This window comes from Citrobacter sp. JUb117, from assembly GCF_024809055.1.
Classification (GTDB): Bacteria; Pseudomonadota; Gammaproteobacteria; order Enterobacterales; family Enterobacteriaceae; genus Citrobacter; species Citrobacter gillenii.
The window spans coordinates 57,672-115,342 of record NZ_JANUFB010000004.1; the positions used below are offsets into that span (position 1 = coordinate 57,672).

Below are 57,671 nucleotides of genomic sequence, written 5' to 3' on the forward strand. Positions count from 1 at the left end.
TGCGGCGCAATGCCTTTAGTGTCCCCTGATTTTCATCCCATTCGATAGTGTCGGACTGCTGCAGCAACTCAGGAGATGATTGTATCAGCGCATCGATATCCAGCGGCAGGGCCAGCAAAATACGCGCATCCGGCGAGGCGCTGCCTTGCAGCAATAAAGGCGCAATAATCCATTCATGACGCCCTGATGCGTCGTCGGCATCCAGCATCGCCCCCATCCCGTTAGCCAGCTGATACCGCCCCTCCTGACCACGACGTCGGGCAATGCGATCGGCGAAAGCCGAAGCCAGTAACGGGGCGATCAGCGCGCTATCAGACTGCCCACCTCGAATGTTCAGGCGCTTCAGCAATTGCTGGCTACGCTGCTGCCAATTCGGCTGATTGCGTGAAAACGCCACCGTCAGATCGGTACTGCCACCGCGCGGGGGCTCTTCGAGAATCGCCGCCAGTTTTGCTGCCGTTGCCGCTTCATTGTCATCTGTGGCACGAACCAGCATCGCCGCCAGACGCGGATCGTTGCCGAGCGCCGCCATTTTCTGCCCCGCCGCACTGAGCCTGTCGCCCTCAAGTGCGCCCAGCATGTGTAGCAGCCGTTTTGCCGCCTGCAAATTGACCGTCGGCGGCCTATCCAGCCAGCTTAACTGCGCTGGGTCAGTGCATCCCCATTGCAGCAACTCCATTAGCAAGCCGGACAAGTCGCTTTGCAGCATCTCCGGCTCGCCCTGCGCCGCCGCTCTTTCGGCCTGCTCTTTCGCCAGCAGATGCAGGCAAATACCGGGTTCCAGACGGCCTGCTCGCCCGGCTCGCTGGGTCATCGACGCCTGGCTAATACGCTGGGTAATCAGGCGCGTCAAACCGGTGCGCGGGTCGTAACGCGCCACGCGCTCCTGCGCACAGTCCACCACCAGCCGGATACCTTCGATAGTTAAACTGGTCTCGGCAATATTGGTGGACAGCACCACTTTGCGCGAGCCTGGCGGCGCGGGCAAAATCGCCTGACGCTGTTCGGTAAGCGATAACGCACCGTATAGCGGACAAAGCAGAACATCATTACCTACGCGCGAGGTCAGCTGTTCCTGCACTCGCTGAATCTCCCCCACGCCCGGTAAAAAAAGCAGCAACGAGCCGCTTTCCTGGCGTAATAGCTCCGCCGTTGCCACCGCCACAGCTTCATCAAAGCGCTGATGCGCCGCCAGCGGCTGATAGCGTCGTTCTACGGGAAAGGCGCGGCCTTCAGAGACAATCGTCGGCGCATCGGGCAACAGCTGCTGTAAACGCCCGTTATCCAGCGTTGCCGACATGATCAGCAGTTTTAAATCATCCCGCAGCCCTTGCTGTACATCCAGCAATAGCGCCAGCGCCAGGTCAGCCTGCAAGCTGCGCTCATGAAATTCGTCGAGGATCACAAGGCTAACGCCGTTTAGCTCGGGATCGCGTTGGATCATGCGCGTGAGCACACCTTCTGTTACCACTTCGAGCCGGGTATGCGGTCCAACGCAGTGTTGAGCACGCATGCGGTAGCCCACGGTCTCACCGGGCTTTTCGTTCAGCAACTCGGCCAGACGCTGCGCCACGTTGCGGGCCGCCAGACGACGCGGCTCCAGCAGAATAATCCGCCCCTGAATGCCATTGTGCGCAAGAAGCTGCAACGGCAGCCAGGTCGATTTCCCGGCGCCGGTCGGTGCGGTCAGCAGAACCTGCGGTGAGGTATCAAGGGCGGTAAGCAGTTCAGGCACTACGGCGGCAACGGGCAACGTCGTCACAAATGGCTCCAGAGGGTTAACATTCTTCGCGCTGCATTGTAGCATCGCGTTAATTCATAACCGAGTATCCATCATGTCTGAGCCAAAAAGGCTGTTCTTTGCCATTGAATTGCCAGCCGAGGTTCGGGAGCAGCTTATCCACTGGCGAGCCGCACAGTTCCCACCTGAAGCGGGTCGCCCCGTCGCGGCTGACAATCTGCACCTGACACTGGCCTTTTTAGGCGAGGTCAGCGCTGAGAAGCAGCAGGCGCTGTCACAACTTGCCGGGCGTATTCGCCAGCCGGGTTTTACGCTAACACTGGATGACGCCGGACAATGGCTGCGCTCACGCGTGGTCTGGCTAGGAATGCGCCAGCCGCCACGCGGGCTGTTGCAATTGGCGAGTATGCTGCGGGCGCAGGCCGCGCGCAGCGGGTGTTACCAAAGCCCACAGCCGTTTCATCCGCATATCACGCTGTTACGCGATGCCGGCCATGCGGTCACGATCCCGCCGCCGGGTTTTTGCTGGTCATTTCCGGTCACCGAGTTTGCGCTTTACGCCTCTTCATTTGCACGCGGTCGCACACGCTACACGCCACTACAGCGCTGGACGCTTGGCGAAAAATAAAAGGACATTTCCATGGAATTTTCTCCGCCACTTCAGCGCGCGACTTTAATTCAGCGCTACAAGCGTTTTTTAGCGGATGTGATCACACCCGACTGTACAACCTTAACGCTACACTGCCCGAATACCGGCGCGATGACCGGATGCGCTACACCGGGTGACACCGTCTGGTATTCAACATCAGAAAATACTAAACGGAAATACCCGCATACCTGGGAATTAACGCAAACCCAATCCGGTGCGTTTATTTGTGTTAACACCCTGTGGGCTAACAGATTAACGAAAGAAGCTATTCAGAATGCGTTAATTTCAGAACTTTCGAACTACAGCATATTGAAAAGTGAAGTAAAATACGGCGCCGAAGGCAGCCGCATTGATTTTTTGTTACAGGCGGATTCCCGCCCTGACTGCTATATTGAAGTGAAATCAGTCACGTTGGCGGAAAAAAATCAGGGTTATTTTCCCGATGCCATCACTGAACGAGGTCAGAAACACCTTCGGGAATTGATGAACGTAGCGGCCGAAGGCAAGCGAGCGGTGATATTTTTCGCAGTGCTGCATTCAGCCATTACACATTTTTCACCCGCGCGCCATATCGATGCAAAATATGCGCAATTATTAGTCGAAGCACGGCTTAAGGGGGTAGAAATTCTGGTATATAAAGCGGAACTTTCTGCCCACGGAATGACTCTTAAAGAGCCATTAGCCATTACGTTGTAATGGCATATACAAACGGGTTAATTAGTATTCTGGCCGCGTGCGCAAATACGCTTTTCCTCACAGGGTTGTCAAGTGTAACGTTTAGATAATTGCTATCCGGAAAAGCATCTGCTATTTATAGCGACCTGATTTTTCCCCCGAACATGGGGATCGATAGTGCGTGTTAAGGAGAAGCAACATGCAAGAAGGGCAAAACCGTAAAACATCGTCCCTGAGTATTCTCGCCATCGCTGGGGTGGAGCCGTACCAGGAGAAACCGGGCGAAGAGTATATGAACGAAGCCCAGCTGTCGCACTTCAGGCGTATTCTTGAAGCATGGCGTAATCAACTCAGGGATGAAGTCGATCGCACTGTGACTCATATGCAGGATGAAGCAGCTAACTTCCCCGATCCGGTTGACCGTGCCGCACAGGAAGAAGAGTTCAGCCTTGAGCTGCGTAACCGTGACCGTGAGCGCAAACTGATCAAAAAGATCGAGAAGACGCTGAAGAAAGTAGAAGACGAAGATTTCGGCTACTGCGAATCATGCGGCGTAGAAATTGGTATTCGCCGTCTGGAAGCGCGTCCGACAGCCGATCTGTGCATCGACTGCAAAACGCTGGCTGAGATTCGCGAAAAACAGATGGCAGGTTAATCCCGTCATTTGTACCACGTTGACTACAGGCGGGAGTTTCTCCCGCCTTCTTCTTTTATGCTATCCACCGACATGACTGACAAACGCTATATTGGCCGTTTCGCCCCATCCCCTTCCGGCGAACTGCATTTTGGTTCATTGATTGCCGCTCTCGGCAGCTACCTACAGGCTCGCGCACAGCACGGGATCTGGTGGGTGCGCATTGAAGATATCGATCCCCCTCGTGAAGTTCCCGGTGCTGCAGATACGATTCTGCGTCAGCTGGAACATTACGGACTGCACTGGGATGGCGAGGTACTGTGGCAATCTCAGCGCCATGACGCGTACCGTGAAGCGCTGGCCTGGTTACAAGAGCAGGATCTGAGCTATTACTGCACCTGCACCCGTGCCCGTATTCAGAGTATTGGCGGCATTTACGACGGTCACTGTCGCACATTACGCCACGGACCGGACCACGCGGCGGTGCGTATCAAGCAACGCCACCCGGTCATGCAGTTTAACGACCGACTGCGCGGCGAGATTCAGGCCAACCCTCAGCTTGCTCGGGAAGATTTTGTCATCCACCGACGCGATGGGCTGTTTGCCTATAACCTGGCGGTGGTGGTTGATGACCATTTTCAGGGCGTGACGGAAATCGTGCGTGGCGCGGATCTTATCGAGCCCACAGTGCGCCAAATTTCGCTGTATCAGCAGTTTGGCTGGCCGGTACCGGACTATATTCATCTCCCGCTGGCGCTGAATGAACACGGGGCTAAACTTTCTAAGCAGAATCATGCGCCTGCCCTGCCGCAAGGCGATCCGCGCCCTGTTCTCATCGACGCGTTGCGCTTCCTCGGACAAGACATAGCAATACCGTGGCAAGCGCTAAGCGTGGAAGAATTACTGCAAACTGCGGTGCAAAATTGGGTGCTTACGACGGTGCCGGGTTCAGTGAATGTAAATCCGGCATTCTCAAATGCCTCTTGCTGAGCTATGATTAGCCGCTATTTTTACACAGCAACACTTGTTCTGACTGAAGTTTGACACTACCGAGGTGTACTATTTTTACCCGAGTCGCTAATTTTTGCCGCAAGGTGCTAAGCCGCGAGGAGCGCGAGGCCGAGCTTGCCGTCGCCCGTCCACATATGACGGTAATCCCGCGTGAGCAGCACTCTATCTCCCGCAAAGATATCAGTGAAAATGCCCTGAAGGTAATGTACAGGCTTAATAAGGCTGGATACGAGGCATGGCTGGTCGGCGGGGGCGTACGCGATCTTTTGCTGGGCAAAAAGCCGAAAGACTTTGATGTCACGACCAACGCGACCCCCGATCAGGTTCGGAAACTGTTCCGTAACTGCCGTCTGGTAGGACGTCGTTTCCGTCTGGCCCATGTGATGTTTGGCCCGGAAATTATCGAAGTGGCAACCTTTCGCGGACACCATGAAGGCAGCGAAGCCGACCGTGCAACCTCACAGCGCGGTCAAAATGGTATGCTGCTGCGTGACAACATCTTCGGTTCCATCGAAGAAGATGCGCAACGCCGCGATTTCACCATTAACAGCCTTTACTATAGCGTAGCGGATTTTACCGTTCGCGATTACGTCGGCGGGATGCAGGATCTGGAAGACGGCGTCATTCGCCTGATCGGTAATCCTGAAACTCGCTATCGTGAAGATCCCGTGCGTATGCTACGCGCTGTCCGCTTTGCAGCAAAACTCGACATGCGCATCAGCCCGGAAACCGCCGAGCCGATCCCGCGTCTGGCAACCTTGCTGAACGATATTCCGCCGGCACGCCTGTTTGAAGAAGCCCTCAAATTGTTACAGGCGGGCTACGGCTACGAAACTTATAAGAAACTGCGTGAGTACAGCCTGTTCCAGCCGCTGTTCCCGACCATTACCCGCTATTTCACCGAAGAAGGTGACAGCGCAATGGAACGCATTATTGCCCAGGTACTGAAGAACACCGATACCCGTATCCACAACGATATGCGTGTCAATCCGGCGTTCCTGTTTGCCGCCATGTTCTGGTACCCGCTGCTGGAAGCCGCGCAGAAAATTGCTCAGGAAAGCGGTCTGGCCTACTACGACGCTTTCGCGCTGGCGATGAACGACGTGCTGGACGAAGCGTGCCGCTCGCTGGCGATTCCTAAACGCCTGACATCGCTCACCCGCGATATCTGGCAGCTTCAGTTACGCATGTCCCGTCGTCAGGGAAAACGCGCCTGGAAGCTGATGGAGCATCCGAAATTCCGCGCCGCCTACGATTTACTGGCGCTGCGTGCCGAAGTGGAAAACAACGCCGAACTGCAGCGTCTGGCGCAGTGGTGGGGCGAATTCCAGGTTTCCGCGCCACCAGAACAAAAAGGCATGCTGAACGAACTGGATGAAGAGCCAGACGCACGCCGTCGCCATCGTCGTCCGCGTAAACGTGCGCCGCGCCGCGAGGGAAGTGCGTGACCCATCGCGTATACCCAACGGATTTCGGGTTGCATCAAGACGGCGACACAGCGAATGCCCAGGAGCGTACATCAGTACGTGACAGGGATGAGCGAGGAAAGCCAACACAGATGCAGCCAGAAAGACGACGGGTATATATCGCACTCGGCAGCAATTTAGCCTCTCCGCTGGAACAGGTTAATGCTGCCGTACAGGCACTGGGAGAAATCCCGGACAGCCGGATCGTCGCCGTATCCTCCTTCTACCGCACGCCACCATTGGGTCCTCAGGATCAACCTGATTACCTGAACGCTGCCGTTGCGCTGGAAACCACGCTCGCGCCTGAAGAGTTGCTCAACCACACGCAGCGTATCGAGTTGCAGCAAGGGCGAGTACGGAAAGCCGAACGCTGGGGTCCGCGCACGTTGGATCTCGACATCATGTTGTTTGGCAACGACGTGATTAATACCGACCGTCTGACCGTTCCGCATTACGATATGAAAAACCGGGGCTTTATGCTGTGGCCGCTGTTTGAAATCGCGCCGGAACTGACTTTCCCGGACGGTACCCGTCTGCATCAGCACCTCACCCTCCTTGGCGCAGAAAAACCTGCCCACTGGTAAATTTTCCCCTCCCCTTTAGCGTTTACTGCTTTCGCGCCAAACGGTTGCTTAAAACCATTGCCCCCCTGAATGTGACTGCTAGAATGCCGGTAAATATGACTTTCACACTCAGGAAATGTTATGAAACCGACGACCATTTCCTTGCTGCAAAAATGCAAGCAAGAGAAAAAGCGCTTCGCGACGATTACGGCCTACGACTACAGCTTCGCTAAACTCTTTGCCGACGAAGGCATCAATGTGATGCTGGTCGGCGACTCACTGGGAATGACAATACAAGGGCACGATTCCACCCTGCCAGTCACCGTTGAAGACATCGCCTATCACACCCGGGCAGTGCGTCGCGGTGCACCAAACTGCCTGCTGCTTGCCGATCTACCGTTCATGGCCTACGCCACGCCGGAGCAAGCCTTTGCTAACGCGGCGGTGGTGATGCGCGCTGGCGCAAACATGGTCAAGATTGAAGGTGGCGCGTGGCTGGTTGATACGGTGAAAATGCTGACCGAACGTGCGGTCCCGGTGTGCGGTCATCTGGGCTTAACACCCCAGTCGGTGAATATCTTTGGCGGTTATAAAGTGCAGGGCCGTGGCGATGCGGGCCAAACGCTGCTCGACGATGCGCTGGCATTAGAAGCCGCAGGTGCGCAGCTGCTGGTGCTGGAGTGTGTTCCGGTTGAGCTGGCAAAACGCGTAACCGAAGCGCTGTCCATCCCGGTCATCGGCATCGGCGCAGGCAATGTCACCGACGGTCAGATCCTGGTGATGCATGATGCGTTTGGTATTACCGGCGGTCATATTCCGAAATTTGCCAAAAATTTCCTCAATGAAGCGGGCGACATGCGCGCCGCGGTGCGGCAGTATATTACCGAGGTTGAATCCGGCGTTTACCCGGGTGAAGAACACAGTTTCCATTAAGGAGTCAAGGTGTGCTAATTATTGAAACCCTACCGCTGCTGCGCCAGCACGTTCGTCGTCTGCGTCAGGAAGGTAAGCGCGTCGCGTTAGTTCCCACCATGGGCAACCTGCACGATGGTCATATGAAGCTGGTCGATGAAGCCCGGGCTCGAGCGGATGTAGTGATCGCCAGCATTTTCGTTAACCCGATGCAGTTTGACCGCCCGGACGATCTGGTGCGCTACCCGCGTACGCTGCAAGAAGATTGCGAAAAGCTGAACAAACGTAAAGTCGATTACGTCTTTGCTCCAGCCGTAGAAGAAATCTACCCTCAGGGTCTGGAAGGCCACACTTTCGTTGATGTTCCCGGCCTCTCCACCATGCTGGAAGGTGCAAGTCGTCCAGGTCACTTCCGCGGTGTTGCCACCATCGTTAGCAAGCTGTTCAACCTGATCCAGCCTGATATCGCCTGCTTTGGCGAGAAAGACTTTCAGCAGCTGGCGCTAATTCGCAAAATGGTGGCCGATCTGGGTTACGACATTGAGATCGTCGGTGTGCCGATTATTCGCGCCAAAGACGGTTTAGCCCTCAGCTCACGCAACGGCTACCTGACGGCTGAGCAGCGTAAAATCGCCCCAGGCTTGTACAAAGTGATGAGCCGCATTGGGGAAAAATTACAGGCCGGTGAGCGCGATCAGGAAGAGATCATTGCCATTGCAGAGCAGGAGCTGAACGAAAAAGGCTTCCGTGCCGATGACATTCAGATTCGCGATGCCGATACTTTGCTGGCGCTAAGCGAAACCAGTAAACGTGCAGTAATTCTGGTCGCTGCATGGCTGGGCCAGGCGCGTCTCATCGACAATCAAAGCGTTACATTAGCCCAGTAGACAGGGGCTAAAAATCGGGCAATACTGCCTAAAAATTTCTCAAAGCAGGTCGTTTTTGCCTGCTTTGCCAAGGTAAACGACAGGGTATAGACGTTATGATTCGCACCATGCTGCAAGGCAAGCTTCACCGCGTGAAGGTCACTCAGGCGGACCTGCATTACGAAGGCTCCTGCGCTATTGACCAGGACTTCCTCGATGCTTCCGGTATTCTGGAAAACGAAGCGATTGATATCTGGAACGTGACCAACGGTAAACGTTTCTCTACGTATGCCATTGCGGCTGAACGCGGCTCGAAGATCATCTCCGTGAACGGTGCTGCGGCGCATTGCGCTGAAGTTGGCGACATCGTGATTATCGCCAGCTTCGTGACGATGTCTGATGAAGAAGCGCGAACCTGGCGCCCGAAAGTTGCCTACTTCGAAGGCGATAACGAAATGAAACGTACTGCGAAAGCGATTCCGGTACAGGTTGCCTGATAATATAATAGCCTTGAAATATTTTTCAGGGCTATTATTCATAAAATATATAAAAAGCGCAGAATAATAAATATCACAAAATATATTATATTTTATTAATTAATCCTGTAAAACTTATTTTCGATTTTAACATATTCACCTAAGCCATTCAAACGCTCAATTCTACATTCATTATCAACAATTCTTAATTCCCCCTACAGTCCTTTCAAGAATAAAATGCCCAAACCTAAAATTCTTTAGGCTCCCTCCATTTATTGCCGGGAATATTTAATTTTATATGGATGTTAACAAATGAATAAGTTGAGCATTGCTGCGGCAGCAATTGTTTGCGCACTGGGTTCAGCATCTGCATTCGCAGATGATGTAGGTCTGATCACTTTTGATGGTGCCGTTACTGACACCACCTGCACTATCACCACTAACAACGGTGTTGACGCCAACAACGTCACCATCACCATGCCAGTGGTAAAAGTCAGCGAAGTTGAAGGGGCGACCACTGATACTGGCGGCGTTGGTTCCAAAGAATTCGAACTGCATCTGAGCGGTTGCCCGACAACGCTGACCAAAGCGTCAGCCACCTTCACCTCTCAGCAGTTCGCTGAACTGTCTAACGGTACCCTGAAAACCGATCCGAGCGTTGCTGGGCATGCCGATAACGTAAGCCTGGCGCTGTATAACAACGGTTCCAGCAACACTGACCGCATCGAGGTTGGCCTGCCGGCGAACAACACTCAGACAGCAACGCTGGACGAAGGTGTTGGCGTACTGGCTTACCGCGTGGCTTATGTTCCAAGCGCAGACTGGGTGAAAGGGACGGCTGATATCACCGCCGGTAAAGTCAGCAGCAACGCTACCTTTACTATGTCCTACGAGTAATCACGCCGTAGTTGGATTATGCGCCTGCCTTTTCCGCAGGCGCATCGCAGGGAGCATATATGCATCGTTACACCCAATTGACCCTCACTGCTCTGGTATGCGCCAGCGCTGCGTTAAGCACATTTAGCGCCAGTGCTGACATCGTTATCTCCGGCACTCGCGTGGTGTATCCACAGTCATCCAAAGACGTTACCGTCAAGATGGAAAACCGTGGCAACAAACCGCTGCTGGTGCAGTCCTGGCTGGACGACGGTCGTGATACGGTTAATCCACAAGAGCTGAAATTACCGTTTATCGTCACGCCACCGGTTTCGCGCGTTGATCCATCAAAAGGCCAGACCGTCCGTATTACGTGGACCGGACAGGCCCTGCCTCAGGATCGGGAATCTCTGTTCTGGTTTAACGTGCTGGAAGTTCCACCAAAGGCAAAAGACGCCAATGCCCAGAACGTCCTGCAGCTCGCGTTCCGCACCCGTATTAAGATGTTTTTTCGCCCGGACGGTTTACAGGGTGATCCGGCCACCGCGGCGGGAAATCTGAAATGGTCACAGCAGGGCGGAACACTAGTTGCCAATAATAGCAGTCCTTATTACGTATCGATGGCAAGCGCCACTATTACGGCAAGCGGTAAGAAAATAAATGTCGATTCCCATACGATCTCACCGCTATCAAGTGAAGTTATTCCGCTAAAAAACACGCCTAATATATCAGGTGGAAAAATAGAATATGCCGCAATTAATGATTTCGGTGGGATAGAGAAGCACCAGGCCAGCATTAATTAATTACCGCGCTGAAGGATATCAGCATCCAGAAGAGATAAGGGAACTATGCTTTTTCGTCGATCATTATTGTGTACAGCTATTTATATTGCACTCCAGTCTCCAGTAATGGCAGAAGAAGCATCTCCAGTTTTAGCGGATGATGTTGAATTTAACGATCAATTTCTCTTCAATACTGGCTCAAACATCGACGTAAGTCGTTATTCAAAAGGCAACCCAGTCCCACCGGGTACCTATAAAACGCAGATCCTGCTGAATGGTCAGCGTAAATTGCTGGGCGATTTTACCTTCAACGATAATGGCACGCCACGCGCTACGCCCTGCTTCACTAGCAAGTTATTGACGCAAATTGGCGTCAAAACAGCAGGGATGGATCTCGAGTCTGCTGAATGTGTCGATCTTGCCAAACAGTTCCCGCAGTCCTCATGGAATTATGATATCGGCACTCAGGAACTGTCACTCTCCATGCCGCAGATTTACGTCCTCAAAAACCCTAACGGATACGTCGATCCTTCGTTATGGCAGGATGGTATTCCGGTGGCAATGTTTTCTTATGATCTCAACAGCTGGCATTCGGAAAACAGCGGTAGCAGCTCTGACTCGGCCTATGCCGGATTAAAATACGGTGCCAATTTTGGCGCATGGCATCTGCGTGCCAGAGGTAACGCGAACTGGGACAAAGACAACGGCAGCGAATACTCTAGCCAGGATATTTATCTACAGCGTGATATCACGGCATTGCGCTCGCAGTTTCTGGTTGGCGACTCCTTTACCCGCGGTGATGCCTTTGATTCCTTCAGCCTGCGCGGCGTTCGTTTTTATAACGATGACCGTATGCTCCCCGGCGGGGCGTCAACCTTCGCCCCGGAAATTCGCGGCGTGGCAAAAAGCAACGCCAAGGTCACGATTAAGCAAAGCGGCAGTAAAATTTATGAAACCACGGTGCCGCCCGGCCCCTTCGCTATCAACGATCTCAGTACCACCGGCTATGGCAGCAACCTGGATGTTTCTATTGAAGAAGCCGACGGCAGCGTGCGCACCTTCTCGGTGCCCTACTCCTCCGTCACACAGATGCTGCGTCCTGGCTATGGTCGCTGGGACGTTGGCGCAGGCGAACTGCACGACAATGGCTTAAAAGAGAAGCCTCGACTGGGCTACGCCAGCGGCTACTACGGCCTGAATAATACCTTCACCGTTTACACCGGTGCTCAGTACATGGACGTCGGCTATTACGCTGGCTTGCTGGGTATCGCCACCAATACGCCAGTGGGTGCCTTCGCTTTTGACGTTACGCACTCAAATACATCGGTCGACGATCTGGACACCCTCACCGGGCAGAGCTATCGCATCACCTGGAGTAAGCTGATTGAAGATTCGCAAACGTCTTTCAACATTGCCGCCTACCGTTTCTCGACTGAAAACTACATGTCGCTGCGCGATGCCGCCACGCTAAACGATAACGTGAAGCACAACGGATCGGATGCAAACAATGAGTTCAGCAATTTCCAGCGCATGAAAAACCAGTTCCAAATCAATATCAGCCAGCCGGTCTCTCTGTGGGATTCCAGCAACGGGAACCTGTATGTGAACGGGAGTTGGGAGGACTACTGGAACAAGTCGTCATCGACCTCGCAATACAGCATCGGCTACAGCGATTCCTTCTCGTGGGCCAGCTACAGCCTTTCCGTACAGCGCACCTATAACGAATACGGTGATAAAGACGACAGCGTTTACTTAAGTCTGAGTATTCCGCTGGAAAACCTGTTCGGTCGTAACAAAAGGCCGCTCGGTTTTTCCACCGTCAACATGAGCGTCAACAGTGATCTGAAGTCGAACAATAACTTCGCCACCAGCGCCAACGGTAACACTGACGACTATCGCTTTAACTATAGCGTTAACACCAGCGCCAGCCGTAGTGACAGCGGCTCAATTAACCAGGTTGGCGGCTACGGTAGCTACAACAGCTCACTGGGGCCACTCAGCGTGTCGGCTTCCGCATCCGACGATAACAGCCGTCAATATTCATTAAGTTACAGCGGCGGCATGTTGCTGCACTCCGGCGGCCTGACGCTGGCGCCGAACAGCATCGGCGATACCGACACGCTGGCACTGGTTCACGCTTCGGGTGCCAAAGGTGCGCGCTTAACCAATGGCGACGGCGAAATTAACCGCTTTGGCTATGCCATCCAGCCTTATCTGTCCGCTTACCGGGAAAATAATGTAGGCATCAATATCGACAAAATGGAACACGACGTCGAGGTGAAAAATACCAGCTCCGTGGTAATTCCGCGCAGCGGCGCCGTGGTACGAGTGGATTTCGAAACCGATGAAGGACGTTCACTGCTGCTGGAGTTGCAACGTACCGATAACGGTTTTATCCCGCTCGGCGCGGACGTGCAAAACGAGAAGGGTGAATCTATCGGGACCGTCGGGCAGGCCGGTATGGCGTACGTTCGCGGTGTCGTTGATAGCGGAAAACTGCTTGTCATCTGGGGCAGCGGCAGCGACGGACGCTGCACCGTCAACTATCAGCTCGATAGCGAGAAAGCTGAACAGAAAGTTGGCCTTACCCGTCTACTGAGTAACCAACGTTGCCAGATGTAATGGCATTATTTTTACAGGGATTATGAAGATAATGAGACTGAAAAAACTCTACCTACTGGGCTGTAGCGGACTGCTGTTCGCAACCGCATACCCAACCCAGGCGACATCGCTGGATGTCACCTTTACCGCAACGCTACGCGAAACCACCTGTGATATGGCTATCGAAGGCGGCAGTGGTACTGGTCAAAATAACACCATTCCCATTGGCTCGGGCGGAACCGTTAGCCTCGATAAGATTGCCAACGGCGACAGTTCAGCCCAAGCGACTTTTAAGCTGAAAATCACCGAATGCCCGGACAGCTTACAAGGGCTAAAAACCACCATCACGGGTACGCCGTCTAGCTATGCTAACTACATTATTGTCAACGGTTCGGGGAAGGCGGATGCCGCAAGCTTCCTCGGTCTCACTATCGCCAGGGTTTCTGCAACCGATGCGCCTTTCACCATTAACGCCACTGCCGATACAGGCCGGATAGTCTGGAGCAGCGCGGAAATCAGTGCGAAAGAGGTGCCGTTAGTCGCCACATTAGCGGAAACCCGCACGGGTCAAGGTACCACCGGTGACTTTAGCGCCGTGGCGACCTTCAACTTCACCTACGAATAATCATCAGAAAAGGGATCTCTTGATGAAAAAATTATCATTTCTGGGCGGCGTTGCCGGTGCAGTGCTTTTCTCCGCTCACTCTTTTGCCGCAATAACCGGTACCAGCAGCGTTTCGGCAACCTTTACCACGACCGTCTCAGCAGGTACCTGTACGGCACAAATTCAGAACAGCGGTGGTCAGGCTATCAGTACGTTGGATTTCGGCGAGGTCTTTAAGTCAGATCTGGTCGCACAAAGCCGCAGCGAGCCGTTCAAAGTGGCCTTTACCGACTGCGCGGGCGTCAAAACCGCCAGCTATCAGGTCGTCTCCGGTACCGGGGGCGGGTGTTCAGGGCCAAGCACTAATGGAGATTCATTCTCTGCTGGTAACGCCACCGGTTTTGAAGTCTGGCAAGGCATAGCCGGAACAGGAACGCTGCTAAGCTGCAATACCAAACCCGCGCAAAAGCTCACCATAAGCGGCAGTACGCTCGATGTTGCTTTCGCCTCCCGTATTGTTATCGCCAAGGATAGAACGATTTCTAACGTCACGACAGGCAGCGTCAGCGCGCCGGTCACGTTTGTTGTCACCTATCAGTAAACCTAGAGGAGTAGAGCCGTCATGCCATTAAACATCCAAATACTCTCTTCACTAGGGAGAGCACTACTGATAATGGGAGTGACTGGCGGACTCTACACTGCCCCCTGCTTTGCGGATGAGGACGCGGGAGGTCTGGACGTCACCCTCACGGCTAACGTCGTGGAGAACACTTGCCAGATCTCCCTCTCCGATAACGGATTGGTACATTTACCTATCGTTTCAAGGAGTTGGTTTTACAACGGCGACGGCACAACACGCCTGCAACCGGGCGATGCCGACAGCGGCACGCAGTTTAGCGTCAACGTCGAAAGCTGCGCTGATGATACGACAACGGTTAACGCAATGGTGTTCCGCTTTCAGCCGCAAAACGGCACCTGGCCTGCCGAGAGCCAGCAGGTATTTATCAACGACACCCCCGCGGCCACTGGCGGAGCGGAAAACGTCGGTATCGTGATTTTCTCCAGCAGCGATAACCGTAACGTCGTCAATAGCGACGGCAGTTCATCCGTCGCCATTGATGTTTCAACATCAGCCAACTATCTGACCCGTTACGACTTTTACGCCCGCTACCAGAATACCGGCATCGTGAGCGCCGGAAAGATCACCAGCCATGTGCTGGTTGATGCTATTTATCAATAATCAAGGAAGATGACATGATTAAATATCTACTACTCCCGGTAACGCTATTGGCCCTGAATTTTAATGCCAGCGCAAGCACAGAATGCCGCCTCTCACAGAGTGGCAAAAGTGGCACTATGGCGCTGAATGGCGGAGGGACAAACCCAATTTCATTTCACTATGTGAGCGACGACGTCCCAAGCTCCACCTATGAACTCACCTATTTTGATCCCTCGCTTGACCGTGATCTCTGGACCTATTGCAATAACGGAAAGGACGGCGTGGCATTTTATATGAATACCACCGAAGCCTCGAGGGTCAGTATGGCCGATGGCAGAGCGCTTTATCCTACCAATGTCGACGGTATTTACTATGCGGTAAAAATGTACAGCACCGGCGGAGGCGGCGGTTATTTTCCGTCGTCTAATGGAGGCTCGTGGGTCATGGTCGACAGCGGCAGCATAAGCTACTGGGACAGCAAGCAAATGAAAGCTACCGTAACGCTATACCAGGGTAGCGGGTTTGCTGGAAACCTTAACAACGTCAGCGCAATTACGCCAAAAGATTCACGCACGCTGGGGCAAATTCGCATCGGCACCGCAGATTCTGATGATAACAACCCGTGGACCATCAACGTTACGCCGACCAGCTTTAGCGTGCCGGTTTACGCAGCAACCTGCACCGCGGTATCGGCTAATAACGGCACCAACAACGTTGATTTTGGCGAGATCATGATGTCATCACTCAGAGATCTCTACTGGCCTTCTCAGAACTTTACGTTACAGATGAAGTACTGTACCAACACCGTGTGGATGCGTTTTAAACTGACTTCAACGGCCAGTACCACCACTGATATGGGCTATATGCTCCTCAAAAATACGCTGAGTGGCAGCACTGCGGCGAAAGGGATTGGCGTTTACGTGCAAACCAATGCACTAACTCGCGACGGTGAAAATACCTTTAAACCTGGCGCTGAAATCTGGAGCCCAATGACGAGCGTCGCGAATAACGCCTCCTACAACCTGCCCTTTTACGCTAGTATTTACCCACTCAATGACGGTAGCACAATAACCACCGGCGAATTTAAAGCCATCGGCACCTTCACCATCGACTACTTTTGATTACCCCTGCGGCTGGTTACTGACCAGCCGCGACATCGTCTCTAGCGAATCCGTTCTTAAAATATAAAGCCTTTTCAATAAGAACGGATTATCCCCCGGTTTCACCTTCCCTTTCACCGTCGTCACCGCTAAGTGAAACCCCGCCTCTCCTGCCGCTGTCACCGCCGTAGCGTTATAACTGCCAAAGGGGTATGAGAGGTACAGCACATGCGGATTAAACTGCGCCAGCGCGCGCCGCGAACGGGCAAAATCAAACAGGATATTATGATGGCTACGACTCAGCAGGATCGGCCGACGGTAACCATCTACCCGATGTAAAAAATGGGTATGTGACTGAAAGTCAAACACATCCCTGATGCCATTCAATTCGGAGACGCTCATAAACTGCAGCGATTTTGGATCCCACTTTTGCGGATGCCGCTTAATACGCGATGAGATAATAAACGCCGTTGCTTTCATCCCATACTGCTTCAGCACCGGATACGCATAGCGGCTGACCGACTTCAGGCCATCGTCAAAGGTTACTACCACCGCGCGCGCGGGCAGATTAGCGCGGTTACGCACGTAGTCTTCTAACTGGTACATCGTCAGCGTGGTGTAGCCCATATCACGCAGCCAGGTCATCTGGTTGCTGAAAGCACGTACGGAAGTGGTCGTCGAGGTATGGCGAAAACGGGTGTTCTCTTCATCACGCAGAATGTGATGGTAAGTCAGCACCGGGATCCCATTATCGGTCTGAGCATCTAAGGCGCTGATATAAGCCAGCCGGTCGCCAATACGGATTTGAAACCACGTCTGGTTCAGCCTGTCTTTCAGCTTGTTTATTATGGGATAGCGCAGATTGTCCGCCAGCACGCCAAACGGCGCACTCCCGGCGTCGGGGGCGTTATAAACCGGCGTATCTTTCCAGGTGATCAGGTTCTGATTGCTCAGGGGCTTATTGAGATCGCCCAGTCCATCTTCGACCTTCTGTCGCCCCTGAACGCGCTCCAGATGGCCTTTATCGATAAATCCCTTACCGAAGCCAAAGGTAAACGCGTAATAGTCTTCGCCACCGGGAATGACCGAGAGGATCTGGCCCGCACGAATATTCCCTACCGTCACCATTTTATTGCCAACCTGTGCCCAGACAGCAGCATCTTCAGTGGTTTGCATATAGCGCGCAGGCAACGCCGCAACCGCAAAACCAGAAAACAGGAACATCAGAATAAGCAGAGCACGCATAACCATATGGAATAACCGAGGCGAAAAACCTCGGTTATTGTAGCAAAAGCATCATCAATACCAATGCTTAATACTCATACAAATCATGCTTCAACACAAAGGGGGGATTTTTCTGTTGCTGATGCCACAGGCTGGTGACATCAGGACCGCCGAGGGAAACAATTTGATTGCGAAACGCCGCGCTGCTCATCGATTCTCGCGACAAAAGCATTCGCTCAAGCAATGGATACGTCACGCCTGAGATCACTTCACACTGGGAATGTTTATGGCTCATCAATGCCGCCGCGCGATAAGGCGCAGCACCTGGAATATCCGTCAGGAATATCACACCCTCGCCAGAATCGGTGTCATGCAGGGCATCGCACATCATCCGACTTAACATATTTGAACTCAGTCCACGCCAAAACCCTACCGCCCGGCATTGCGCCTGCGGGCCGAACTTTTTTTCCAGACGATGCAGCATATCCTGTGCCGTATCGTCATGACAGGTAATCACCCAACCTAACATTGCCTACCTCCTTAGCAGACAAGTAGTTTATCAGGGTGATAAATACATAACGGTGATAAACATCAAAAGTCTTCCTCTCCCGGTCCGGGAGAGGAAGAAAGAATCAGCTACGTAACCCACGTCCGCGTTGAATCAGATACCAGCAGAGTAAATAAAAGGCGGCAATAAACACCACCAGCACGCCAAAGGTCGTGACCAGCGGTACATCATGAATGCCGAGGAAACCGTAGCGGAAACCACTGATCATGTAGACAATCGGGTTCAGGTGCGACAGTCCCTGCCAGAACGGTGGCAGCAGCGTTAGCGAGTAGAACACGCCGCCCAGATAGGTCAGCGGTGTCAGCACAAAGGTCGGGATCAGGCTGATATCGTCAAAGGTTTTGGCAAAAACCGCATTCAGCAATCCGGCCAGCGAGAACAGGACCGCCGTCAGCACCAGCGTAAGCGCCACAAAGACCCACGAATGTACCTGAAACGGCACAAAGAACAGGGAGATAGCGGTCACCAGAATACCTACGCACAGCCCGCGCGCCACGCCACCACCGACAAAACCGGTAATAATGACGTGCGTCGGTACCGGCGCGACCAGCAGTTCTTCAATGTTGCGTTGAAACTTGGCGCTGAAAAATGACGACGCGACGTTGGCGTACGAATTGGTAATGACAGCCATCATAATCAGCCCCGGTACGATGAACTGCATATAGCTAAAGCCGTGCATTTCGCCGATGCGTGAGCCAATCAAATTACCGAAGATAATAAAATACAGCGTCATGGTAATGACCGGTGGGACCAGCGTCTGGATCCAGATCCGCATAAAACGGTGGATCTCTTTCGCCCAGATGCTTTTCAGTGCGACCCAGTAAAGCTGCATCATGTGCGATCTCCTTGTTTGTCATGCACCAGAGAAACAAACAGCTCCTCCAGTCGGTTCGCCTTGTTACGCATACTCAATACCTGAACGCCCTGGGCGCTCAGCTGGGAAAACACGCTGTTTACCCCCTGCTCTCTCAGCACTTCGACTTCCAGCGTGGAAGTATCAACCAGACGGTATTGATAGCCCTCCAGTTTGGGCAACGGGCTTTTCGCTGCTAAATCGAGAATAAAGGTCTCGGATTTCAGTTTGGAAAGCAGGTTTTTCATCGACGTATTCTCCACCAGCTCACCATGCTGAATAATACCGATATTACGGCACAGCATTTCCGCCTCTTCGAGGTAGTGGGTGGTCAGAATAATCGTCGTGCCTTTGTCGTTTAAATCTTTTAAAAATCCCCACATTGAACGACGCAGTTCGATATCAACGCCCGCCGTCGGTTCATCGAGGATCAGCAGCTTCGGCTCATGCATCAAGGCACGGGCGATCATCAAACGTCGCTTCATACCGCCGGACAGCATACGCGCCCGTTCGTTACGCTTTTCCCACAGATCGAGCTGTTTTAGATAAATTTCGCTGCGTTTTACCGCCTCTTTATACTCAACGCCGTAATAGCCCGCCTGGTTCACCACGATCTGCTGCACGGTTTCAAACGGGTTAAAGTTAAACTCCTGCGGCACGAGCCCAAGCTGGCGTTTAGCGTTAACCGTATCTTTTTCAAGATCGTAGCCAAAGACGCTCACCCGCCCTGAGGATTTGTTCACCAGCGAGCTGATAATCCCGATGGTGGTGGACTTTCCTGCGCCGTTAGGACCTAAAAGCGCATAAAAATCACCCGCTTCGACTTGCAAATCTATGCCGCGTAGCGCCTGAACGCCACCGGGATAAGTCTTTTTAAGTTGTTGAAGTTCCAGAGCAATGGTCATGGTTTTTTACTTACCTTACATTCTAATACTTGATATTTGGTTTTAATAAATCAGGAGTTACCCTATATTAGCGCAACGCAATTTACTGGGTTACAGCCTCCATGAAAGACATAGATACACTTATCAGCAACAATGCACTATGGTCAAAGATGCTGATAGAAGAGGACCCCGGATTTTTTGAAACGCTGACGCATGCGCAGAATCCGCGCTTTCTATGGATTGGATGCTCCGATAGCCGCGTTCCCGCGGAACGTTTAACCGGTCTTGAACCGGGCGAATTATTTGTTCACCGTAATGTTGCCAATCTGGTAATTCATACCGATCTGAACTGCCTCTCAGTGGTTCAGTATGCGGTTGATGTGCTGGAAGTGGAACACATTATTATTTGTGGGCACTACGGTTGCGGTGGCGTACAGGCCGCCATTGAAAACACAGAATTGGGACTGATTGATAACTGGTTGCTGCATATCCGCGATATCTGGTTTAAACACAGCTCACTGCTCGGGGAAATGCCGCCGGAGCGTCGTATTGATACACTGTGCGAGTTGAATGTCATGGAGCAGGTCTACAACCTGGGCCACTCCACCATCATGCGTTCAGCCTGGAAGCGTGGTCAGAAGGTCACTATTCACGGATGGGCCTACGGTATTCATGATGGCCTACTTCGCGATCTGGACGTGACCGCCACCAGCCGTGAATCCCTAGAACAGCGCTACCGACAGGGGCTGTCGAACCTCAGCCAAAAGCACAGTAACCATAAGTAACTCAACATTGCCGGGGGGCGGCTACGCCTTACCCGGCCTACAAAACGCTCACCATCAGGCACGTTCGCAGTTTTACTCGTCCAGCAGTACCACTTTGCCAACATACGGCAGATGGCGATAACGCTGGGCGTAGTCAATGCCATAACCGACAACAAACTCATCCGGAATGGAAAAGCCGATAAATTCGACTGGAACATTCACTTCACGACGGGAGGGTTTGTCCAGCAGCGTACAAATAGCCAGAGATTTCGGCTCGCGCAGGCTGAGGATTTCACGCACTTTTGACAGCGTGTTACCGGAGTCGATGATATCTTCGACAATCAGTACATCTTTACCACGAATGTCTTCATCCAGGTCTTTGAGGATTTTAACATCACGGGTAGTCGACATGCCGCTGCCGTAGCTTGAGGCAGTCATGAAGTCGACTTCGTGGGAGACATGCACTTCACGGCACAGGTCTGCCATAAACATAAATGAGCCGCGTAACAGACCAACCAGCACCATGTCACTGCCGCTGTCCTTGTAACGTTCGTTAATCTGACGCCCGAGTTCAGCAATGCGCGCTTTGATCTCCGCTTCCGGGATCATGACTTCTACAGTATGTTTCATATCTCTAACCATATGATTTAAAAACAAATCACTCAATGCTCACTCTTAATAAGACAGCATCTAAGCGCAAGGTACGAAGTATACCAGTAAAAGCCTTTATTCGCGGCATCTGTTGTCCTATGACGGTATCTTTACCCCACACCAGAACAGAGAACATGGGTCTTCCCTGGCCGCCCTGGGCAAGACTCAATAAAAATACCCGCTATTTACTGCGGGTACTTTATTGCTCTCAGATTTTTGACAACAATCACTTATCAAATTTAAGCGACATTAACGATGCTTTCGCCACATCCTGATATTGTTCAACCAAATCTTTGGTCATATTAAAAGCGACCTGCACGGCTTTATCTTTTTCCGACGTTACCAGCATCATATTCAGGATTTCGGTATCCGGCGCCTGGGAGCGGAAGGTAATCAGCCAGGCTTTATGCCCATCCACGGTCACGGCTTCCGCCTGCGGTTTGAAGTTAGTCAGCATTTTTAGCATCGCATCTTTCGCTTGATCCAACTGTGATGCGGGCAACGCGCTGCGCCCGGCGGTCATCCCTAAAGAGGCCTTGCCACGCTCGTCGCCATAAATAACCTGCGGACGATTTTCCGAAGGGTATTTAATTTTCGCCATTTCGTCGGACATTGGCGTCAGCGTTTGCGGAATTTCGATACTCAAATTGAGCTGCGGGATATTCTGGCGTTGCATTTTCATTTCGGCATGCGCTGAAATCGCCACCATCATGACAAAAGATGCGGTGAGTACCTTGCGGAAAAGATCCATTCTAACCTCATGATTTATTATTAATCATATCAGTATATCCGCCGCGCTAATGAATGAAACGGTAAATGCCTATTTTAAGAACATCCTGTTTTACCGGATGGCAAAAATGCCATCCGGTCATTTTGTTACACGGTAAAGCCGAGCATCATGCCGGTGTCTTCATGCTCTAACAGATGGCAGTGCGCCATATAGGCATGCTCTTTCGGTGCATCGTGATCAAACTTCACTAATACTTCGCTGACGCCGCCTTCAACACGAACAGTATCCTTCCAGCCCGCACGATGCGCGGCCGGTGCTTTACCGTTCTCAGACAGAATGCGGAATTGGGTGCCGTGAATATGGAACGGATGCAGCATCATGTCGCCCTGCCCGGAAATCACCCAGCGTTCGTGCTGACCTTTCGTCGCGGCAAACATCGGTTTATTCATATCAAATGCCTGGCCATTAATGCGGTTGGCATTATGGAAATCGAACGTCCCGCCGTGGTCCATGCTGCCCATATTGCCGTGATTCATATTACCGTGATTCATGTTGCCATGATTCATTTTACCGTGGCCCATCTCGCCATTATTCATATGCCCCATCATCTGCCCATGCCCCATGCCTGCCATGGCCTGGTCGCCATATTTCTGCATCAGCATCTGCATGCCCATCATGTCGAGCATCGGGTCCATAGACAGCTGCAGCCTGCGCACCGTCAGTCCTTCCAGTGAAGGCAAGGCTGGCAGGGTGGTCAACGTGTCCGGCAGCGTACCGGAAGCGGTGATACGCAACGGCTGAATGCGCATCACCGGATGCGGCTTATCAAAGGGCGCAATCGCCATCCCCATCTGACTCACCGGCAGCGTGACCAGATCAAAGGCTTTGCCATCGCTGATATCCACCAGCACTTCAAACCGTTCGCCCATCAGCATGGGCAGCTCGGAGACTTTCACCGGCTCTGCCAACAGTCCGCCGTCGCTGGCAATGACGTAAAGTGGACGGTTGTCGCTGGCCGCCACGTTAAGTGAGCGGGCGTTACAGCCATTCAGCAAACGCAGACGCAGCCAACCGCGCGGCGCGGCATGCTGCGGATACATCGCCCCGTTAGTCAGCAGCGTATCGCCAAACCACCCGACGGCGGCTGTCATCGTATCCAGCTGATAGTTAATTTGTCCGTCTGCGGAGAACTGTTTGTCCTGAATAATCACCGGAACATCATCAATGCCCCACTGTTTCGGCAACAGCAGTTTGTGGATGTCCTCATCTTCAATCAGCACCAGTCCGGCCAGCCCCATCGCCACCTGACGACCGGTTTTGCCGTGCTGATGTGGGTGGAACCAGCAGGTCGCTGCCCGTTGTTCGGGCGTGAAGGTCACAGAACGTTTCCCGCCCGCCTGAATAACCCCTTGCGGTCCGCCATCGACGTCGCCGGGAATTTCCAGGCCGTGCCAGTGCAGCGTCGTCTCTTCGGCCAGCTGATTATGGATATCAACGGTGACCGCTTTACCTTTCTGCAGTTTCAGCGCCGGTCCCAGTAAATTACCGTTATATCCCCAGGTGGTCGCGGTTTTACCTGCAAAGGTCGACTGCCCGGCTTGAACGATCAACTGTATACGATCGGCAGCATCTGTCGTTAACAGGTCAGGGATAGGTAACGCAGGACGCTCAGCAGCGAAAACCGAACGGCTCCAGAGAGGTAACGCTGACGCGACGCCCAGCGCCACGGAGTACTTTAAAAAGTCACGACGTTGCATAATCACTTCCTTATATTCAGCAGCTTAAGCAGGCTATCTTTTAAGCATAAGCCTTCCCCTTACGGGAAGGTCAAGTGAACCGCTGATAATAAAGGTCGTCGCTTCGCTCGCAGTGTGCTAACGTTTAAATTCCGTGATGCAGTGGTAGAAGCAATGAAGACGTTTTTCAGAACAATTTTGTTCGGTAGCCTGATGGCCGTATGCGCAAATAGCTACGCGCTCAGCGAGTCCGAAGCCGAAGATATGGCCGATTTAACGGCAGTGTTTGTCTTTCTGAAAAATGACTGTGGATACCAGAATTTGCCCAATGGGCAGATCCGTCGCGCACTGGTCTTTTTTGCCCAGCAGAACCAGTGGGACCTCAGTAATTACGACACCTTCGACATGAAATCACTCGGTGAAGACAGCTATCGCGATTTAAGCGGTATCGGGATCCCGGTTGCCAAAAAGTGCAAAGCGCTGGCGCGTGACTCCCTGAGCCTGTTGGCCTACGTTAAATAATGTGATGCCGGATGGCGCTTGCGCTTATCCGGCCTACAAAATACATCCGACGGCAATCATTATTTCTGCTGAACAAACTCGCGGTATGCCGCCACCACCTGCAGGAAATCTTCGACGCCGCACAGAGACAAACTCTCTTCGTCGTAGTAGTTCATCCCTTCTTCCATTTCGTCGCCCGTAAACTCCAGTTGATTGGCACGCACCATCACTTCTTCGCCATCCAGCCAGAGCGTGTACTCATGCCCTGCCCGCTGCCAGGAACGCTCACTGCCTTTTACCGCACGCGCTGCCTGTTCCACTTCATCCAGTAAGGCCAGGTTCTCTTTCACTTCTTCATTAAACCAGTGCCCTACCACTTCGTGGCCCATGGACATTCGCACTTTTACCACTCCGGTAATATCGCGCAGAAATTCGTAATCCATAATGTGTTCCTCTGCTCCCGGCAGTGCGCCAATACCGCACTGCACCTTGCTGTAATTATCGCAGCAGCGCGGCAGAAAAAAAGCGTAACGGGTATAAGGAATAGAAATAAAAATGCCCGAAGAAGCTGACCTCTCCGGGCATTGATGCGTTTTTGTGCAAAATCCGCTAGCGAATTATACCGCCGTCTGGAAAATCACGCTGTCCGCTTTCTCGGTGTACTGAGAGAGCTGGTCAAAGTTCAGATAACGGTAGGTATCCACGGCGGTTTTATCCACCTGGGCAACATAGGTCTGATACTCTTCCGCCGTTGGCAGCTTGCCAATCAGCGCCGCCACGGCCGCCAGTTCCGCAGACGCCAGATAAACGTTCGCGCCGGTACCTAAACGGTTCGGGAAGTTACGCGTTGACGTTGACACCACGGTCGCACCGTCGGCCACACGCGCCTGGTTACCCATGCACAGTGAACAGCCCGGGATCTCAATACGCGCCCCGCTCTTACCAAAGACGCTGTAATAGCCCTCTTCGGTCAGCTGTGCGGCATCCATACGGGTTGGCGGTGCCACCCACAGACGGGTCGGCAGCTGGCCTTTATGCGCATCCAGCAGCTTACCTGCGGCACGGAAGTGACCAATGTTGGTCATGCAGGAACCGATGAACACTTCGTCGATCTTCTCACCCTGCACGTCAGACAGCAGACGCGCGTCGTCAGGATCGTTCGGCGCACACAGGATTGGCTCCTTGATATCCGCCAGATCGATGTCGATCACTGCCGCATAGTCTGCGTCAGCGTCGGCTTCCAGCAGCTGTGGATCTGCCAACCATTTTTCCATGCCCTGGATACGACGTTCCAGCGTACGACGGTCACCGTAACCTTCGGCGATCATCCATTTGAGCAGGACGATGTTAGATGTCAGGTACTCAACGATCGGCTCTTTGTTCAGCTTAATGGTACAGCCAGCAGCAGAACGCTCAGCGGACGCATCGGTCAGTTCAAATGCCTGCTCGACTTTCAGATCCGGCAGGCCTTCGATTTCCAGGATGCGGCCGGAGAAGATGTTTTTCTTACCTTTCTTCTCAACGGTCAGCAGGCCCTGCTTGATCGCGTACAGCGGGATCGCATGGACCAGATCGCGCAGGGTGATACCCGGCTGCATTTTGCCTTTGAAGCGCACCAGCACTGACTCCGGCATGTCCAGTGGCATCACGCCGGTTGCAGCGGCAAACGCTACCAGACCAGAACCCGCCGGGAAGGAAATACCGATCGGGAAACGGGTATGCGAGTCACCACCGGTACCGACGGTATCCGGCAGCAGCATGCGGTTCAGCCACGAGTGAATAACACCATCGCCCGGACGCAGCGAGACGCCGCCACGGTTCATGATGAAGTCAGGCAGCGTGTGGTGCGTGGTCACGTCAACCGGCTTCGGATAGGCAGCGGTATGACAGAACGACTGCATCACCAGATCTGCGGAGAAGCCCAGGCACGCCAGGTCTTTCAGTTCATCACGGGTCATGGGACCGGTGGTGTCCTGAGAGCCTACAGAGGTCATTTTCGGTTCGCAGTAAGCACCCGGACGAATACCGGTAACGCCGCAGGCACGCCCGACCATTTTCTGTGCCAGCGAGTAGCCGCGGTTGCTTTCCGCCACGTCTTTCGCCTGACGGAATACGTCGCTGTGCGGCAGACCCAGCGCTTCACGCGCTTTGGTGGTCAGGCCGCGACCGATGATCAGCGGAATACGGCCACCGGCGCGTACCTCGTCAATCAGCACATCGGTTTTCAGCTCAAAGGTCGCCAGCAGTTCATTGGTTTCATGGTTACGCACTTCACCTTTGAGTGGGTAAACGTCAATCACGTCGCCCATGTTCAGGTTGTTTACGTCCACTTCAATCGGCAGCGCGCCTGCATCTTCCATGGTGTTGAAGAAGATTGGCGCAATTTTACCACCGAGGCACAGACCACCGCCGCGCTTGTTCGGCACGTTCGGGATGTCATCGCCCATGAACCACAGTACGGAGTTGGTCGCAGATTTACGTGAAGAACCGGTGCCGACAACGTCGCCAACGTAGGCCAGTGGGTAGCCTTTCTTCTGCAGTTCTTCAATCTGTTTGATCGGACCAACGGCACCCGGTTGATCCGGCTCAATGCCTTCGCGGGCGTTTTTCAACATCGCCAGCGCGTGCAGCGGGATATCCGGACGCGACCATGCATCCGGAGCCGGAGACAGGTCGTCGGTATTGGTTTCGCCGGTCACTTTGAACACGGTAACGGTCATTTTCTCAGCGAGTGCTGGACGGTTCAGGAACCATTCGGCATCGGCCCAGGACTGCATTACCTGCTTCGCGTAGGCGTTGCCCGCTTTGGCTTTTTCTTCTACGTCATAGAAGTTATCGAACATCAGCAGCGTTGAAGAGAGCGCTTTGGCAGCAATCGGCGCCAGTTTCGCATCGTCCAGCGCGTCAATCAGCGGATGAATGTTGTATCCGCCTTGCATGGTGCCCAGCAGTTCAATGGCTTTCTCGGGTGTCACCAGCGGAGACATAGTGTCGCCTTTCGCGACGGCAGCAAGAAAACCCGCTTTAACATAAGCGGCTTCATCTACGCCAGGAGGAACGCGGTTGATCAACAGGTCTAACAGGAATTCTTCTTCGCCCACAGGCGGGGTCTTCAGCAGCTCGACAAGTGCGGCCATTTGGGTTGCGTCTAACGGTTTTGGCACAATCCCTAAGGCGGCACGCTCAGCTACGTGCTTACGGTATTCTTCTAGCACGACGGTATCTCCTCGCTCTCATTGTCATATGCGGTAGGCGATTCTCTTCACGCTCCTGTGAGACAGCAGTTTGTAGGGTAAATGCCCGGTACCGCATAAGGCACAATAACAGGATTTTCACTAAGTGTTAATCCGTTTACAAAAAAGCAACATAAAAAATTGGCTGAATCGTTAAGAATGGTATAGCAAGGAGGCGAGGCAAATTTGTGTCCCCTCCCACTCTCTTAAAGCGATTGATTTAAAACGGCGGCATCAGAATATTTCTACGCGTTTTCAGGCATCAGATATAATTGTGTAATAAATGTTCACACTCTTTTTCCGGACATACCGGGGGGTTACCCAATAAAAGTCAAAACTGTAAAACACGGGTGAATAATACTCGCGGCAACAGAAACGCCTTACGGCACAGCGCTTGTCTCGTTGGAGTCATTTTATGAAGTTGCCCTTTAAGCCACATCTGCTCGTCCTTCTGTGCAGTGCCGGGCTGTTTGCCGCCTCTGGCGTGATGTTCGTCAAAAGTCGCGCAACGGAACCCGTTGCACCGGCCCCTGTCGCACAACAACCTTCAGCACCTGCTCCAGCACCCGTAGCTGCACCTGCCGTGCAATCCGCGCCTGCTGTCGCACCAACATACACTGCCGCACAAATCGATCAGTGGGTTGCGCCAGTCGCGCTGTACCCGGATGCATTGCTGTCGCAAATTTTGATGGCGGCGACCTACCCGGCCAACGTTATCCAGGCCGCGCAGTGGTCTAAAGACAATCCTAAAATGCAGGGTGACGCCGCTATTCAGGCCGTTGCCGGACAGCCCTGGGACCCTAGCGTAAAATCACTGGTCGCGTTTCCTCAGTTGATGTCACTGTTAGGTGAAAATCCGCCGTGGGTACAAAGCCTGGGTGATGCTTTCCTCGCGCAGCCGCAAGACGTGATGGATTCGGTTCAACGCCTGCGCGCACTGGCGCAGCAAACCGGGGCATTACAATCAACGCCTCAGCAGACGGTTACCACCGTAACAAAGCCTGCACCGACGAAAACCGACACCAGTCAGTCGACAACCCATACCACGACCACCACCACAACAAGCCCAACGGTTATCAAAATTGAATCCGCCGATCCACAGGTGGTTTACGTTCCGACCTATAACCCAAATACGGTGTACGGCACCTGGCCAAACACCGCCTATCCGCCCACCTATCTGCCGCCATCGCCCGGTGAGCAATTTGGCAGCAGCTTCGTTAACGGTTTAGGCTTCAGTCTGGGGGTAGCGACAACCTATGCCATCTTCAGCAACATCGACTGGGATGACGACGACGACTGGGACCACCACCATAATAATGATGACTGGGATAATCATGGCGGTTATAACCGCAACGGCGATAACAACATCAATATCAACGTTGATAACTTCAATAAAATCAGTGGTCAACGGCTGACTGACGCCAACCGTACCTGGCAGCATAACCCGGCCTATCGTGAGGGCGTGCCCTATGCGAATAACCAGCTCAATAACCGCTTCCACGCCACAAACACGGCAACCGGGCTCAGTGCGACCCAGCAAAACCCGCAAAGAGCGGTCAACCGCGATAGCCAGCGTCAGGCAGCCATGAGTCAGATGGAGAAATCGACGGGTAAAACGCTTTCTCAGACCGCGCGCCCGGGAACGAAAGATGCTCAGCGCCAGGCATCAAATCAACAGTTGAAGCAGATTTCTCAGCGCAACAACTACCGTGGCTACGACACCAAACCACAAACCGCGAAACGGACAAGCACGCAACAACGAGAGACTCGCCAGACGACCGTGCAGAGACAGGAGAAACGGGTTTCGCAACCTGCACAGCAACGCAACGTGCAACAGCGGAATACTCAACAGCGCACTAGTCAGCCGCGCGCCAATGCGCTGAGCGGTAACGATAGTCGCTCAGGCAGCTGGCAAGCACAGCAACAGCGAGGCGCTCAGAGCAGGGAAATATCCCGCAACCAACCATCGCGCCAGGCATCCGGCGGGCGCACTGAACACCGTGAACTCCGTCATCGTTAAGGGAACCGACATGAAAATGAAATTACTCAGTGGAATGGTGTTGTTCATGGTTTCGGCCACCGCGATGGCACAGCAATCTTTCAGTACACCAGACCAGGCAACCGACGCACTGGCCAGCGCGATAGGTGAACAAAATGAAAGTGCGATGAACAACCTGCTTGGAGAAGACTGGCGCGATTTTCTGCCGCCAGAAGGTGTCGATCCTGATGCCGTTGATCGCTTCTTGCGTGACTGGAAGGTCCATCATAATACCGTCGTCGAGGGCAATACCGCGCACCTTGTTGTCGGGGACAGCGGCTGGCAGTTGCCAATCCCGGTGATCAAAACCACATCCGGCTGGCAATTTGATATGCAGCAAGCCGCCGAAGAGATCCAGACTCGCGAAATTGGCCGCAACGAACTCGCCGCCATCGAGGCATTACACGCCTATGTAGATGCTCAGCAGAGCTATTTTGCGATGAACCAGAAGTATGCGCAGAAGGTTGTCAGCACGGAAGGGAAAAAGGATGGCCTGTACTGGCCCGTTGCACCAGGCGAAGCGCCAAGCCCTCTGGGACCGGCCTTCAGCCCGCAAGAGCCTGGCACGGGTTATCACGGTTATCGTTTCCGCATCCTTCCCGACAAAACCAGTGGCTTTGCGATGGTGGCCTGGCCCGTCAGCTACGGTCATACGGGCGTGATGAGCTTTATGATTAACGGCGATGACACCGTCTACCAGGCAGATCTTGGTGAAGCATCACAAGAAAAAGCGCAGGCGCTGACCACCTACGCCCCGGATAAAAACTGGCAACCCGTCACGCAGTAAAACGGGGAAAAACCTAAGGCCGGGTCAGCGCGAGTGCTACCCAGCAGGTTATCTGAGATTACAGGTCGTTACAGGCAAAAAAAACGCCTCCGAAGAGGCGTTTCTTACAAAGTCAGAAGATTACTTCTTCTTCGCTTTCGGGTTCGGCAGGTCAGTAATGCTACCTTCAAAGATTTCAGCTGCCAGGCCCACGGACTCGTGCAGAGTCGGGTGTGCGTGGATGGTCAGCGCGATGTCTTCCGCATCACAACCCATTTCGATCGCTAGACCGATTTCGCCCAGCAGCTCGCCGCCGTTGGTACCGACAATCGCACCACCGATAACACGGTGAGATTCTTTGTCGAAAATCAGTTTAGTCATACCGTCTGCACAGTCAGAAGCGATAGCACGGCCAGAAGCAGCCCACGGGAAGGTGGCGGTTTCGTAGCTGATGCCTTTTTCTTTCGCTTCTTTCTCGGTCAGACCGACCCAGGCAACTTCTGGTTCGGTGTAGGCAATGGACGGAATCACTTTCGGATCGAAGTAGTGTTTCTTACCAGCGATAACTTCAGCGGCAACGTGGCCTTCATGAACACCTTTGTGCGCCAGCATCGGCTGACCGACGATATCGCCGATAGCAAAGATGTGCGGTACGTTGGTACGCAGCTGTTTGTCCACGCGGATAAAGCCACGATCATCAACTTCAACGCCCGCTTTGCCTGCATCGAGGTTTTTACCGTTCGGTACACGACCAATAGCAACCAGTACGGCATCGTAACGCTGTGCTTCAGCAGGTGCTTTTTTGCCTTCCATGGAAACGTAAATACCGTCTTCTTTCGCTTCAACGGCAGTCACTTTGGTTTCCAGCATCAGGTTGAATTTCTTGCTGATACGTTTGGTGAAGACTTTTACCACGTCTTTATCGGCAGCAGGGATAACCTGGTCGAACATTTCAACCACGTCAATCTCTGAACCCAGCGCATGGTAAACGGTCCCCATTTCCAGACCGATGATACCGCCACCCATAACCAGCAGGCGTTTTGGTACGGTTTTCAGTTCCAGTGCGTCGGTGGAATCCCACACACGCGGGTCTTCGTGCGGAATAAATGGCAGTTCAATCGGACGGGAACCCGCCGCGATGATAGCGTTGTCGAAGTTGATCACGGTTTTACCGTTTTCGCCTTCAACTTCCAGGGTGTTAGCCCCAGTAAATTTACCCAGACCGTTTACCACTTTCACTTTACGGCCTTTAGCCATACCAGCCAGACCGCCGGTCAGTTGGGTGATAACTTTTTCTTTCCAGGTACGAATCTTGTCGATATCGGTTTTCGGCTCACCGAAGACGATACCGTGATCGGCCAGTGCTTTCGCTTCTTCGATAACTTTTGCTACGTGCAACAGCGCTTTAGAAGGGATACAGCCGACGTTCAGACAAACACCACCAAGGGTGCTGTAACGTTCTACGATGACGGTCTCCAGACCTAAATCTGCGCAACGGAAGGCAGCAGAGTAACCTGCCGGGCCTGCCCCAAGTACCACGACTTGAGTTTTGATTTCAGTGCTCATCATGACCTCTTAATTTATACCCGTCGTCCACCGGGTCGTTCTATCCGCCGGTATTTTACAAAATTGTTAACAATTTTGAAACAACAAACGGCAACCGATTTGTCTTTCGCACAATAACCTCACTGACTTCATGAGATTACCAGAAAAAAGCCGGCCGTCGGGCCGGCTTTTTTGCTTACATCACCAGACGGCGAATGTCAGACAGCGTGTTGTTGATGATGGTAATGAAACGAGCACCATCAGCACCGTCAATCACGCGGTGGTCAAAGGAGAGAGAAATCGGCATCATCAGACGCGGAGTAAACTCTTTACCATTCCACACCGGTTCAATAGCCGACTTGGACACGCCAAGGATAGCCACTTCAGGCGCGTTCACAATCGGTGCGAAGTGGGTAGTCCCCAGGCCGCCGATGCTGGAGATAGTGAAGCAACCGCCCTGCATTTCGCCAGCCGTCAGCTTACCATCACGCGCTTTCTTAGAGATCACCGTCAGTTCACGAGACAGCTCGGTAATGCTCTTCTTGTTCACATCTTTAAAGACCGGAACAACCAGACCATTTGGCGTATCGACCGCAACACCGATGTTGATGTATTTCTTCAGCGTCAGCTTCTGGCCATCTTCGGACAGGGAGCTGTTGAAGCGTGGCATCTGCTCGAGAGCCGCTGCGACCGCTTTCATGATGAAGACTACTGGGGTGAATTTCACATCCAGTTTACGTTTTTCAGCTTCGGCGTTCTGCTGCTTACGGAACGCTTCCAGATCGGTGATATCGGTTTTGTCGAAGTGGGTAACGTGCGGGATCATCACCCAGTTACGGCTCAGGTTAGCGCCAGAGATTTTCTGGATGCGACCCAGTTCCACTTCTTCGATTTCACCAAACTTGCTGAAGTCCACTTTCGGCCAAGGCAGCATGCCCGGGATACCGCCGCCAGCCGCAGCTGCCGGTGCAGATTCAGCGCGTTTAACCGCGTCTTTCACGTAAGCCTGAACGTCTTCGCGCAGGATACGACCTTTACGGCCAGACCCTTTCACTTTCGCCAGATTCACACCGAATTCGCGCGCCAGGCGACGAATCAGCGGCGTTGCATGGACGTAAGCGTCGTTTTCTGCGAAGTCAGATTTGCCTTCAGCTTTTGCGGCCTGAGCCGGAGCTGCGGCAGGTGCAGGTGCTGCGGCCTGAGCCGGAGCAGCCGCTTGCGCAGGGGCAGCAGCCGGTGCCGCGCCTTCAACTTCGAAGACCATAATCAGAGAACCGGTTTTCACTTTATCGCCGGTGCTGATTTTGATTTCTTTCACGGTACCCGCGAACGGTGCCGGCACTTCCATCGACGCTTTGTCACCTTCAACGGTGATCAGTGACTGCTCAGCGGCAATTTTATCGCCCACTTTGACCATCACTTCAGTGACTTCAACTTCGTCACCACCGATGTCCGGTACGTTAACTTCTTTAGAGCCAGACGCTGCCGGAGCCGCTGCGGCTGCCGGTGCAGCAGCCTGAGCTGGTGCCGCGGCTGGCGCGCTACCAGCGACTTCGAAGACCATAATCAGGGAGCCAGTAGACACTTTGTCGCCGGTGTTGATTTTGATCTCTTTCACGGTACCCGCGAACGGTGCCGGGACTTCCATAGAGGCTTTGTCGCCTTCTACGGTGATCAGAGACTGCTCAGCCGCAACGGTGTCGCCGACTTTGACCATAATCTCGGTGACTTCAACTTCGTCGCCGCCGATGTCCGGTACGTGTACGTCTTTCGCTGCTGCCGCAGCAGGTGCAGCTGCCGGAGCGGCTGCTTGCTTCTCTTCTGCCGGAGCAGGTGCAGCAGCTGCTGCACCGTCGGCGGAATCGAAAATCATGATCAGTTTGCCGGTCTCAGTTTTGTCGCCAACAGAGACTTTGATCTCTTTAACGATACCCGCCTGAGGGGACGGAACTTCCATAGAGGCTTTATCGCCTTCTACGGTGATCAGCGACTGTTCAGCTTCAACTTTGTCGCCTACTTTGACCAGGATCTCGGTGATTTCAACTTCATCAGCCCCGATGTCCGGTACATTGATTTCGATAGCCATGTTTCTTTTACCTCTTACGCCAGACGCGGGTTAACTTTATCTGCATCGATATTGAATTTGGTGATAGCGTCAGCAACCACTTTCTTATCGATTTCGCCACGTTTAGCCAGTTCGCCCAGTGCCGCTACAACCACATAGGAAGCATCAACTTCGAAGTGGTGACGCAGGTTTTCACGGCTGTCAGAGCGACCGAAGCCGTCAGTACCCAGTACGCGATAATCATCAGCCGGTACATAAGTACGAACCTGTTCGGCAAACAGTTTCATATAGTCAGTAGATGCTACAGCCGGTGCGTCGTTCATCACCTGAGCGATGTACGGAACGCGCGGAGTTTCCAGCGGATGCAGCATGTTCCAGCGCTCACAATCCTGGCCATCACGCGCCAGTTCAGTGAAGGACGTGACGCTATACACGTCAGAACCTACGCCGTAGTCGTTCGCCAGGATCTGCGCTGCTTCACGGACGTGACGCAGGATAGAACCAGAGCCCAACAGCTGAACTTTACCTTTCTTACCTTCGAGGGTTTCGAGTTTGTAGATACCTTTACGGATACCTTCCTCAGCACCTTCCGGCATTGCCGGCATGTGGTAGTTTTCGTTCAGCGTGGTGATGTAGTAGTAAACGTTCTCTTGTTTCTCACCGTACATACGCTCCAGACCATCGTGCATGATGACCGCAACTTCGTACGCGTAAGACGGATCGTAAGAGATACAGTTCGGAATAGTCAGAGACTGAATATGGCTGTGACCATCTTCGTGCTGCAGACCCTCACCGTTCAGCGTCGTACGACCAGAAGTCCCGCCGATCAGGAAGCCGCGCGCCTGCTGGTCACCCGCCTGCCAGCACAGGTCACCGATACGCTGGAACCCGAACATGGAGTAGTAGATGTAGAACGGGATCATCGGCAGATCGTTGGTGCTGTAAGAGGTCGCAGCCGCCAGCCAGGATGCACCAGCACCCAGTTCGTTGATACCTTCCTGCAGGATCTGACCTTTTTCGTCTTCTTTGTAGTAAGCAACCTGCTCACGGTCCTGCGGGGTGTACTGCTGGCCGTTCGGGCTGTAGATACCAATCTGACGGAACAGACCTTCCATACCGAAAGTACGTGCTTCATCGGCGATGATCGGCACCAGACGATCTTTGATCGACTTGTTCTTCAGCATCACGTTCAGGGCACGAACGAAAGCGATAGTGGTGGAGATTTCTTTGTTCTGCTCTTCCAGCAGTGCACCGAAGTCTTCCAGCGCCGGCAGCTCCAGCTTCTCAGTGAAGTTAGGCTGACGAGCCGGCAGGTAGCCGTGCAGTTTCTGACGCTGAGCGTGCAGATAGGTATGCTCTTCAGAACCTTCCGGGAAGGTAATGTAAGACAGGTTTTCAACCTGCTCATCGGTAACTGGAACGTTGAAACGGTCGCGGATGTAACGCACGCCGTCCATGTTCATTTTCTTAACCTGGTGAGCGATGTTTTTACCTTCGGCGGTGTCACCCATGCCGTAACCTTTGATGGTATGGGCGAGGATTACAGTTGCTTTGCCTTTGGTTTCCTGCGCTTTTTTCAGTGCAGCGTAAACTTTCTTCGGATCGTGACCGCCACGGTTCAGCGCCCAAATCTGCTCGTCAGTCCAGTCAGCAACCAGTGCTGCGGTTTCCGGGTATTTACCGAAGAAGTGCTCACGAACATACGCGCCGTCTTTGGATTTGAAGGTCTGGTAGTCGCCGTCAACGGTTTCGTTCATCAGCTGGATCAGTTTACCGCTGGTGTCTTTACGCAGCAGCTCATCCCAACGACCGCCCCACATGACTTTGATAACGTTCCAGCCAGCACCTGCGAAGATGCCTTCCAGTTCGTTAACAATCTTGCCGTTACCGGTGACCGGGCCGTCAAGACGCTGCAGGTTACAGTTGATAACAAAGACCAGGTTGTCCAGTTTTTCACGGGTCGCGATGGTGATAGCGCCTTTAGATTCTGGCTCATCCATCTCGCCATCGCCCAGGAAGGCATAAACGGTCTGCTTAGAGGTATCTTTCAGGCCACGGTGTTCCAGATACTTCAGGAATTTAGCCTGGTAGATAGCACCGATTGGACCCAGACCCATGGATACGGTCGGGAACTGCCAGAATTCCGGCATCAGTTTCGGGTGCGGATAGGAAGACAGGCCTTTGCCATGAACTTCCTGACGGAAGTTGTTCATCTGCTCTTCAGTCAGACGACCTTCCAGGAATGCACGTGCATAGATGCCCGGAGAGATGTGGCCCTGGAAGTAAATCAGGTCGCCGCCATCCTGCTCGTTGCGTGCACGGAAGAAATGGTTGAAGCACACATCATATACCGTTGCGGAGGACTGGAAGGATGCCATGTGGCCACCCAGCTCGAGGTCCTTTTTAGACGCACGCAGTACGGTCATGATGGCGTTCCAGCGGATAGCAGAACGAATACGACGTTCCAGCTCCAGATTGCCCGGGTATTCCGGCTCATCTTCAACGGCAATAGTGTTTACATAATTGCTGGCCCCTGTACCTGCCGCTACTTTCACGCCGCCTTTGCGGGCTTCTGAAAGCAGTTGGTCGATCAGATACTGAGCACGCTCAACACCTTCTTCACGGATGACCGATTCGATCGCCTGTAGCCAGTCGCGAGTTTCGATCGGATCCACGTCATTTGGGAAACGTTCTGACATGGGGGTATTCCTTATCTATCTAATACGTTGAGTTATCTGGAACCTGTCCCATTACGTTCTCGCCAGAGAGCGTAATAAGACAGGTTCTGCGTTTAGTTGCCGCGCATTTTAAATGGCGCTTGATTTACAACATCTTCTGGTTAACTTGCTGCCAGAAAAATCACTAATTCTTTCGTTGCTCCAGGCGGCGTAAGGCGCGTTCACGACGGCTTTCCTCACGGCTTCTGTCCAGGAGAATTTCTTCGATAAACGCCAGGTGACGGTGGGACGCTTCGCGTGCCTCTTCCGGCTTCCCGGCGATAATCGCTTCAAAAATACGCGTACGGTGACTGCTTACCAACGGCAGCATATCCCGACGCGAATACAGCAATTCAAAGTTTTGACGAACGTTCTGGGCCAGCATCGGCTCCATACAACGGAGCAAATGGAGCAGTACCACATTGTGCGCCGCTTCGGTGACAGCAATTTGATACTGGAGAACGGCATCAGATTCGCCGTCAAGATCGCCGGACTGTTGAGCAAGCTCGATCGCATGGTGGAGTTCACGGATACGCGTTTTATCTTCATCCGTGCTGCGTAGTGCGGCGTAATAAGCAGCAATACCTTCCAGCGCATGGCGCGTCTCAAGCAGGTCAAACTGGGATTCAGGATGGTCGGAGAGCAACTCTACCAGTGGGTCGCTAAAGCTCTGCCACAGGCTGCTCTGAACAAAAGTGCCACCGCCCTGACGACGAAGCAGCAAACCCTTCGCTTCGAGACGTTGGATCGCCTCGCGCAAGGAGGGACGGGAGACGTCGAACTGTTTTGCCAGTTCACGTTCCGGTGGGAGTTTTTCTCCGGGGCGAAGTGTCCCCTCAAGAATTAAAAACTCCAGCTGCTGCTCAATCACATCGGAGAGTTTTGGTTGGCGGATTTTGCTGTAGGCCATGATTTCCTGTCTTAAGCCATTTGCCCGGAGTCAATTGGTCTTACCAATTTCATGTTCTTGACGCTAAAGTAACAAAGTATTCACCTTCTGTCCATACAGGTTTTGATTGAAATCAGTAAAGGAGGCATATTTTAACAACATTACAGAAATAACGTTTCAAACATGTAACTATGCACAAATGTTAAATTTACCCACCACGAGGTAGTTTTAACGTAATTGAAACGAAAAATTATCCCATCTGAACCGATTCACCTGCTTAAATATCGATTTAAAAAGCAAAATTAACGAATAAAAATTCAAAATGGAAATTTTGTGGTAGATAAACTCGCGCTTACAAATGGTTTCTTTTTATTCAACTCGTCATCCTCCCTTCATAAAGCAGGTGCATTCGCGCTCGCATAACATTATTCTGATCAAGACAAAAGTATTTAGGCAACATTTTACTAAGCATCACCGTAAACAAATTAATACAACAAACGGAATTGCAAACTTACACACGCGTCACTGCGTGGTTCAAAATATAAGTACTCGAAAGATGAAGAGTAAAACCACACACGAGGTTTCATGATGGAAAGTCAACAGCATGGCGATCAGCTAAAGCGCGGTCTTAAAAACCGCCATATACAGCTTATCGCGCTGGGTGGCGCGATAGGCACCGGGTTATTCCTCGGTAGCGCGTCCGTTATCCAGTCTGCAGGGCCAGGGATTATCCTGGGTTACGCTATCGCCGGTTTTATCGCCTTTTTAATTATGCGCCAGCTAGGTGAAATGGTGGTTGAAGAGCCGGTAGCCGGTTCCTTCAGCCACTTTGCCTATAAGTACTGGGGCGGTTTCGCTGGATTCTCCTCCGGCTGGAACTACTGGGTGCTGTACGTTCTGGTTGCCATGGCTGAGCTGACTGCCGTCGGAAAATACATCCAGTTCTGGTACCCGGAGATCCCTACCTGGGCCTCTGCCGCCGTCTTTTTCGTGGCCATCAACGCTATCAACCTGACCAACGTAAAAGTATTCGGTGAGATGGAGTTCTGGTTTGCCATTATTAAGGTTATTGCGGTCGTGGCGATGATCCTGTTCGGTGGCTGGCTGCTATTTAGCGGCAACGGTGGCCCGCAGGCCAGCGTCAGCAACCTGTGGGATCAAGGTGGCTTCCTGCCACATGGCTTCACCGGTCTGGTGATGATGATGGCCATTATCATGTTCTCCTTCGGCGGGCTGGAGCTGGTCGGAATCACTGCGGCAGAAGCGGATAACCCGGAGCAAAGCATTCCGAAAGCGACCAACCAGGTTATTTACCGTATCCTGATTTTCTATGTAGGTTCACTGGCCGTCCTGCTCTCCCTGATGCCGTGGACGCGCGTAACGGCAGATACCAGCCCATTTGTCCTTATCTTCCACGAACTGGGCGACACGTTTGTGGCTAACGCACTGAACGTCGTGGTGCTGACCGCCGCCCTGTCTGTCTATAACAGCTGTGTGTATTGCAACAGTCGTATGCTGTTCGGTCTGGCTCAACAGGGCAACGCGCCAAAAGCGCTGATGAACGTGGATAAACGTGGCGTTCCGGTGAATACCATCCTCGTCTCCGCGCTGGTCACCGCCCTGTGCGTCCTGATCAACTACCTGGCACCGGAATCCGCCTTTGGCTTACTGATGGCACTGGTGGTCTCTGCGCTGGTGATCAACTGGGCGATGATCAGCCTTGCACACATCAAGTTCCGCAAAGCGAAACAACAGCAGGGCGTCGCCAGTCGCTTTCCGGCGCTGTTCTATCCGCTGGGTAACTGGGTTTGCCTGATTTTCATGGCGGCAGTGCTGGTGATTATGCTGATGACGCCGGGCATGGCAATCTCCGTTTACCTGATCCCGGTGTGGATTGCTATTCTTGGCGTCGGTTATCTGTGTAAGCAGAAAACAGCCAGAGCGGTTAAAGCACATTAATTCCCCCCCCCTGCCTGCAAAGGCAGGGGGTGTTACCTGCCTCACACTTTCCCACAGACGACTATTTCATCCATATCAGCGGCGCTATCCTGCAACGCAAAAACACGCTCACCAGACAATAATTCTCTCCATATCTTATTTATGGAGCGCAGTTGATGGAAACCAGTAAACTGTCGGTGAAAGAAAAAATCGGCTATGGTATGGGCGATGCCGGATGCAACATCATATTTGGCGCTATCATGCTGTTTGTTAACTATTTTTATACTGACATATTTGGCCTCGCCCCTGCATTGGTCGGCGTTTTATTACTCTCAGTTCGCGTTATTGATGCCGTAACTGACCCTATAATGGGCGCAATGGCCGATCGCACACGCAGTAAATATGGTCGGTTTCGTCCATGGCTTTTATGGATGGCTTTCCCCTACGCATTATTCAGCGTACTGATGTTTACCACCCCAGAGTGGACGTACAACAGCAAAGTTATCTATGCGTTTGTCACTTACTTCCTGCTGTCTATCACCTACACGGCGATCAATATTCCCTACTGCTCACTCGGCAGCGTCATCACCAACGACCCGAAAGAGCGTGTCGCCTGCCAATCTTATCGCTTTGTGCTGGTGGGCATTGCCACTCTGCTACTTTCTCTCACTTTGCTGCCGATGGCTGACTGGTTCGGTGGAGAAGACAAAGCGAAGGGCTATCAGATGGCGATGGCCGTGCTGGCCTTTATTGGCATGTGCATGTTCCTGTTTTGCTTTGCGACAGTACGCGAGCGCGTGCGTCCTGCCGTCCAGACCAACGACGATTTAAAAGCCGATCTGAAAGATGTCTGGAAGAACGATCAGTGGGTAAAAATCCTGTTGTTAACCCTGTGCAACGTCTGCCCGGGCTTTATTCGCATGGCTGCCACCATGTACTACGTCACCTGGGTTATGCAACAAAGCACGCACTTTGCCACCTTGTTTATTAGCCTCGGCGTTGTCGGCATGATGATCGGCAGTATCCTGGCGAAGGTGTTAACCGACCGCTGGTGCAAACTGAAAGTGTTCTTCTGGACCAATATCGTACTGGCGATTTTCTCTGGCGCGTTTTACTTCTTCGATCCAAAAGCTACCGTGATGATTATGGTGCTCTACTTCCTGCTCAACATCCTGCATCAGATCCCTTCTCCGCTGCACTGGTCGTTGATGGCCGATGTCGATGACTACGGCGAGTGGAAGACCGGAAAACGCATCACCGGTATCAGCTTCTCCGGCAACCTGTTCTTCCTGAAACTGGGTCTGGCGATTGCCGGGGCAATGGTCGGATTCCTGCTCTCCTGGTACGGTTACGACGCAGGTGCTAAAGCACAAAGCGAGTCCGCCATTAACGGTATCATGCTGCTGTTCACCCTTATTCCGGGCGTGGGCTATCTGATTACTGCTGGCGTAGTTCGTCTGCTGAAAGTTGACCGCGAGTTTATGCAGCAAATCCAGTCAGACCTGGAAAAGCGTCGCGCCAACTACCGTGAATTGAATGAGTATCACGACATTAAATCTCCTGAAAATGCAAGGAAAGCCTGATGAATCAGTGGCCTAACCCCTTTATCGAACAGCGTGCCGATCCGTTTATTCTCCGTGACGGCAGCCACTATTATTTCATTGCTTCTGTACCGGAATACGATCGTCTGGAGATCCGGCGGGCTGACTCCCTGGAAGGACTACGCACCGCCGCTGCGGTGGTTGTCTGGCGCAAACCAGACAGCGGCCCGATGAGCGAACTGATCTGGGCACCGGAGATCCATCATATTGCTGGCAAGTGGTACATCTATTTTGCCGCTACGCACACTCAGGCACTCGACAAGCTGGGAATGTTCCAGCACCGCATGTTCGCCCTCGAGTGTGCAGATGCCGACCCGCTAACCGGCACCTGGACAGAGAAAGGCCAGATTAAAACGCAGTTTGATACCTTCGCTCTGGACGCCACCACTTTTAACCACCAGGGAAAGCAGTGGTATCTGTGGGCGCAAAAATCCCCCGATATTGCCGGGAATTCCAATATTTATCTCGCGGAGCTGGAAAATCCGTGGACGATTAAAGGCGAGCCGGTAATGCTCAGTCATCCAGAGTACGACTGGGAGTGCCGTGGCTTTTGGGTCAACGAAGGCCCTGCCGTGATGGTGCACGGCGACAAACTGTTCATCAGCTATTCCGCCAGCGCCACCGACGAAAACTACTGCATGGGGTTACTGTGGATTGATCTCAGTGCCGATCCACTGAACCCGGATAACTGGCACAAATCTCCGCGTCCTGTCTTTACCACCAGCTACGAGAATCGTCAGTTCGGACCGGGACATAATAGCTTTACGCAAACGTCGGAAGGGGAAGATGTGCTGGTGTACCATGCGAGGAACTACACCGAGATTGAGGGCGACCCGCTATACGATCCCAACCGCCATACACGTTTGAAACTCGTACGCTGGGACGAAAACGGCATGCCGGATTTTGGCATCCCGCCTGCTGATACATTCTAAAACCATTGCCCGGTGGCGCTGCGCTTACCGGGCCTACATATGGTGTAGGCCGGATAAGCGTTAGCGCCATCCGGCATAACGCTATACTAATGTCCCATAAATGGTCAGTAACGCAATAATCACCACCACCACAAACGATGTCTTTTTCGCCAGCGCCACGGCGGCTTTTGGCGTTTCGACTTTATCGGTGTGCGGTTCGCGCGCCAACGAGAACTGCGCCAGACGTGTTAACACCTGATACTGCGAAGTATGCAAATCCGCCAGAGAAGCAAACCACGCAGGCAGCGCCTTCTCACCATGCCCCAACAGCGCATAAACCACACCCGCCAACCGCACGGGGATCCAGTCCAGCACATGCAGGATCGCATCAATTCCTGACTGCAAACGCTGATGCGGTGTCTGATAGCGTGCCAGCCAGGACTGCCATGCACGTAAAAAGGCATAACCGACCAGCGTCACCGGTCCCCACGCACCGCCGACAATCAGCCAGAATAGCGGTGCCAGATAAAAGCGAAAGTTATTCCACAACAGCGCATTTTGCAGCTCGCGCAAATACTCCCGCTCATTGCACTCCGGCGGGACGCCATGGATAAGCGTTAACTCGCTGGCCATCGCCTCACGAGCGTGGGCATCATTGCGCGACGCCGCATTCAGGTACGCATGATAATGCAGGCGTATCTTGCCCGCACCAATGCACAACACGCCAATTAAGATCCACACCACCAGCAGCGGAACGTTAAACAGCAGCCCGTACAGCGCACGCAGCAGCAGGAATGTCACCCCCATCGCTATCATTGTCATGCCAAGGGTTCGGGCCATAGAAAAATGCTTAATCCGGCGAAAAAAGGCTTCCGTTCGGTGATCGAGCTGCCAGTGTTCACCCAGCTTAAACAAGCGCTCAACGATCAGCACCAGTAATGTTGTAAACAGCGTCATGTCATCTCCTTGCGTGACGAGGGGGTGACCAGAGCGCGAAACCTTTCCCAGTCAAAAGACGCGCCAGGATCGGTCTTACGCTCGGGCGCAATATTGCAATGCCCGGTTATGTTATTGGCAATCGCCGGATAACGCTGAATCAGGACATGCGTTACAGCCGCCAACTGCTGGTACTGCGCATCGGTATAGGCCAGCGTATCCGTCCCTTCCAGCTCAATACCGATCGAAAAATCATTACAACGCTCACGTCCCTGATAGTTCGACACGCCTGCATGCCAGGCACGTTTATCAAAAGGGACATACTGGACGATTTCACCATCGCGGCGAATCAGACAATGGGCCGAAACGCGCAAATGGGCGATTTCAGCAAAAAAAGGATGGGCGTTAGGATCAATTGTTCCCGTGAATAACGCGTCGATCCACGGACCACCAAATTCACCCGGCGGCAGGCTGATATTATGTACCACCAGCAAAGAAGGGTTTTCGTCATCCGGGCGGCAATCATAATGAGGAGAAGGAACGCGTCGCGCCTCCGCCAGCCAACCCTTATCGAACAACATGCAGAATCTCCTTATTGGTGGTGCTCATATCGGGTTCAGGGTAGCATGTTTCTCTCTTATGATTCGTTAGCTATTTGGAGTTTTATCATGCCGCCTCGCCGCTATAACCCTGACTCCCGACGTGACGCGCTGTTGGAACGCATCAACCTGGATATCCCTGCCGCTGTCGCTCAGGCGCTGCGTGAAGATTTAGGCGGCGACGTTGATGCCAGGAACGATATCACTGCACAACTTTTACCAGAGGATATGCGCTCCCACGCCACCGTGATTACCCGCGAAGAGGGCGTTTTTTGTGGAAAACGTTGGGTGGAAGAGGTCTTTATTCAACTTGCTGGCGATGATGTAAAAATCAGCTGGCACGTTGAAGATGGCGACAGCATTAAAGCGAATCAGCCATTGTTTGAACTGGACGGTCCCTCCCGCGTATTGCTGACCGGCGAACGCACCGCCCTTAACTTTGTGCAGACGTTGTCCGGCGTCGCCAGTGAAGTACGCCGCTACGTCGACCTGCTGACAGGGACAAAGACGCAGCTGCTGGATACGCGTAAAACTCTGCCGGGGCTACGTACCGCGCTAAAATATGCCGTGCTGTGCGGCGGTGGCGCGAATCACCGTCTGGGACTTTCTGACGCTTTCCTGATTAAAGAAAATCACATTATTGCCTCTGGCTCGGTGCGTCAGGCCGTAGAGAAAGCCTTCTGGCTGCATCCGGACGTTCCTGTTGAAGTGGAAGTGGAAAGTCTGGATGAACTGGACGACGCGCTGAAAGCCGGGGCGGACATCATCATGCTCGACAATTTCGAGACCGACCAAATGCGCGAAGCGGTAAAACGGACCAACGGCCAGGCGCGTCTGGAGGTTTCAGGAAACGTCACCTATGAAACGCTGCGTGAATTTGCCGAAACCGGCGTGGATTTCATCTCCGTCGGTGCTCTGACCAAGCATGTGCGCGCGCTCGATCTCTCCATGCGTTTTCGTTAATTGCTCATGGTAATGCCCGATGGCGCTTCGCTTATCGGGCCTACAACCCCAGCCGGATAAAGCATTTACGCTGCCATCCGGCAGTTTCTTCGCATTCCCTCGCAAATACGTTGTCTGCTTGTGTAATTTCGTAAAAACCCTCTGAACCTGCCTTCCCATTCTATTTTTTGCCCCTCGCCTAAGTACCTTCCGGTTTGCCACAGTAGCGTCAGCTAACTCAAGGAGCGAACTATGGACAAGCAACGAGGCTTCACGCTTATCGAACTGATGGTGGTCATTGACATCATTGCCATTCTCAGCGCCATCGGTATTCCGGCTTATCAGAACTATCTACGTAAGGCGGCACTGACCGACATGCTGCAAACCTTTGTCCCCTATCGCACTGCTGTCGAGCTCTGCGCGCTGGAGCATGGTGGTACAGATACCTGTGATGCCGGGGCCAATGGTATTCCCTCTCCTGCCACCACGCGCTATGTCTCCGGCATGAGCGTCGAAAAAGGCGTCGTCAGCCTCACCGGGCAGGAAAGCCTCAACGGTCTGAGCGTCACCCTGACGCCCAACTGGGACAATGCCAACGGTATCAAGGAATATTACTGGATGCAGACAATGACGTGGTTCACATCGCCGTCGTGGATGCGCCTTCCCACGAACTGCTGGATGCACTGCATTTTGCCACGACCAGACGCATCGACATCGTGTGCTGGACGCGCCAGCAAATGGAAGGTCACGCGCACAAACCGCGGCAAATGCTGCCAGCGGTCATCCCTGAAAGCAGCGCGACGGCAGCAGAATTACTTACACAGACGCTACAATCCGCGCTGGTAAAACGGGCATCTGATATTCACATTGAGCCCGCAAAACATCACTATCGGATACGGCTACGCGTAGATGGCGTGCTACACACGTTACCGGAGGTGTTGACGGAGAGGGGTATTGCGCTCACCGCAAGGTTAAAAGTGCTGGCCAGTCTGGACATTGCCGAGCACCGACTACCGCAGGATGGGCAATTTACCGTTGAGATTTCAGGTGCCCCCATCTCATTTCGCATTGCGACACTCCCCTGTCGCTACGGAGAAAAAGTGGTGTTACGCCTGCTGCATCAGGTTGAGCAGGCGTTGGAAATTAACGCGCTGGGTATGCAGGACGCGCAGATGGTCGCCTTTGCGCAAGCCTTACAGCAGCCTCAAGGGTTGATTCTGGTCACCGGTCCGACCGGAAGTGGCAAAACAGTCACGCTTTACAGCGCGCTACAAACCCGAAATACCCCGGAGGTGAATCTGTGTAGTGTAGAAGATCCGGTAGAGATCCCGATTGACGGGGTAACTCAGACGCAAATTCACCCGCGCGCAGGCCTGACGTTTCAGGGTGTATTACGTGCACTGCTGCGCCAGGATCCCGACATTATTATGGTGGGTGAAATCCGCGACGGTGAAACAGCAGAGATCGCCCTTAAAGCCGCGCAAACCGGTCATCTGGTTCTTTCAACGCTGCATACTAACTCCACCAGTGAAACACTGGTACGCCTGCAGCAAATGGGCGTCGCCCGATGGATGATCGCCTCCGCGCTGACGCTGGTTATCGCCCAGCGATTAGTCAGAAAGCTGTGCCCCCATTGTCGGCAGCGCCTTGATGTCCCGGTCACGCTGCCAGCATCGCTCTGGCCCACGCCGCTTCCGCGCTGGCAGGCTCCAGGCTGCGAACACTGCTATCAGGGATTTTATGGCCGCACGGCGCTGTTTGAAGTTCTGCCCATCACACCCACAGTGCGCCAGCTCATCGCTAACGGTACCACTGCTGACATAGTGGAATCCGGCGCCCATCAGGCGGGAATGAATTCACTTTTCGAGAACGGATGTCAGGCGGTTGAAAGAGGGTTAACGACGTTTGAAGAGCTCATCCGTGTACTGGGCATGCCCCATGCCCGTTAAGCAACTCTGGCGATGGCAAGGCATAAACGCTCAGGGTCAGCCAGCAGAAGGGGCGCTATGGTCGGACGATCGCCCCTCGCTGGTCTATGCGCTGCAACAACTGCACATTACGCCAACTCGTATTAAGAGTATGCGTGTTAAAACCTCGCACTGGCGTAGAGAACAAAGCACGGAAGTCATACACCAGTTAGCCACATTACTGAAAGCAGGGTTGACGCTTTGCGACGGATTAACACTGCTTGCCGACCAGCATCCCAGCAATCAGTGGCAGGCACTACTGCGCTCGCTGGCTTACGACATGGAACAAGGTATGTCACTGTCCGCCTCGCTGTCGCGTTGGCAACACGTTTTTCCGCCACTTTACCAGGCGATGATTCGCACCGGAGAGCTTACCGGCAAACTGGACGTCTGCTGTTTTGAACTGGCCCGCCAGCAGACACAACAGCAGCAGCTGACCGATAAAGTTAAAAAAGCACTGCGTTACCCAGTCATCATTCTCACCATGGCGGTAATGGTCGTCATCGCGATGCTGCACTTTGTACTACCTGAATTTGCCGCCATCTATCGTACGTTCAACACCCCGCTACCGGCGTTAACGCAGGGGATTATGACCCTTGCCCATTACAGCAGTCGATGGGGATGGATGATCGGATTACTCGGCCTGGTGCTGGGGGTGACATATAGCCTGATACAGCAAAAACCGTCCTGGCTTATTCTGCGTCAGCGTTTTTTGCTGCGCTGTCCGGTTATGGGACCGCTGGTCAGGGGCCAAAAACTCACGCAGATCTTCACCGTTCTGGCGTTGACGCAAAACGCGGGAATTCCCTTTCTACAAGGTCTGGAGAGCGTAGCGGAAACCCTCGCCTGCCCTTTCTGGTCACAACGATTAGCGCAGGTACACCGAGACATCAGTGCCGGAAAACCGGTCTGGCAAGGGCTGAAAAATGCTGGAGAATTTAGTCCACTGTGTTTACAGCTGGTGAGAACCGGTGAAGCTTCCGGCTCGCTGGATGCGATGCTGCATAATTTGGCCCGGCATCATAGCGAAAACACAATGTCTCAGGCCGAGAATCTGGCTGCGCTGCTTGAGCCTGCATTGCTTGTGATTACGGGATTAATTATCGGCACGCTGGTAGTGGCGATGTATTTACCGATTTTTCATCTGGGAGATGCGATGAGCGGAATGGGGTAAATTCAGATGCCGGATGGCGGCGTAAACGCCTTATCCGGCCTACGAAAATCATGAACGTAGGCCTGATAAGCTGAGCGCCATCAGGCATTTTACAGCGTGCTATGTGTTCTTACAGGCTATTGAAAATACGGTTTTCTTGTTCCTGCACACGAATAAAGGTTGTACGTTTGGTCAACTCTTTTAGACGAGACGCACCGACGTAAGTGCAGGCAGAACGCAGACCGCCGAGGATATCACGGGCGGTATTCTCAACCGGACCTCGCAGTGGCAGCTTAACGGTTTTACCTTCAGCTGCACGGTACTGGGCAACACCACCCACGTGACGCGTCATGGCGGACTCAGAGCTCATACCGTAGAACAGCATAAATTTCTCACCGTTCTCTTCCACCACTTTACCGCCGCTTTCTTCGTGACCGGCCAGCATACCACCCAGCATGACGAAGTCTGCACCGCCGCCAAACGCTTTTGCCACGTCACCCGGCATCGTGCAACCGCCATCGCTGACAATCATACCGCCCAGACCGTGTGCAGCATCCGCACATTCAATAACCGCTGACAGCTGAGGATAGCCCACGCCGGTTTTTACTCGTGTGGTACAAACAGAACCTGGACCAATGCCGACTTTGACGATATCCGCGCCAGAAAGCACCAGCTCTTCACACATTTCACCGGTCACCACATTACCGGCACAGATTGTTTTCGTCGGCCATGCTTCGCGTGCTTTCGACACAAACTGAACGAAATGCTCTGAGTAGCCATTTGCCACATCAATGCAAATGAAGTTCAGCGCAGGATTCAGCGCCAGAATTTGTTTGGTTTTTTCGAAATCGGTGTCAGATGTCCCAGTCGAAACCATCACGTGTTTGATGACATCAGCAGATGCATTCGCAACGAAAGCAGACCAGTCTTCTACGGAATAGTGTTTATGTACAGCAGTCAGAATGTCGAAAGAGGCAAGCGCGGTTGCCATGGCAAACGTTCCGACAGTGTCCATATTTGCGGCGATGATTGGCACGCCGGACCATTTCTGACCTGAATGTTTAAAGGTAAATTGACGTTCCAGCTCAACATCGGAACGGCTTTTGAGAGTAGAACGCTTAGGGCGGATAAGAACGTCTTTGAAACCTAACTTCAGATCTTCTTCGATACGCATGTGCGGATTCCTGGGGTTAATGGCGAAAAATCGAAACTCACAACTCCAGTGACGCTATCATACGCACTAATCAATACCGCGCAAGACTGCGAAATTCTCTTTTTTTACGCTACAATCCCATAAATTTACCTGGCGCAGAGTAGGTCAATCCTGCAGCAGCCTCGCCTTCGCATGCTTAACTTTTAACTGTTTGATAATCAAACTTAAACTCCAGGATCCGGATCTATGAGGTATACGGTAGCCTTAACTGGCGGTATTGGCAGTGGTAAAAGTACCGTTGCCAATGCGTTCGCTGACCTCGGAATAAACGTGATTGACGCCGATATTATTGCGCGTCAAGTTGTTGAGCCTGGTACGCCTGCCCTTAACGCGATTGCTGAACATTTTGGCAGTGAACTCATCGCCGCAGATGGCACGTTGCAACGGCGAATTTTACGCGAACGTATTTTTTCCGATCCTGATGAAAAATCCTGGCTGAACGCCCTGCTCCATCCACTGATTCAACAGGAAACTCAGCGCCAGTTTCAGCAAGCGACATCTCCTTATCTGTTATGGGTTGTCCCCCTGCTGGTTGAAAACTCACTGTACAAAAAGGCCAATCGCGTACTCGTGGTGGATGTTACTCCCGAGACCCAGCTCAGACGAACCATGCAGCGTGATGATGTGACACGCGAACATGTTGAACAAATTTTGGCAGCCCAGGCAACACGTGAAGCTCGTCTTGCCGTGGCTGACGATGTTATTGATAATAATGGCGCACCGGATGCCATCACCTCGGATGTCGCCCGCCTGCACGCGCGCTATTTGCACTGCGCGTCGCAGTTTGTCTCACAGGAAAAACCGTAATGCACACCCAGGTCCTTTTTGAACACCCTCTCAATGAGAAGATGCGTACATGGCTGCGCATTGAGTTTCTGACCCAGCAACTCTCCGTTAACTTACCCATTGCCGATTATGCAGGCGCACTGCATTTTTTTAGAAATATTGGGGATTTACTGGATGTATTTGAACGCGGCGAAGTCCGTACCGAACTCCTCAAGGAACTGGAACGACAACAGCGTAAACTTCAGGCCTGGGTTGAAGTTCCCGGCGTCGATCAAAGCAGAATAGATGCCCTGCGCCAGCAGTTAAAAAGCGCAGGCAGCGTTTTGATTTCAGCACCGCGTATTGGACAAACGCTACGTGAAGATCGCCTGATTGGTCTTGTACGCCAGCGTTTAAGTATTCCTGGTGGATGCTGCAGTTTTGATTTGCCAACTCTGCATATCTGGCTGCATCTGCCTCAGTCACAGCGAGATGCGCAGGTTGAAAACTGGCTTGCCAGCCTGAATCCACTGACTCAGGCGCTGACGCTGGTTCTGGATCTAATCCGTAATTCGGCACCGTTCCGTAAGCAAACTAGCCTGAACGGTTTTTACCAGGATAACGGTGACGATGCGGATTTGCTACGTTTGCATCTGCCGCTTGATTCACAGCTCTACCCGCAGATATCCGGTCATAAGAGCCGTTTTGCCATTCGTTTTATGCCGCTGGATAGCGAAAATGGCCAGGTACCAGAACGCCTCGATTTTGACCTGGCGTGCTGTTAAGGAGTAAACATGTCTGAACAAACCATCGTCAACTGCCCAACCTGTGGTAAACCCGTCGTCTGGGGGGAAGTGAGTCCGTTTCGCCCATTTTGCTGTAAACGCTGTCAGTTAATCGATTTGGGCGAATGGGCCGCAGAAGAGAAGCGTATTCCCAGCTCCGGCGACTTATCAGAAAGCGATGACTGGAGTGAAGAGCAGAAGTAATTCTGCTAAAGCGTAGGCCGGATAAGGCAACGCCGCATCCGGCATTTTTATGCCATTCTGCCGGATGACGCTGCGCTTATCAGGCCTACGAATACCGTTCATTATCCCGCAATCAGCTTGTTAATCACCGGTTCATTGGCCGGCGGAAAATCCTCTGCATTCAGTGCAGACTGCGCAACCCACTGCGCCGGTTGCCCCTCTTTACCCCATGGCTCACCTTCCCAGCTGTCGACCAGCCAGAACCACAGCGTGATGTGTCGGTCCGGGAACGCGTACTCCAGCTTTTCGAACAGCATACTATGAACGGGTGTAATCCCGACTTCTTCCTGTAGCTCTCGAATCAGCGCCTGCTCAGGGGTTTCGCCTGCTTCAATTTTGCCACCGGGGAATTCCAGCTTATTCGCCATGTGGGCATCCGCGGCACGCTGAGTAATAAAAATCTCTTTTTGCTGATTACGAATAATCCCAACGGCAATTTGCAGTATTTTCATTTTGTTTATCCATAAAAAAGGCGCAGAATTCTGCGCCTTTTCAGTGAGTTATTTGCTTAGCTCAATCGACCATGGCACTGCTTGAATTTTTTACCAGAACCGCAAGGGCACGGATCGTTACGACCGACTTTACGATCGCCGGTCTGCGCAGCAAGTTCTTCTGCTACAGCAGATTCATCATCTTTGTGGCTCAGTTGCTGCATCTGCGCTAAACGCTCAGCATCTTCGCGACGCTGCTGCTCCATTGCTTCGACTTCTTCAGGCATACGCACCTGAACTTTGCTCAGAGTACTGATCACTTCATATTTCAGCGACTCCAGCATCGATGCAAACATAGAGAAGGATTCACGCTTGTATTCCTGCTTCGGATCTTTCTGCGCATAACCACGCAGGTGAATACCCTGACGCAGGTAGTCCATTGCTGCCAGGTGCTCTTTCCACAGGGAATCGAGGGTTTGCAGCATCACGCCTTTTTCGAAGTGGCGCATCATTTCTGCACCCACAACCTCTTCTTTACGCTGATACACTTCAATGGCGTTAGCCAGAATACGTTCACGCAGCGTCTCTTCATGCAGCTCAGGTTCTTTATCCAGCCACTCTGAAATCGGCATCTCGAGGTCGAAATCGTTTTTCAAACGTTCTTGCAGGCCCGGAATATCCCACATTTCTTCCAGCGACTGAGGCGGAATATAGGCATCAATAGTGACTTTGAAGACGTCTTCACGGATGCTATTAATCGTTTCGCTAACGTCAGTCACATCCAGCAGTTCGTTACGCTGGGTGTAGATGGCGCGACGCTGATCGTTGGCAACGTCATCGTATTCCAGCAGCTGTTTACGAATATCGAAGTTGCGGCTTTCTACTTTACGCTGCGCGTTGGCGATGGCTTTGGTTACCCACGGGTGCTCGATCGCTTCGCCCGGCTTCATACCCAGTTTACGCATCATTCCTGACACACGGTCAGAGGCAAAAATACGCATCAACGCATCTTCCATCGACAGGTAGAAACGAGAAGAACCCGCATCCCCCTGACGGCCAGAACGACCACGCAGCTGGTTATCGATACGACGAGATTCGTGACGTTCGGTACCAATGATGTGTAAACCACCGGAGGCTAATACCGCGTCGTGACGCACCTGCCAGTCGGCTTTAATCTGCGCGATTTGCTCTTCGGTCGGGTTCTCCAGCTCGGCAACTTCTGCCTGCCAGCTCCCGCCCAGCACGATATCCGTACCACGACCCGCCATGTTGGTGGCGATGGTCACGGCTGACGGATAACCCGCCTGTGCAACGATCGCCGCTTCGTTGGCGTGGAACTTGGCATTCAGCACGTTGTGCTTAATACCGGCTTTGGTTAGCTCGTTAGAAACCACTTCAGATTTTTCGATGGAGATAGTCCCCACCAGTACCGGCTGACCGTTAGCGGTACGCTCTTTAATATCTTCAATAATAGCCTGAATTTTTTCCGCTTCAGTCATGTACACCAGATCCGGTAAATCCTTACGGATCATCGGACGGTTGGTCGGCACGACAACGGTATCCAGTTTGTAGATAGAGCTGAACTCAAACGCTTCGGTATCCGCTGTACCGGTCATACCGGCCAGTTTCTCGTACAAACGGAAGTAGTTCTGGAAGGTGATGGATGCCAGCGTCTGGTTTTCATTCTGGATATCCACGCCTTCTTTCGCTTCAACGGCCTGGTGCAGACCATCGGACCAGCGACGGCCCTGCATGGTACGTCCGGTGTGTTCGTCGACAATGATAACTTCGCCGTCTTTCACAATGTAATCAACATCGCGAGTAAACAGGACGTGCGCGCGCAGCGCGGCGGTTACGTGATGCATCAGCATAATGTTGCCCGGAGAGTACAGTGACTCGCCTTCATCCATGATGCCTTCATTCACCAGCAGTTCTTCGATCAGTACCAGACCTCGTTCGGTCAGGTTCACCTGACGCGCCTTCTCATCAACAGAGAAGTGGCCTTCGCCCTGGAAGGTGTCAGAATCGTCTTTCTCCTGACGCACCAGATGCGGGATGATTTTGTTCACTTTTTTATACATTTCCGAGCTGTCTTCAGCCGGGCCGGAAATGATCAGCGGCGTACGCGCTTCATCGATCAGGATGGAGTCAACTTCATCCACCAGCGCATAGTGCAGTTTACGTTGAACGCGCTCTTCCGGGCTAAACGCCATGTTGTCGCGCAGGTAGTCAAAACCGTATTCGTTGTTGGTACCGTAGGTGATATCGGCGGCATAAGCTTCACGCTTAGCAGGCGCGGGCAGGCCAGACATGTTGATCCCTACGGTCATACCGAGGAATTCGAACAGTGGGCGGTTATTCTCGGCATCACGCTGTGCCAGATAGTCGTTGACGGTCACCACGTGTACGCCTTTACCGCTTAACGCGTTCAGGTATGCCGGCAGCGTCGCGGTCAGCGTTTTACCTTCACCGGTACGCATCTCAGCGATGCAGCGCTCGTTGAGTACCATGCCGCCCAGCAGCTGCACGTCGAAGTGGCGCATACCAAATACGCGTTTACTCGCTTCACGTACCACCGCGAATGCTTCAGGGATCAGGCTCTCAACGGTCGCGCCTTTTTCCAGACGCGCGCGGAACTCAGCGGTCTTCGCTTTCAGTTCATCATCGGAGAGTTTTTCCATCTCCGGTTCCATGGCATTGATGACGTTGACCACTTTGCGCATACGACGCAGTGTACGTTCGTTACGACTACCGAATACTTTCGTTAATAATTTGATTAGCATAATAAAATCTCAAACGCCCCGCAGCGCGGAGTCAAAAATTATAGTTGGAAGGTTCTTTTTTTAGCTGAGGCGTTGAGGACCGGCGCGGATCCCCTGCAGCTGGCTTATCCAGACAGGAACGCTAAACGCGGCTTGAGAAGTAAAATGGGCATACGTCACGCGACTTACGGTCGCCGGCGGATTGCCTTCCTGCGTCAGCATCGCGCTGAGCGTATTCAGTAAAGCAAGATGATGCGCCTGATTCGGCAATGGATCTTCGGCAACGGGTAACGCCTGAGGAGCCATGGCAAAAGAAAGGTGGCGGATAACCGTACGAATAGCATGCTGATGCCAGTAATCGACGGTAAAATTCGGGCGACGATTGCTCGCCTCCAGCAACGCCAATTGGCTAAAGTTGACCTTAGCTGATTGATCGTGATTACGGGTGGTCGCCTTGGAGGGGGTATTCGGTTCAGCGGCATTACCGATCGCGGGCAGGCCAAAACTCGCCGCGACCATCCCCAATAAGAGATGCGGCCAGAAGTACCGTCTGCCTAACTGTCGCCAGCGCGTCAGTATTCCACTCACGTTTTTGCCACCTGATATACCCTGCATTTGGGGTTATAAATTCAAAACGATTTTTGCGCACGGATCTTATCATTAAAGCGACCGCTCCACAGCAGTAATGACAACCCGCCATGGGAAAATATGCTCAACAAAGCAGCGATCGCACACTATTTTAACGTTACGGCAGGGAAAAGTTTGCGTTGAGAAAGGCTACGTTAGTGAGTATATAAAAAAAACGACTGGCTTACCTGGCCGGAGAGAGTACCAGATTTACCAGTCGAATTTTGCGACAACGGGTGTCGTTACGCCAGTACGGTCGAAGGTGCTTTGAACGCCAGCGGCAGTTCTGCATCGTCCTGGAAGGTCACAAATTCCCAAGCTTCCTGTTTTGCCAGGACAGCCTGCAACAATTTATTATTCAATGCATGACCGGATTTATACGCGGTGAATGCACCAATAATGTTGTGACCACACATGAACAAGTCACCAATCGCGTCGAGCATTTTGTGACGAACGAATTCATCTTCAAAACGCAGGCCGTCTTCGTTCAATACGCGATAATCGTCAACAACGATGGCACAATCGAAGCTACCGCCCAGGCACAGGCCACGGGACTGCAGATATTCGATATCACGCATGAAGCCGAAAGTACGCGCACGGCTAATCTGGCGCATAAACGCATCCGCAGAGAAGTTCATCGCATAGCGCTGGGTGCTGGAATCAATCGCCGGATGGTTAAAGTCGATGGTAAAGTCCAACGAGAAACCATTGTACGGTTTGAATTCAGCCCACTTGTCGCCATCTTCGACACGAACGGTCTCTTTGATGCGTACAAATTTTTTGGCGCAGTTCAGTTCTTCAATACCTGCGTCAAGCAGCAGGTAAACGAACGGAGCAGCACTGCCATCCATGATCGGGATTTCCGGGGCATTAACCTCAATAACGATGTTATCGATGCCTAAGCCCGCCAGAGCAGCGTTGAGGTGCTCAACGGTTGAAATCCGTACATCATGCTCATTGACCAGACACGTACAGAGCATGGTATCACGCACAGATTTGGCATCGGCCGGGAAATCTACCGGAGGATTCAAGTCGGTGCGACGATAGATGACCCCGGTGTTGGCCGGCGCAGGGCGTAATGTCAGGGTGACTTTTTTGCCGGTATGCAAACCGACGCCAGTCGCCTGAACGATACGTTTAAGAGTCCTTTGTTTGATCATCGTATAATCTCGCCAAATTACCTATCCAACCGAAGTGTACTATACATTCGGTGGGCCAGTTTAGCACAAAGAGGCACAATTCCCAAATTCCAGCTAATTCTTAATCAGCTTGCTTACGCAGGAATGCGGGGATATCCAGATAATCCGGCTCTTTGGTGGTCTGCGGCGTATTGTCGTTGACCACTTTTGCTACCGGTTTCTGCTCTTGCGTCAACGGCGCCATACCGTGCTGCTGGTAACGATCCATTACCGGCTGCTGTACCTGCTTGTTGGTCACCAGAGTGATTTCCGGACGCTTGTCCATACCAATTCCAGTGGCCACCACGGTGACGCGCAGTTCGTCGTTCATATCCGGGTCCAGAGAGGTACCGATAACCACGGTCGCGTTATCCGAAGCAAATGCACGGATGGTGTTGCCGACGGTTTCGAACTCATCCAGACGCAGGTCGAAGCCCGCAGTGATGTTGACCAGCACGCCGCGTGCGCCAGACAGATCGATGTCTTCCAGCAGCGGAGAAGAGATCGCCATTTCAGCGGCTTCTTCTGCACGGTCTTCACCGCTCGCCACGCCAGAGCCCATCATCGCGTAGCCCATTTCGGACATCACGGTGCGTACGTCTGCAAAGTCAACGTTCATCAGACCCGGACGGGTGATCAGCTCAGCGATACCCTGAACCGCGCCTTTCAGCACGTCGTTCGCCGCGCCAAACGCGTCCAGCAGTGAAATACCGCGACCCAATACTTTCAGCAGTTTGTCGTTCGGGATAGTGATCAGAGAGTCCACATGTTTGGACAGCTCGGTGATACCCTGCTCCGCGAATGCCATACGCTTCTTGCCTTCAAAGTTGAAAGGCTTAGTCACGACAGCAACGGTCAGAATACCTAAATCTTTTGCTACTTCAGCAACCACTGGCGCAGCACCGGTACCGGTACCGCCGCCCATACCTGCTGCGATGAACACCATGTCTGCGCCGTCAAGCGCTGCACGCAGAGCTTCACGATCTTCATCAGCCGCATTGCGACCGACTTCCGGGTTTGCACCCGCGCCCAGACCTTTGGTAATACCGCTACCAATCTGAATGGTCTGTCCAACCGCAGTCTTACGCAACGCCTGAGCGTCGGTATTCACCGCGAAGAATTCAACACCTTCGATGCGCTCGCGCACCATGTGTTCAACGGCATTACCGCCGCCGCCACCGACGCCGATGACTTTAATCACCGCGTCGTTGGTTAGTTCCATAGGTTCAAACATAGTTTCTCTCTCCGTTTTACACTTCATCCTTCAAGCCGCCTCTTTGTTGGCTGCCTTCACTCACTCCCGTCACATAGTAAACTATGCTCCAGGTGATTCGCTCAGTTGCCGCCGCGATGCAACTTGAATGATGTTGTGTATGTGCCTGTCGCCTGAGACCGTAATTGTTGCCGGTCTCATAAAAATTAAAACTCTTTTCGCAGCCAACTGTTGAGTCGTTTGATCCACGATCCAACCGATGCTGTTACACGTTTTTCAACTTCAGCCTCACCACTCAAATGGGATTCTTTCCCGTAGTGAAGCAACCCCACTGCCGTTGAATAATACGGCTCTTGGGCATAATCTGTCAGACCGGTAATGTTCAGCGGTGCACCAATTCGCACCTGCGTGTGGAACACGCGTTGAGCGCAGGCCGCAAGGCCTTCAATTTGTGCCGCACCACCGGTTAATACAATCCCCGCCGCCAGATGATGTTTCACACCCTGCTGGCGAAGCTGTTCCTGTAATTGCAAAATCTCTTCGTTGACCAGGTTGAGCAGCTCGGTATAACGCGGCTCAATCACCTCTGCCAGGGTCTGACGCTGCAGACTGCGCGGCGGACGACCGCCCACGCTTGGCACCTCAACGCTTTCATCTTTACCGACGATAGATCCCAGCGCGCAGCCATGGCGCACTTTGATGGCTTCGGCATCGCTCGGCGGCGTACCAAAGGCATACGCGATATCGCTGGTTACCACATTCCCTGCGTAAGGGATCACTTTGGTGTGGCGCAACGCGCCGCCAGTATAAACGGCGATATCCATTGTACCACCACCAATATCGACTACGCAGACACCCAGCTCACGTTCGTCTTCCGTCAAGACAGAATAACTGGCTGCCAACCCGGCAAATATGAGTTGGTCAACTTTCAGGCCACAACGTTCAACAGCTTTAACAATATTCTTCGCCATGTCGTTGTGGCAGGTAATCAGATGCACTTTAGCCTGCATGCGTACGCCGGAAAGCCCTACCGGATTTTTAATGCCTTCCTGGTAGTCAATGGCGTAT

52 protein-coding genes and 1 pseudogene (2 of these 53 cut by a window edge) are annotated in these 57,671 nt (G+C 52.9%); 30 read left to right on the forward strand and 23 right to left on the reverse strand.

Annotated features, from left to right (window positions below; translation table 11 throughout):
• Positions 1-1,762, reverse strand: the 5' portion of a protein-coding gene (hrpB, locus tag M2374_RS10280) for an ATP-dependent helicase HrpB (RefSeq protein WP_181517522.1). The gene continues 668 nt to the left of window position 1, outside the view; the window shows 1,762 of its 2,430 coding nt (coding positions 1-1,762); the start codon lies at positions 1,760-1,762; the stop codon falls past the left edge of the window.
• Positions 1,763-1,835: 73 nt separating this feature from the next.
• Here hrpB and thpR point away from each other — a divergent pair, with 73 nt between their 5' ends.
• From thpR to M2374_RS10360, 16 genes are all read left to right on the forward strand, one after another.
• The gene (gene thpR / locus M2374_RS10285; protein WP_096758260.1) at positions 1,836-2,369 is read left to right on the forward strand and encodes an RNA 2',3'-cyclic phosphodiesterase; all 534 of its coding nucleotides are present in this window, start codon (positions 1,836-1,838) and stop codon (positions 2,367-2,369) included.
• Positions 2,370-2,381: 12 nt separating this feature from the next.
• A complete protein-coding gene (gene sfsA, locus M2374_RS10290; RefSeq protein ID WP_181688461.1) occupies positions 2,382-3,086 on the forward strand; it encodes a DNA/RNA nuclease SfsA in 705 nt (234 codons plus the stop codon).
• Between the two features lie 178 nt (positions 3,087-3,264).
• Positions 3,265-3,720, forward strand: a complete 456-nt coding sequence (gene dksA / locus M2374_RS10295) for an RNA polymerase-binding protein DksA (protein WP_003829221.1) — start codon at positions 3,265-3,267, stop codon at positions 3,718-3,720.
• A 72-nt stretch (positions 3,721-3,792) separates the two neighbouring features.
• Entirely contained in the window at positions 3,793-4,689 is an 897-nt protein-coding gene (gene gluQRS, locus M2374_RS10300) for a tRNA glutamyl-Q(34) synthetase GluQRS (protein ID WP_117342439.1), read from the forward strand.
• Between the two features lie 71 nt (positions 4,690-4,760).
• On the forward strand, positions 4,761-6,158 hold the full coding sequence (gene pcnB, locus M2374_RS10305; RefSeq protein WP_207119307.1) for a polynucleotide adenylyltransferase PcnB: 1,398 nt from the start codon (positions 4,761-4,763) through the stop codon (positions 6,156-6,158).
• A 110-nt stretch (positions 6,159-6,268) separates the two neighbouring features.
• Positions 6,269-6,760: a 2-amino-4-hydroxy-6-hydroxymethyldihydropteridine diphosphokinase gene (gene folK, locus M2374_RS10310; RefSeq protein ID WP_174360816.1), complete on the forward strand. Its 492-nt coding sequence runs from the start codon at positions 6,269-6,271 to the stop codon at positions 6,758-6,760.
• A gap of 120 nt (positions 6,761-6,880) precedes the next feature.
• On the forward strand, positions 6,881-7,672 hold the full coding sequence (gene panB, locus M2374_RS10315; protein WP_137361986.1) for a 3-methyl-2-oxobutanoate hydroxymethyltransferase: 792 nt from the start codon (positions 6,881-6,883) through the stop codon (positions 7,670-7,672).
• A gap of 11 nt (positions 7,673-7,683) precedes the next feature.
• Positions 7,684-8,538 (forward strand): pantoate--beta-alanine ligase, encoded by an 855-nt coding sequence (gene panC, locus M2374_RS10320; RefSeq protein ID WP_115259425.1) that lies wholly within the window; start codon positions 7,684-7,686, stop codon positions 8,536-8,538.
• 95 nt (positions 8,539-8,633) lie between these two features.
• Entirely contained in the window at positions 8,634-9,014 is a 381-nt protein-coding gene (gene panD / locus M2374_RS10325) for an aspartate 1-decarboxylase (RefSeq protein ID WP_023178331.1), read from the forward strand.
• Between the two features lie 291 nt (positions 9,015-9,305).
• Positions 9,306-9,890: a fimbrial protein gene (locus M2374_RS10330; protein WP_181490565.1), complete on the forward strand. Its 585-nt coding sequence runs from the start codon at positions 9,306-9,308 to the stop codon at positions 9,888-9,890.
• A 59-nt stretch (positions 9,891-9,949) separates the two neighbouring features.
• Positions 9,950-10,672, forward strand: a complete 723-nt coding sequence (locus M2374_RS10335) for a fimbrial chaperone (protein WP_181688462.1) — start codon at positions 9,950-9,952, stop codon at positions 10,670-10,672.
• A gap of 45 nt (positions 10,673-10,717) precedes the next feature.
• Complete coding sequence (locus M2374_RS10340) at positions 10,718-13,273, forward strand: outer membrane usher protein (RefSeq protein WP_181517523.1); 2,556 nt, start codon at positions 10,718-10,720, stop codon at positions 13,271-13,273.
• A 22-nt stretch (positions 13,274-13,295) separates the two neighbouring features.
• Positions 13,296-13,877 carry a fimbrial protein gene (locus tag M2374_RS10345; RefSeq protein WP_181490567.1) on the forward strand — a complete coding sequence of 194 codons (582 nt, stop codon included), beginning with the start codon at positions 13,296-13,298 and terminating at the stop codon, positions 13,875-13,877.
• A 22-nt stretch (positions 13,878-13,899) separates the two neighbouring features.
• Entirely contained in the window at positions 13,900-14,457 is a 558-nt protein-coding gene (locus M2374_RS10350) for a fimbrial protein (protein ID WP_181490568.1), read from the forward strand.
• Positions 14,458-14,529: 72 nt separating this feature from the next.
• Positions 14,530-15,096 (forward strand): fimbrial-like protein, encoded by a 567-nt coding sequence (locus tag M2374_RS10355; protein ID WP_117342301.1) that lies wholly within the window; start codon positions 14,530-14,532, stop codon positions 15,094-15,096.
• 14 nt (positions 15,097-15,110) lie between these two features.
• A complete protein-coding gene (locus M2374_RS10360; RefSeq protein ID WP_181688463.1) occupies positions 15,111-16,196 on the forward strand; it encodes a fimbrial protein in 1,086 nt (361 codons plus the stop codon).
• On the opposite strand, the gene M2374_RS10365 is transcribed toward M2374_RS10360, so the two are convergent.
• The 4 genes from M2374_RS10365 to M2374_RS10380 form a co-directional block, all read right to left on the reverse strand.
• Entirely contained in the window at positions 16,197-17,426 is a 1,230-nt protein-coding gene (locus tag M2374_RS10365) for a polysaccharide deacetylase family protein (protein WP_096758266.1), read from the reverse strand.
• A 61-nt stretch (positions 17,427-17,487) separates the two neighbouring features.
• Positions 17,488-17,928 (reverse strand): PTS sugar transporter subunit IIA, encoded by a 441-nt coding sequence (locus M2374_RS10370; protein WP_117342304.1) that lies wholly within the window; start codon positions 17,926-17,928, stop codon positions 17,488-17,490.
• Between the two features lie 103 nt (positions 17,929-18,031).
• Positions 18,032-18,802 carry an ABC transporter permease gene (locus M2374_RS10375; RefSeq protein WP_096758268.1) on the reverse strand — a complete coding sequence of 257 codons (771 nt, stop codon included), beginning with the start codon at positions 18,800-18,802 and terminating at the stop codon, positions 18,032-18,034.
• On the reverse strand, positions 18,799-19,725 hold the full coding sequence (locus tag M2374_RS10380) for an ABC transporter ATP-binding protein (protein WP_096758269.1): 927 nt from the start codon (positions 19,723-19,725) through the stop codon (positions 18,799-18,801). The genes M2374_RS10375 and M2374_RS10380 overlap by 4 nt, the downstream gene beginning before the upstream one ends.
• Before the next feature lie 101 nt (positions 19,726-19,826).
• Here M2374_RS10380 and can point away from each other — a divergent pair, with 101 nt between their 5' ends.
• Positions 19,827-20,489: a carbonate dehydratase gene (gene can, locus M2374_RS10385; RefSeq protein WP_096758270.1), complete on the forward strand. Its 663-nt coding sequence runs from the start codon at positions 19,827-19,829 to the stop codon at positions 20,487-20,489.
• Positions 20,490-20,561: 72 nt separating this feature from the next.
• Here can and hpt read toward each other — a convergent pair whose 3' ends face one another.
• From hpt to cueO, 3 genes are all read right to left on the reverse strand, one after another.
• Positions 20,562-21,098 (reverse strand): hypoxanthine phosphoribosyltransferase, encoded by a 537-nt coding sequence (hpt, locus tag M2374_RS10390; RefSeq protein ID WP_003018658.1) that lies wholly within the window; start codon positions 21,096-21,098, stop codon positions 20,562-20,564.
• A gap of 247 nt (positions 21,099-21,345) precedes the next feature.
• Entirely contained in the window at positions 21,346-21,870 is a 525-nt protein-coding gene (locus M2374_RS10395; RefSeq protein ID WP_096758271.1) for a hypothetical protein, read from the reverse strand.
• Positions 21,871-21,995: 125 nt separating this feature from the next.
• A complete protein-coding gene (gene cueO / locus M2374_RS10400; RefSeq protein WP_259154725.1) occupies positions 21,996-23,606 on the reverse strand; it encodes a multicopper oxidase CueO in 1,611 nt (536 codons plus the stop codon).
• Positions 23,607-23,759: 153 nt separating this feature from the next.
• On the opposite strand from cueO, the gene M2374_RS10405 reads away from it, so the two are divergent.
• On the forward strand, positions 23,760-24,107 hold the full coding sequence (locus tag M2374_RS10405) for a YacC family pilotin-like protein (RefSeq protein WP_096758273.1): 348 nt from the start codon (positions 23,760-23,762) through the stop codon (positions 24,105-24,107).
• Between the two features lie 59 nt (positions 24,108-24,166).
• Here the strand turns inward: M2374_RS10405 and yacL are convergent, their stop codons facing one another.
• Complete coding sequence (gene yacL / locus M2374_RS10410; protein WP_096758276.1) at positions 24,167-24,529, reverse strand: protein YacL; 363 nt, start codon at positions 24,527-24,529, stop codon at positions 24,167-24,169.
• Between the two features lie 174 nt (positions 24,530-24,703).
• Positions 24,704-27,301 (reverse strand): bifunctional aconitate hydratase 2/2-methylisocitrate dehydratase, encoded by a 2,598-nt coding sequence (gene acnB, locus M2374_RS10415; RefSeq protein WP_181218885.1) that lies wholly within the window; start codon positions 27,299-27,301, stop codon positions 24,704-24,706.
• Between the two features lie 433 nt (positions 27,302-27,734).
• Between acnB and M2374_RS10420 the strand changes: the two genes are divergently transcribed.
• Both M2374_RS10420 and M2374_RS10425 read left to right on the forward strand, forming a co-directional pair.
• Complete coding sequence (locus tag M2374_RS10420; RefSeq protein WP_181688466.1) at positions 27,735-29,339, forward strand: DUF3300 domain-containing protein; 1,605 nt, start codon at positions 27,735-27,737, stop codon at positions 29,337-29,339.
• Between the two features lie 10 nt (positions 29,340-29,349).
• Positions 29,350-30,144 (forward strand): DUF2950 family protein, encoded by a 795-nt coding sequence (locus tag M2374_RS10425; RefSeq protein WP_181490586.1) that lies wholly within the window; start codon positions 29,350-29,352, stop codon positions 30,142-30,144.
• Positions 30,145-30,264: 120 nt separating this feature from the next.
• On the opposite strand, the gene lpdA is transcribed toward M2374_RS10425, so the two are convergent.
• The 4 genes from lpdA to pdhR all read right to left on the reverse strand — a co-directional run bounded on the left by lpdA (position 30,265) and on the right by pdhR (position 37,360).
• Positions 30,265-31,689 carry a dihydrolipoyl dehydrogenase gene (gene lpdA, locus M2374_RS10430; RefSeq protein ID WP_096758280.1) on the reverse strand — a complete coding sequence of 475 codons (1,425 nt, stop codon included), beginning with the start codon at positions 31,687-31,689 and terminating at the stop codon, positions 30,265-30,267.
• A 175-nt stretch (positions 31,690-31,864) separates the two neighbouring features.
• Positions 31,865-33,754, reverse strand: coding sequence for a pyruvate dehydrogenase complex dihydrolipoyllysine-residue acetyltransferase (gene aceF / locus M2374_RS10435; RefSeq protein ID WP_137361999.1), 1,890 nt, complete (start codon positions 33,752-33,754; stop codon positions 31,865-31,867).
• Between the two features lie 14 nt (positions 33,755-33,768).
• Positions 33,769-36,432, reverse strand: coding sequence for a pyruvate dehydrogenase (acetyl-transferring), homodimeric type (gene aceE, locus M2374_RS10440; RefSeq protein WP_096758282.1), 2,664 nt, complete (start codon positions 36,430-36,432; stop codon positions 33,769-33,771).
• Between the two features lie 163 nt (positions 36,433-36,595).
• Positions 36,596-37,360, reverse strand: a complete 765-nt coding sequence (pdhR, locus tag M2374_RS10445) for a pyruvate dehydrogenase complex transcriptional repressor PdhR (protein WP_096758283.1) — start codon at positions 37,358-37,360, stop codon at positions 36,596-36,598.
• Between the two features lie 564 nt (positions 37,361-37,924).
• On the opposite strand from pdhR, the gene aroP reads away from it, so the two are divergent.
• The 3 genes from aroP to M2374_RS10460 all read left to right on the forward strand — a co-directional run bounded on the left by aroP (position 37,925) and on the right by M2374_RS10460 (position 41,810).
• On the forward strand, positions 37,925-39,298 hold the full coding sequence (gene aroP, locus M2374_RS10450) for an aromatic amino acid transporter AroP (protein ID WP_115259442.1): 1,374 nt from the start codon (positions 37,925-37,927) through the stop codon (positions 39,296-39,298).
• Between the two features lie 155 nt (positions 39,299-39,453).
• Positions 39,454-40,860 (forward strand): glycoside-pentoside-hexuronide (GPH):cation symporter, encoded by a 1,407-nt coding sequence (locus tag M2374_RS10455; protein WP_115259443.1) that lies wholly within the window; start codon positions 39,454-39,456, stop codon positions 40,858-40,860.
• Entirely contained in the window at positions 40,860-41,810 is a 951-nt protein-coding gene (locus M2374_RS10460) for a family 43 glycosylhydrolase (protein WP_181688467.1), read from the forward strand. The genes M2374_RS10455 and M2374_RS10460 overlap by 1 nt, the downstream gene beginning before the upstream one ends.
• Positions 41,811-41,891: 81 nt before the next feature.
• On the opposite strand, the gene ampE is transcribed toward M2374_RS10460, so the two are convergent.
• Both ampE and ampD read right to left on the reverse strand, forming a co-directional pair.
• Entirely contained in the window at positions 41,892-42,746 is an 855-nt protein-coding gene (gene ampE / locus M2374_RS10465; protein WP_137362000.1) for a beta-lactamase regulator AmpE, read from the reverse strand.
• Positions 42,743-43,306 carry a 1,6-anhydro-N-acetylmuramyl-L-alanine amidase AmpD gene (gene ampD, locus M2374_RS10470; RefSeq protein WP_181688468.1) on the reverse strand — a complete coding sequence of 188 codons (564 nt, stop codon included), beginning with the start codon at positions 43,304-43,306 and terminating at the stop codon, positions 42,743-42,745. The genes ampE and ampD overlap by 4 nt, the downstream gene beginning before the upstream one ends.
• Before the next feature lie 87 nt (positions 43,307-43,393).
• Here ampD and nadC point away from each other — a divergent pair, with 87 nt between their 5' ends.
• The 4 genes and pseudogenes from nadC (at position 43,394) to hofC (ending at position 47,407) form a co-directional block, all read left to right on the forward strand.
• Entirely contained in the window at positions 43,394-44,287 is an 894-nt protein-coding gene (gene nadC, locus M2374_RS10475; RefSeq protein WP_115259996.1) for a carboxylating nicotinate-nucleotide diphosphorylase, read from the forward strand.
• Positions 44,288-44,518: 231 nt separating this feature from the next.
• Positions 44,519-44,881, forward strand: a pseudogene (gene ppdD / locus M2374_RS10480) (prepilin peptidase-dependent pilin); the annotation flags it as partial.
• Positions 44,848-46,215 (forward strand): type II secretion system protein GspE, encoded by a 1,368-nt coding sequence (gene gspE / locus M2374_RS10485; RefSeq protein ID WP_181689144.1) that lies wholly within the window; start codon positions 44,848-44,850, stop codon positions 46,213-46,215. The pseudogene ppdD and the gene gspE, both read left to right, overlap by 34 nt.
• On the forward strand, positions 46,205-47,407 hold the full coding sequence (hofC, locus tag M2374_RS10490) for a protein transport protein HofC (RefSeq protein WP_174360719.1): 1,203 nt from the start codon (positions 46,205-46,207) through the stop codon (positions 47,405-47,407). The genes gspE and hofC overlap by 11 nt, the downstream gene beginning before the upstream one ends.
• A 109-nt stretch (positions 47,408-47,516) precedes the next feature.
• Here hofC and M2374_RS10495 read toward each other — a convergent pair whose 3' ends face one another.
• Positions 47,517-48,560, reverse strand: coding sequence for a GMP reductase (locus M2374_RS10495; protein ID WP_115259449.1), 1,044 nt, complete (start codon positions 48,558-48,560; stop codon positions 47,517-47,519).
• Positions 48,561-48,785: 225 nt separating this feature from the next.
• On the opposite strand from M2374_RS10495, the gene coaE reads away from it, so the two are divergent.
• Genes coaE through yacG form a run of 3 tightly spaced genes read left to right on the forward strand, consistent with a single transcriptional unit; the run spans position 48,786 to position 50,353 of the window.
• On the forward strand, positions 48,786-49,406 hold the full coding sequence (coaE, locus tag M2374_RS10500; RefSeq protein ID WP_135912586.1) for a dephospho-CoA kinase: 621 nt from the start codon (positions 48,786-48,788) through the stop codon (positions 49,404-49,406).
• Positions 49,406-50,149 carry a cell division protein ZapD gene (gene zapD / locus M2374_RS10505; protein ID WP_096758294.1) on the forward strand — a complete coding sequence of 248 codons (744 nt, stop codon included), beginning with the start codon at positions 49,406-49,408 and terminating at the stop codon, positions 50,147-50,149. Before coaE ends, zapD begins: the two co-directional genes overlap by 1 nt.
• Before the next feature lie 9 nt (positions 50,150-50,158).
• Complete coding sequence (gene yacG / locus M2374_RS10510) at positions 50,159-50,353, forward strand: DNA gyrase inhibitor YacG (protein WP_181637211.1); 195 nt, start codon at positions 50,159-50,161, stop codon at positions 50,351-50,353.
• Positions 50,354-50,454: 101 nt separating this feature from the next.
• Here the strand turns inward: yacG and mutT are convergent, their stop codons facing one another.
• The 6 genes from mutT to ftsA all read right to left on the reverse strand — a co-directional run.
• Positions 50,455-50,844, reverse strand: coding sequence for an 8-oxo-dGTP diphosphatase MutT (gene mutT, locus M2374_RS10515; protein WP_181688469.1), 390 nt, complete (start codon positions 50,842-50,844; stop codon positions 50,455-50,457).
• 56 nt (positions 50,845-50,900) lie between these two features.
• Positions 50,901-53,606 carry a preprotein translocase subunit SecA gene (gene secA, locus M2374_RS10520; protein WP_137399712.1) on the reverse strand — a complete coding sequence of 902 codons (2,706 nt, stop codon included), beginning with the start codon at positions 53,604-53,606 and terminating at the stop codon, positions 50,901-50,903.
• Between the two features lie 60 nt (positions 53,607-53,666).
• Complete coding sequence (gene secM, locus M2374_RS10525) at positions 53,667-54,173, reverse strand: secA translation cis-regulator SecM (RefSeq protein ID WP_181688470.1); 507 nt, start codon at positions 54,171-54,173, stop codon at positions 53,667-53,669.
• A gap of 281 nt (positions 54,174-54,454) precedes the next feature.
• Positions 54,455-55,372, reverse strand: coding sequence for a UDP-3-O-acyl-N-acetylglucosamine deacetylase (gene lpxC, locus M2374_RS10530; protein WP_045439825.1), 918 nt, complete (start codon positions 55,370-55,372; stop codon positions 54,455-54,457).
• 100 nt (positions 55,373-55,472) lie between these two features.
• Positions 55,473-56,624, reverse strand: coding sequence for a cell division protein FtsZ (gene ftsZ, locus M2374_RS10535; RefSeq protein ID WP_003018753.1), 1,152 nt, complete (start codon positions 56,622-56,624; stop codon positions 55,473-55,475).
• Between the two features lie 185 nt (positions 56,625-56,809).
• On the reverse strand, positions 56,810-57,671 hold the 3' portion of the coding sequence (gene ftsA / locus M2374_RS10540; protein WP_003018755.1) for a cell division protein FtsA. The gene runs 401 nt beyond the window's last position; 862 of the gene's 1,263 nt are visible here — the last part of the coding sequence; the start codon falls outside the window, past its right edge; it ends in the stop codon at positions 56,810-56,812.

Coding starts and splice junctions, on each gene's coding strand:
- nadC (WP_115259996.1), top strand. CDS start 43,394: ATGCCGCCTCGCCGCTATAACCCTGACTCCCGACGTGACGCGCTGTTG.
- sfsA (WP_181688461.1), top strand. CDS start 2,382: ATGGAATTTTCTCCGCCACTTCAGCGCGCGACTTTAATTCAGCGCTAC.
- ampD (WP_181688468.1), bottom strand. CDS start 43,306: ATGTTGTTCGATAAGGGTTGGCTGGCGGAGGCGCGACGCGTTCCTTCT.
- gluQRS (WP_117342439.1), top strand. CDS start 3,793: ATGACTGACAAACGCTATATTGGCCGTTTCGCCCCATCCCCTTCCGGC.
- aceF (WP_137361999.1), bottom strand. CDS start 33,754: ATGGCTATCGAAATCAATGTACCGGACATCGGGGCTGATGAAGTTGAA.
- coaE (WP_135912586.1), top strand. CDS start 48,786: ATGAGGTATACGGTAGCCTTAACTGGCGGTATTGGCAGTGGTAAAAGT.
- M2374_RS10460 (WP_181688467.1), top strand. CDS start 40,860: ATGAATCAGTGGCCTAACCCCTTTATCGAACAGCGTGCCGATCCGTTT.
- zapD (WP_096758294.1), top strand. CDS start 49,406: ATGCACACCCAGGTCCTTTTTGAACACCCTCTCAATGAGAAGATGCGT.
- M2374_RS10340 (WP_181517523.1), top strand. CDS start 10,718: ATGCTTTTTCGTCGATCATTATTGTGTACAGCTATTTATATTGCACTC.
- M2374_RS10330 (WP_181490565.1), top strand. CDS start 9,306: ATGAATAAGTTGAGCATTGCTGCGGCAGCAATTGTTTGCGCACTGGGT.
- lpdA (WP_096758280.1), bottom strand. CDS start 31,689: ATGAGCACTGAAATCAAAACTCAAGTCGTGGTACTTGGGGCAGGCCCG.
- M2374_RS10380 (WP_096758269.1), bottom strand. CDS start 19,725: ATGACCATTGCTCTGGAACTTCAACAACTTAAAAAGACTTATCCCGGT.
- M2374_RS10350 (WP_181490568.1), top strand. CDS start 13,900: ATGAAAAAATTATCATTTCTGGGCGGCGTTGCCGGTGCAGTGCTTTTC.
- M2374_RS10395 (WP_096758271.1), bottom strand. CDS start 21,870: ATGGATCTTTTCCGCAAGGTACTCACCGCATCTTTTGTCATGATGGTG.
- M2374_RS10375 (WP_096758268.1), bottom strand. CDS start 18,802: ATGATGCAGCTTTACTGGGTCGCACTGAAAAGCATCTGGGCGAAAGAG.
- hofC (WP_174360719.1), top strand. CDS start 46,205: ATGCCCGTTAAGCAACTCTGGCGATGGCAAGGCATAAACGCTCAGGGT.
- ftsZ (WP_003018753.1), bottom strand. CDS start 56,624: ATGTTTGAACCTATGGAACTAACCAACGACGCGGTGATTAAAGTCATC.
- aroP (WP_115259442.1), top strand. CDS start 37,925: ATGATGGAAAGTCAACAGCATGGCGATCAGCTAAAGCGCGGTCTTAAA.
- yacL (WP_096758276.1), bottom strand. CDS start 24,529: ATGGATTACGAATTTCTGCGCGATATTACCGGAGTGGTAAAAGTGCGA.
- folK (WP_174360816.1), top strand. CDS start 6,269: ATGCAGCCAGAAAGACGACGGGTATATATCGCACTCGGCAGCAATTTA.
- M2374_RS10360 (WP_181688463.1), top strand. CDS start 15,111: ATGATTAAATATCTACTACTCCCGGTAACGCTATTGGCCCTGAATTTT.
- hpt (WP_003018658.1), bottom strand. CDS start 21,098: ATGAAACATACTGTAGAAGTCATGATCCCGGAAGCGGAGATCAAAGCG.
- yacG (WP_181637211.1), top strand. CDS start 50,159: ATGTCTGAACAAACCATCGTCAACTGCCCAACCTGTGGTAAACCCGTC.
- M2374_RS10345 (WP_181490567.1), top strand. CDS start 13,296: ATGAAGATAATGAGACTGAAAAAACTCTACCTACTGGGCTGTAGCGGA.
- cueO (WP_259154725.1), bottom strand. CDS start 23,606: ATGCAACGTCGTGACTTTTTAAAGTACTCCGTGGCGCTGGGCGTCGCG.
- M2374_RS10495 (WP_115259449.1), bottom strand. CDS start 48,560: ATGCGTATCGAAGAAGATCTGAAGTTAGGTTTCAAAGACGTTCTTATC.
- M2374_RS10455 (WP_115259443.1), top strand. CDS start 39,454: ATGGAAACCAGTAAACTGTCGGTGAAAGAAAAAATCGGCTATGGTATG.
- M2374_RS10405 (WP_096758273.1), top strand. CDS start 23,760: ATGAAGACGTTTTTCAGAACAATTTTGTTCGGTAGCCTGATGGCCGTA.
- pdhR (WP_096758283.1), bottom strand. CDS start 37,360: ATGGCCTACAGCAAAATCCGCCAACCAAAACTCTCCGATGTGATTGAG.
- aceE (WP_096758282.1), bottom strand. CDS start 36,432: ATGTCAGAACGTTTCCCAAATGACGTGGATCCGATCGAAACTCGCGAC.
- panB (WP_137361986.1), top strand. CDS start 6,881: ATGAAACCGACGACCATTTCCTTGCTGCAAAAATGCAAGCAAGAGAAA.
- M2374_RS10355 (WP_117342301.1), top strand. CDS start 14,530: ATGGGAGTGACTGGCGGACTCTACACTGCCCCCTGCTTTGCGGATGAG.
- dksA (WP_003829221.1), top strand. CDS start 3,265: ATGCAAGAAGGGCAAAACCGTAAAACATCGTCCCTGAGTATTCTCGCC.
- ampE (WP_137362000.1), bottom strand. CDS start 42,746: ATGACGCTGTTTACAACATTACTGGTGCTGATCGTTGAGCGCTTGTTT.
- can (WP_096758270.1), top strand. CDS start 19,827: ATGAAAGACATAGATACACTTATCAGCAACAATGCACTATGGTCAAAG.
- M2374_RS10420 (WP_181688466.1), top strand. CDS start 27,735: ATGAAGTTGCCCTTTAAGCCACATCTGCTCGTCCTTCTGTGCAGTGCC.
- M2374_RS10370 (WP_117342304.1), bottom strand. CDS start 17,928: ATGTTAGGTTGGGTGATTACCTGTCATGACGATACGGCACAGGATATG.
- lpxC (WP_045439825.1), bottom strand. CDS start 55,372: ATGATCAAACAAAGGACTCTTAAACGTATCGTTCAGGCGACTGGCGTC.
- M2374_RS10335 (WP_181688462.1), top strand. CDS start 9,950: ATGCATCGTTACACCCAATTGACCCTCACTGCTCTGGTATGCGCCAGC.
- mutT (WP_181688469.1), bottom strand. CDS start 50,844: ATGAAAATACTGCAAATTGCCGTTGGGATTATTCGTAATCAGCAAAAA.
- thpR (WP_096758260.1), top strand. CDS start 1,836: ATGTCTGAGCCAAAAAGGCTGTTCTTTGCCATTGAATTGCCAGCCGAG.
- M2374_RS10425 (WP_181490586.1), top strand. CDS start 29,350: ATGAAAATGAAATTACTCAGTGGAATGGTGTTGTTCATGGTTTCGGCC.
- M2374_RS10365 (WP_096758266.1), bottom strand. CDS start 17,426: ATGGTTATGCGTGCTCTGCTTATTCTGATGTTCCTGTTTTCTGGTTTT.
- panD (WP_023178331.1), top strand. CDS start 8,634: ATGATTCGCACCATGCTGCAAGGCAAGCTTCACCGCGTGAAGGTCACT.
- secA (WP_137399712.1), bottom strand. CDS start 53,606: ATGCTAATCAAATTATTAACGAAAGTATTCGGTAGTCGTAACGAACGT.